The following is a 57,671-nucleotide window of genomic DNA, read 5'->3' on the forward strand; positions in this document are numbered from 1 at the left end:
GGTGGAACCCGGTGAATCCGGGTTCCACCGGCCCGCCGCCGTCGTCGTCCGTAGTCGTCACCCCTGACGATGTGCTCGTCCGTCCCGAACCCCGTCCTGCGGTTGCCGTCCCGGTCCGTCAGGGCGGGAAGGCACAGGCGCACACCCTTCTCGCGCCGACGCCGGGCCTCGGCCCAGCCGCTCTCGCGGACGACGAGTTTCTCGACGGTGTGCGTACTCACGGCGTCTCATCTTCTTTCCGAACCGAATGCCAGTGCTTCCCCGTGTGCGCCCACGGGTGCCCGATGACCGAGGAGCCAAACGGACCTCTCAGGGCAGCGGGGTGCCGCCGGTGGCGTTGAGGATCTCCGCCGTGACGAAACTCGCCTGGTCGGAGGCGAGGAACACGTACGCGGGTGCCATCTCGGCGGGCTGGGCCGGCCTGCCCAGCGGCGCCTGCTTGCCGAACTCCTTCGTGTCCGGGAGCGTCGCCGGGATCAACGGGGTCCACACCGGCCCCGGCGCCACGGCGTTCACCCGGATGCCGTCCGCGGCGACCATCTGCGCCAGCCCTTGGGTGAACGTCACGATCGCGCCCTTGGTCATGGCGTAGTCGAGCAGGTGCGGACTGGGCTTGTACGCCTGCACGGACGTGGTGTTGATGATCGAACCGCCCGCCGGGATGTGCGGCAGGGCCGCCCGGCACAGCCAGAACATGCCGTAGAGGTTCGTCCGGACGACCCGGTCGAACTGCTCCGTGGTGATGGCGCCGATGCCGTCGGGCTGCGCCATCTGGTAGGCGGCGTTGTTGATCAGCACGTCGATCCGGCCGAACTCGGCGACCGCCCGCTCGACCAGAGCGCGGCACTGCTCCTCGTCGCGGACGTCGCAGGCGACGGCGACCGCCTTCCGCCCGGCCTCCTCGACGAGCCGCACGGTCTCCCGGGCGTCCTCGGCCTCCTCCGGCAGATGGGTGAAGAGGACGTCCGCGCCCTCCCGTGCGTACGCCAGAGCCACCGCGCGGCCGATCCCGGAGTCCCCGCCGGTGAGTACCGCCTTGCGGTCCTTGAGCAGCCCGCTGCCCCGGTAGGACTCCTCGCCGTGATCGGGCGGCGGGTCCATCGGGCCCGTCCAGCCGGGATGTTCCTGGTCCTGCTGGGGGAGGTCCGGCCGGGGATGCCGCTCGACCGGGTTCCGCACGTCGTCGTCGTTCATGGGTACGGCCCTTCGTCGGTGTCGGGTGAGCGGAGGGGGCGCCCCCTCCGCACGGCACGTGCCGGGTACCCGCACGGACGTGCCCGACGCCGCGCGGGTCGCCGTCCGTGCCCGTGCCGTACGTGCCCACGCCACAGGCGCCCGCGCCGAACCGGCGTGCAAGTGGTCGGGGCTCCGGGGTGTGGGGAGCCGAGGCGGGGGGACTTGATGGGAAGGCCGGGTTCGACGGCGTTCCCCTGGGGGTCGGCCCGGCCAGGCTTCTCTGGTTCTGACAACGTGCCGGAGGAGCCGTCCCCTCGACTTGTCGGTGCCCGCCGGCCCCGGCCTCACGGGCCTGGGCGCTCCGCCGTCAGAGGCTGCCCTGCTCGCAGACCCGGCGGGCGACCTCACGGAGCTTGATGTTGTGCTCCTGCGAGAAGCGGCGCAGCACGTCGAAGGCCTCCTCCTCGGTGAGGCCGTGGCTGCCCATGAGGATGCCCATGGCCTCGCCGATCACATGGCGGGTGGTGACGGCCTGCTTCAGCTGGGCGTGGGTGCGCGCGCTGGAGAAGGCGACCGCCGCGTGCGAGGCCAGCAGCCAGCCGGCCAACTCACTGGCCTCGGTGAACGCCCCGGGCTCCCGCGAGTAGAGATTCAGCGCGCCGAGGTCCTCGTCCACGGTGAACAGCAGGAAGCCCATCATGCTGCCCACACCCAGCCGGCGGGCCTGTGGGGTGAAGAGGGGCCAGCGCGGCTGCCCGGCGGAGAAATCGGGGATGCGCAGGACCCCCTCACCCTCACGGGCGGCGTCGAAGCACGGCCCCTCGCGCAACCGCTCCTGGAGCCGGTCGCTGTCGACGACCAGCTCGTCCGTGGGAGCGAGCGTCTCCACCGCGGTGCCGTGCAGCACGAGGATGCCGGCCGCGTCACAGCCCTCCACCAGTTCGGTGGCCGAGGCGGTGATCCGCTCCAGGGTGGCGTCGACCGAACGCTGTGCCAGCAGATCGCGCGCCATCGACGCCATCTGCTGTGCGAACCGATCCCAGTCCACACCGTCCTCCGATCACCCCGGCCCGCAGAAGTACTCGTACCCAGCCTCGCACGCGAGCCCCGTGGGAAGGCGACCCGACAGCCGCCTTCCCCGGGCCGGGGCGCGGTACGCCACCGTCGCCGCGCCGGGCGGTCACCGGGTGTCGACGATGCCGCCGGTCACGGCGATGACCTCGCCGACCGTGTAGCTGGAGTCGGCGTCGGAGGCCAGATAGACGTACGTGGGCGCGATCTCCTCCGGCTGGGCCGCCCGGCCCAGGGGCGCCTCGCTCCCGATCTGCGCCAGGCCTTCGGGCGGCATGTGCTGGTCCGCCTCGTTGAGCGGGGTCCAGGTCGGGCCCGGGGCCACCACGTTGGCGCGGACACCGCGCCGGGCCAGGTGCGGGGCGATCGACTTGGTGAGGGTGATCAGCGCGGCCTTGGACGCCGCGTAGTCGATCATCGTCGTGCTGCCCTTGAGCGCTTCCTCGGTGGCGGTGGCGATGACGGCGTCCCCCGGACCGAGATGGGGCAGGGCGGCCATGACCAGGTGGAAGTACGCGTAGATGTTGGTCTTGAACGTCCGGTCGAAGTCGTCGGCCGTCAGCTGCTCCAGTTCGAGCTTGCTGTTGAGGTAGGCGGCGTTGCTCACCAGGACGTTCAGCCCGCCGAGCCGGTCCACGGTCCGCTCCACGGCCTCCCGGCAGAACTCCGGGTCCTTCAGGTCGCCCGGCAGCAACAGGCAGCGCCTGCCCTGCTCCTCCACCTCCTGCCGTACCTGTTCCGCGTCCACGTGCTCGTCCGGCAGATGGACGACGGCCACGTCGGCGCCCTCCCTGGCGTAGAGCAGCGCCACCGCCCGTCCGATGCCGGAATCGCCGCCGGTGATCAGCGCGACCTTGTCCTCCAGCTTTCCGGCGGCGCGGTAACGGTCCGCCCGATAGCGGGGCGCTGTGCGCATGTCCGCCTCCAGGCCGGGCCGTCGCTGTTTGTCCGAGTCGTAGGGCGGGGTGGGTTCGGCGGCGACCTGCGGTGTGGGCTGTTCGTGCTGGGAGGGCAAGGTGTGCCTTTCGCCGGTGCTGTCCACGGGGGCGCCGTGGCCGGCGCCGCGCCGTGCTTGCACGCATCGCGTGCCCACCACGACGCGGACCAAGCCCCGCTTCCCGGCGGGCCGTCGGGGCCCGGCAGCCGGGTCACCCGGCTCGTCCGCCGTGACTTCGCGAGCGGCAGGTGCGGCGCGCCGCCGACGTGGCACTTGGTGGGTATGGAGTGGATGGGCAGGCTGATGAGGGAGGCGCGGCGGCGTGCGGCGGCCGCCGTGCGGACGGTGCGGCTGGCGTGGGCGGGACCGGGCAGGGAACGGGATCTGGTGGCGCAGGCCGGCAAGGCGGCGCTGGCCGCCTGGGTGGCGTGGGCGGTAGCGGGCTGGTGGCTCGCGGCTCCCATGGCGTTCGTGGCGCCCTGGGTTGCCGTCGTGTTGGTGGAGTCGACGGTGTTCCGGTCGCTCGCCCACGGCTTGCAGCAGCTCGGGGCCATCGCGGTCGGCACGGTGGTGGCCACCGGCGTGGCACTGGTGCTGGACCACACGATGGTCACGATGGCCCTGGTGCTGCCGACGGTGCTGTTGCTGGGCCAGTGGCAACGGCTGGGGAGCCAGGGCGTCTACGCGGCCACCGGCGCGCTCTTCGTGCTGACCGGCGGTCAGGTCACCGTCGCCGCGTCGGCCGCCCGCATCGCCGAGGCGGTCTTCGGCGCGGTGGTGGGCGTCGCGGTCAACGCGCTGATCAGGCCCCCGGTGTATCTGCGTGACACCCGCGCCGCGCTGCTCGACGCCGTCCAGGAGGCCGAGGCGATCCTGGACTCGGTGGCGGAGGGACTGGCCACCGGCGAGTGGGAAGGGCAGCAGGCGGGGGAGTGGCACGAGCGCGCACTGCGGTTGGGGCGTCTGGTCGACCAGGCCCGGCAGGCCATCGGGTGGAGCCGGGAGAGCATGCGGGTCAATCCGTGGGGACGCCGCAGGCACGCCGTCGCCCCGCCCGGCAAGGCGTACGCCGACGCGCTGGCCGTGCTCGACCACGTGGCGGTCCACACCTCGGGCGTGACCCGAACGGTGTGGGAGGCCGCCGACGGCGGGGGGAAGGCCGCTCGGCCGGACACGACGATCGCCCGGCCCTACGCGGACTTCCTGCATCGCACCGCCCGCGCCGTCAGCCTCTACGGACGGACCCGATTCGCCCCGGGCGACGACGACGCGGGCGCGGAGGAGCTCCGCGAGGCCGTCGGCGAACTCCACCGCAGCCTCGACGACTTCCGCGTCCGCCTGCCGGGCGCCGTCGCGGACGACCCGGACGCGCTCGTGACGTACGGGACGCTGCTGGCCCAGGCCCACCGTCTGGCCGATCAGCTCGTCCGGCACTGAGGGCCCCGGCGGTCGGGGCAGGGGGGTGTTCTCGGGTTCCGTTGAGCGGCCTCGCGGTCAGCGAGGAGCTGATGATCCAGACGCCGCGCTCCGGCCGGCCCCGCCCTGGGCGTTCCGGCGCTCGACGTCGAAGACCTCCCTCTTCTTCGCGCTGATCCTGCGCAGACAGGGGCGGGTGCGCCGGCTGCGGCGCTACTTGGAGGGCCAGGCCCCCAGGAGTTCGGCCGGAAGTTCCAGGTCGTCCTGGAGTGTGTCTCCCGGGCGCCTTCGGAGCAGCGGGTCGTCTTCCACGCGGACGCCCGGTGCGGAGCTCTCCGCACCGGGCGTCCGGCCCGCGACGCAGGCCCGCAAGGTCTCCAACTCCCCTCGTGCAGCCGGAGCAGCCCCAGCGCCGGGCCAGCGGTTCGGGGGCGATCGGGAGGCAACGGTCCGACCACGCGAAGCCGACCACGCGAAGCCGGTTACTCTCCCGACGGCGCCGTCAGGGTGACCCCCCGGCCGACCGGTGTGCCGAAGTTCGGGGTGCCGTCGGCGTTCCAGGTGAACTTCTGTGCCCTGGGGGACCGGTTCATGTCGCAGCCTCCGGAGGCGGAGTCGTTGGCGTGGTAGATCATCCAGTCCTCGGTCCCGTCGGGCGACCTGAAGAAGCCGTTGTGGCCGGGACCGTAGACGCCGGCTGCGTCGGACCGCTGGAAGACGGGGGTGGGGGACTTGACCCAGGACGAGGCGTTGAGCGGGTCCCCGCCGTTGTGGGTGAGCATGCCGAGCTTGTAGTCGGGTGTGGAGCAGTGGCTGGCCGAGTAGACGATGAACGTCCTGCCGCCCCGTTGCAGGACCTCGGCGCCCTCGTTGACCGCGCCGCCCACCGTCTCCCAGCTGTACGTCGGTGTGGACAGCACCCGGCGGGTGCCGCTCGCGGTCCAGGGGTTCGACAGGGGCCGGATGAACATGGGCTGCGAGCCGTTGTAGTAGGTGCCCAACAGGTAGAGCCTGCCGTCGAGTTGCAGGATGCCGGGGTCCAGTTCCCAGGTGTTGTCCTGGGTCGGGTCGAGCAGGTCGGCCTTGAAGCTGTAGGGACCCATCGGGTCCAGGCCGGCGCTCTCCAGCACGTGGATCCGCTGGGTGCCCAGGTCGAACGGCTCCCGGCCGGCCGTGTAGTAGAAGTACCAGCGCTTGCCGTTCGGTCCGTCGAGCAGATGGAACTCCGGTGCCCACATCGTGCCTGCCCCGTTGGGCCGGGTCAGGTTGAAGATCACCTGTTCCGTCGCCGTGGAGAGCCCCGCCAGCGTGCTCGACCTGCGCATGGTGATCGTCGAGTTCCAGGTCGTGGTGGCGAGGTAGTAGAAGCCGTCGTGGTACGTCAGCCACGGGTCGGGACCGCGCTGGACCAGCGGGTTGGTGAAGGTCTTCGGGGCCGGTCCGCCGCCCGTGAAGCCGGGCAGCCGCCAGACCCTTCCGCTCGCCGTGGCGCACGGCAGTTGGACCAGGACGGTGTTCGAGGCGGAGGAGCCGCCGTTCGGGGTGACGCACTTGCCGGAGCCGACCGAGACCAGGTTGAAGGTCCGGTCGGTGCCGGGGACCGTCACGGGGACGAGCCGCCAGCGCTGGTTGGTGCCGTTGTGGCAGGGCCATTGGATGATCGCCGCGTTGTCCGCCGTGGAGGCGCCGTACACGTCGACGCACTGGCCGGACCCGGTGGTGATCGTGTACGTGTCGCTCGTCCCGTCGACGAGGGTGTAGCCGAAGGACTGGTTCGCGCCCGAGGAGCAGGTGAGGGCGCGCAGTTGCGTGCCGTTCGTCGTCGAGCCGCCGGGCAGGTCGAGGCAGTTGCCGCCGTTCTGGTTCGTCCCCGTCGAGGTGAAGGCGACGGCGGCGGACGCGGGCGGCGCCACGAGGAAGGCGACCGCGAGGGTGAGCAGAGCGAGGAGCGCCGACAGACATCTGGATCGGTTCACGGGCCGTACACCTTTGCTTCGAGGAGGCCGACGGAGTTGGTGCCGTTCCCGGTGAGCACCACCCGGAGCCGGGTGGTGGCGGTGGCGTCGAAGGAGACGGTGTTGTACTGGTTCCTGGCCAGCGGATAGGTTCCGGCGCCCGGCACGTCCACGTACGCGCTGCCGTTCCAGTACTCGAGCTTCCACGAGGCGGGCAGGTCGATGCCCTGGTCGTCGTCGAAGAAGTACACCTCCGCCTTGTTCAGGGTCTTCGCCGACGGCCAGGTCAGCTCGGCCCACTGTCGGCCCGTCTCCGGCCAGGTTCCCCAGCGCGGGTTCACGGTGTCGTTGGACGCGGGCGGGTCGATCCCGTCGTTGACGGCGGTGACGCTCTCCCAGGGTGAGGTGTACGACGCCGACGCCGTGGCCGAGGCCGCCTGGTTGGCCGGTGGCTGGACCCCGCCCCGGTTGAACACCTTGACCTCGGTGAGGCCCGTCTTCGCGCCGGAGGCGTTGGTGGCGAGAACGCGGACGCGCTGGGCGCTGACCGACGGGAACCGCACCCGGTTGTAGTTGGCGCGGGGCGCCGCCGGGCTCTTCGTCTGGTCGGGGACGCCGACCCAGGAACTCCCGTTGTGGTACTGGATCGTGTAAGCGGAGGGCGCCCGGTAGGTGGTGTTCGCCGGGCGGCTGTCCTTGAAGTACAGGCGGACCTCGTCGAGCGTGCGCGGGGTGCCGAAGTTCAGCTCGTACCAGTCCTGGCTGTTGGCCGAGCCGCCCGCACCCCAGAAGGGCTCGTTGGTCGGGAGGCCGTCGACCGCGCCGGCGACATTGCCGCCGGAGCCGGTGTGGGAGGCGGACACGGTGGCGCCGGCGGCGAGGTTGGTGAGATCGGCGGTCAGGTCGACGCCCGCCTTGGCCAGCATGTCGACCATCTGCGGGCTGTCCTGCACGACCTGGTTCGGCGCCTTCAGCCCGGACTTGGCCACGTGGTGGGTGACCGTGCCGCTGGTGGTGACGTCACCCGTGGCCGGGTCCCAGGTCATCGGCGTCAGCGAGCCGACGGTGGCGACCCGGTCGCCGTCGACGTAGATCGAGTAGCCCTCCGGGATGCCCGGGTAGCGCACCACGCCGTCGGCCGGGTCGTCCCAGACCACGGACAGGTCGGCGCCCCGGTAGCGGAGGTTGTTGACGGTGAAGTGGCTCCAGCCGATGTCGATCGGGGACAGCTCCACCTTGGCGTCGCTGCGGGGCCGCAGCCCGGCGACGTCCTCGATGACGGTCCAGTTGCTGCTGCCGAGGATGTTGTGGTGGATCCAGGAGCGGTAGTCGATCGAGCTGCCGTTCCAGTCGGCCCAGAACTCGTTGGCGTCGGGCCACTGGGTGTTGCCGCCGACGTACTGTGCCCAGGTGTTCCAGTAGAGGAGCTTCTTGTAGTCGCTCGCGCTCATCCAGGAGTTGGGGTAGTTGCGCAGCACCGAGGAGTACAGCCGGAACTGCACGGTGGAGTTGATGGTGGAGAAGTTGTTGGAGCCCGGCTCCCCGGCGTCGGCCGCCGCCTTCTTGTCGACCTGGTTGGCCGTGTAGAAGGGGAACACCGGGTACTGGGCGGGGTCGTCGTAGAGCCGCAGCGCCTGCCGGTACGTGGCGGTGTTCGGGACGGCTCCGACGGAGAACGGGTAGTAGTTGTTGATCTCCTTCCAGGGCACCCACTCGTTCGTCGACTTGAGCCGGTGCTCGAACAGTCGCCGGTCGGGGTTCCACAGCACGTTCACGATCGCGTCCTCGATCTGGCCGGCGAGCGTGCGCATCTCCGTGGCCTTGGCCGTGTTGCCGGTGGCCTCGTAGGCCTGGGCGGCGGCGAGGGCCCCGCTGTACTGGTAGGCGGACTCGGCGCGGTCCATGGCGCCGGGCTTCCAGTGGAAGGAGACCGCGTCGGCGTCGTTGCCGGTCAGGGCGCCCCAGTCGTACTCGATGAGCTTGTTGCCGTCACGGTCGTAGTGCGCGAGCTGCCCCTTGACGTCCCCCTCGGCGTAGCGGGCCAGGTTGGCGGCGATGCCCGGCTGTCCGCCGTGGATCTGGTAGCTCTTCCAGGCCGCCTCGGCGATGTACTGGGTGTAGCTGTTGGACCAGTTCTCCGGGTCGCCCGGGTTGTCGAGGAAGCGGCCGCCCTTGGAGGTCTGGCCCACGCTCAGCCAGTCCCCGTAGGCGTAGGCCGGGTTCCGCAGGTACTTGAGGTCGTCGATGTGCATCGGCTGGGTGAGCGCGATGGCGTTGTTGTAGCCGAGGACGCCCTCGGTGGAGGTCGGGAACTGGAAGGTCTGCCCGGGGATGTCGGCGTCGAGGCTGTTGAAGCGCATCAGCCACCAGCGGTAGTAGATGTTCTTCTTGATGGCCGGCTCGGGCACGTCGATGTAGGGCACGTTCCGCGCCCACCACAGGTTGTAGGCCTTGACGTGGGTGGCGAACGCGGTCGCGGGGGAGTGGCCCGCGTAGGCGTGGTACTCGGTCAGCGACTGCGGGATCTCGTCGGTGACGAAGCCCATGACCACCTTGGCCGTCACCGTGGCACCGGCCGCGATCGTCACGGACCGGTCGAGGCCGCCGCCGGAGACGGCGAAGCCGTCGCCGGTGAGGCGGGGGCGGAGGGTCGTGAGGTTGTTGTAGGCGTTGACCTGGCCGGTCAGCTCGCTGCCGCTGCCGGAGGTGGCGTACGGCGACGTCGCACGCAACTGGAGCGTCGTGGACGCGGAACCGTTGTTCCTGATGGACAGGTTGGTCACGGCGACGTTGTTGTCGGTGATGAACTTCGTCTGGTCGACCGTGATCGAGCCGCTGGTGTGGACGCTCTTCCAGTGGCTGGGGGTCTGCCGCCGCTGGGCGACCTGCTCCGTGAAGGTGCCCGGGGTGATCGCCACGGTGTAGGCGTTGTTGTCGCTGATGCTCTCCCAGTAGGCGGACTTGCCGCCGAAACCGAGCTGGGCGGGGTTGTGCTCCTTCATGAAGAGGGCCCGGCCGCGGCTCATCAGCCAGGGCCCGGCCGGGTCGTTGCCGGAGCGGGCGAGCAGGCGGTCCATCCAGAAGTCGGTGCCCGAACTCTCCGCGTCGTAGACGGCCTTCATCATGTCGCCGGAGGTGTGGGCGACCGGCGGTGCCGGGATCGCGGGACCGCCGAAGGTGGGGAACCCGATGGTCTGCGCCGCCGCGGCGGGGGGAACGGCGACGACGGAACATGCGCTGAGGGCCAGGGCGACGAGGAGACACCTCGTGCGCCGGCGTCGTACCAGGAGGACGTGCGGTCTTCTCATCACAGGCTCCCTGTCCCGTTGACGACACGTGCGCGCGAACCGGGGAGTGCGGAAAAACGACCTAAAAGGTTTTCGCAACGTAGGAGCGGGCTGTTGAAGTGTCAAGGGAGGCGGGAGAGAGGCGAGTTCACGCGGTAAGCGGTCCAGGACACGCAGACGTCACCCGCGCACCTGTCCGGCGCCGCGGAAACCCTTTTCGGTCCCGGTTCAGTGCCGTGGGGACCGACGGACCGTCAGGACAGCCACGTCGTCGTGCGAACCGCCGCCGCCCGCGTACGCGCGGGCGTCCTCGTACAGGGCCCGGGGCAGGTCGGTGGGGGAGGTGTCGAGATGCTCGGCGAGGCGTTCGTCGACCGGGTAGAACGTGCCGTCGGCCGCCCGGATCTCGGTGAGGCCGTCGGTGCTCAGCAGCAGCGTCGCGCCCTGCGGGAACGCGAACCAGCTCACGATCGTGGGTTCGAGGGCGAGTTCGGCGAGGCCGAGCGGGACGCCCGAGTCCAGCTCGGCCGTCGTGACCGTGCCCTCGTGCAGGACATGCGGCGGGACGTGTCCGCAGTTGACGGCCTGCACCTCCTCGCCGTGCCCGTCGATGCCGATCACCAGGGCGGTGACGAAGCGCTCGTCGTCACCGGTGTTCTCGGCGTAGGAGTTGTGCCGGACGACCGCCGCGTCCAGCGCGTCGACGAGGGCGGTGAGCGTGGGCTCGCGATGGGCGGCCTCGCGGAAGGTGCCGATGACGGCGAACGCGGCGCCCACGGCGGCCAGTCCCTTGCCCTGGACGTCCCCGATCAGCACCCGCGTCCCCCAGGGCGAGGCGACGACGTCGTAGATGTCCCCGCCGACCAGCCGGTCCTCCTGGAGGGGCTCGTACACGCCGTTGACGAGGACGTCGTCGGTGAGCAGCGGCAGCGGGTGCAGGATGTGCCGCTGCATGGCCGCGGCCGTGGAACGCAGCCGGAACATCTCGTGCTCGCGCCCGATCCGCCGGTGGCAGGCGTACACCGACGCCACGCCCAGAGCGAGGGTGAGCAGCACGAGGAGGAGCCGGTCGAGCCACCGGTCGGCGTCGACGTTGCGCACCACCGCCGTGGTGGTGACGACGAGCGTGGTCCAGGCGGCGACGAACGCCGTCTGCCGGACCGTGCACAGCGCCGACGCCGTGCCCGGCAGGAACACCAGCAGCCCGAGCAGCCACACCTCGGACCCGGACAGCACCCCGAGCGCCTCCACCAGGGCGGTGACCCCCAGCACGCCGAGGATCAGTTCGGCGTTGCGTGGCGGCTCGATGGCCTCGAAGGCCTCGACGGCCTCGACAGGGCTCTTCCGGCGGCTACCGGCCATGCGGACTCCCGGGCAGATCGTGATCTCCCCGTACGTTAAGCCGGGTCCTCCCACGTGCGGGAACCGCCCCGCCGTAGCGGCCGGAGCCGGGGGTCGACGTGGACCTTCGGCCCGGCGCCGGCCCCGGCCGGGCGCTCACCGGCGAGCACCGGTCCGACCGCGTCGAGGGGCACCGTGGCGGCGACGAGCGGACGGGGGTCGATCGTGCCGTTCGCGTAGGCGCGGATGGTGGCGTCGAGTCCGGGGGAGGCGGAGAGGACGCCGACGGCCGTGACGTCCTTGAGGACGAGCGCGCGGGTGTCGATCCGGCTGGGCCCGGCGGCCAGCCCGATGTAGACGACGCGGCCGCCCGGCTCCACCGACTCCAGCGCGCGCTCCGGCAGATGGGCGGCGTTCGTGGCGTCGACGACGGCGTCGAAGGGGAGGTCCGGCAGGGAGTCCTCCGTCCAGGTGCGGTCGAAGCCCAGGCTGCGGGCGAAGGCGAGGGAAGGGGCGTCCCGGCCCATGAGGTGGACCTCCGCACCCGCGGCCCGGAGGAACAGCGCGACCAGCAGCCCGATCGTGCCAGGGCCGAGGACCAGGGCCCGGTCCCCCGGCCGGGCCGCGGCCGCCCGCGCCGCGCGCAGGGCGTTGCCGCCCGGCTCCACCAGCGCGCCGAGCACCGCGTCCACGGAGTCCGGCAGGGCGTGCAACGAGGTGGCCGGTACGGCGAGCCGCTCCGCCAGGGCACCCGCGAGACCCCCGCGTATGCCGACCTCCAGGCGCCGCTCGCAGACGTGCTGGTCGCCCCGGAGGCAGCGGCGGCAGTCGCCGCAGCCCAGCATCGTGTCGCCCATGACACGCCTGCCGACCCAACCCGGGTCGACACCGTCCCCGGCCGCCGACACCCGCCCGGCCCACTCGTGGCCGAGCCGCATCGGATAGGCGGCGTGCCCCTGGTGGAGGTAGGTCATCGTGCCGGAGAAGAACTCCATGTCGGTACCGCACACCCCGACCCGCTCCACGTCGACGACGACTTCCCCGGGCCCGGCGACCGGCGCCGGGAGCTCCTGGACCTCGTACGAGCCGGGGGCGGTGAGGACGAACGCGCGCATCAGGTTCACGGAGTTCTCTCCTGGGTGGTGTCGGACGCCGTGCGGCCGGGGCCGGGCGTGAGCGAGGTCTTCGCCGGGGTGCGGAGCGGGCCTCACCGGTACGGCTCGCCGAGCGGCCCGAGCAGCGCGCGGATCTCGTCGAGCGGGTCGAACGGGGTCGCCAGGGGCGTCCGGTACGCGAGCGCGCTGCCGCTCACGGCACCGGACGGGGCCCGCCACCGGACGGTGCCCGCGGCGAGGTCGGGAACACCGGCGGTGCCAGGCAGTCGAACCCGGCCTCGGTCTCCTGGTCGTCGACGCCGTGGCCCCCGACGCGGGCGGCCGCCGGCTCACGCTGCGGCACGGCCGCCGTGCACGGCGGCCGGGGCGTACGACGGCCCGGGGGAGGGCCGCCGATCCAGGCGTCCCCCTCCGCCGCCGGATCGCCCGACCGCCTGGCGAGCAGCAGCTCTCCGGCAGCGGTGGGGTGGGCGGGGTCGCGTCCGCCGACCGTCGGCGTCAGCCGGAGGGCACCATCGGGCGGGTCGGCCTCGGCCCGGTACACGGCCTCCCGGCAGTCCGGCACCGCGTGGTGAGCGGGCTCGCCGAACCGGTGCGCCGGCGCTTCGAGCACCGGGCGGACGCGGATGTGCTCCGGCCGCGCCTCGTGGTGCGGGCTCCGACCACTGTCCGCGTCGGAGGACGGCTTCGGTGTCGGCGCGAAGGCCATGCGCAGGAACGCGTCACCGAGCGTGGGTCGGTCCTGTGCGTCTTGGTCGGTGTGTGTGGGTCGGTCCTGTGCGTCTTGGTCGGTGTGTGTGGGTCGGTCCCGTGCGTCTTGGTCGGTGTGCGTGGGTCGGTCCCGCGCGTCCTGGCCGGCGCGCCCGGTCCGGCGCAGCGCACCCAGCGTCCGGTGCGCCGTCGGCCCGGGACTGCCGACCACCTCGGTCGGCTCCTCCAGTCCCACCCCGCCGGGACACCTGGCCGGCGCCTTCAGGACCGCCAACACCCGGTCCGCCCCCACGAGTCGGCCGGCCCCGCCACCCGCCGGGGCACCCGCCGCGGGGTCTGCCGCGCTCCGGTGCGCCTGCGTATGCTTCATCGCGTTCCAGACTGTAGACCGCCGTGCCGATGGTCGGAAGGGACTCCGGGTGACGCTCCGCAGCGCGCAGTGGTACGGGGGACAGGACCGCAACGCCTACATCCACCGGGCGTGGATGCGGCGGGGCGTGCCGGACGACGCCTTCACCGGACGGCCGCAGATCGCCATCGCCAACACCGCCTCCGATCTGACGCCCTGCAACGCCCACCTGGACGAGGTCGCGGCCTCGGTGCGCAACGGCGTGTACGAGGCCGGCGGCATCCCGCTGGACCTGCCGGTGGTGTCGCTCGGCGAGACGAACGTACGGCCCACCGCGATGCTCTGGCGGAACATGGCGGCGATGGCCACGGAGGAGATGCTGCGGGCCAACCCCATCGACGGTGTGGTGCTCCTCGGCGGCTGCGACAAGACGATCCCCTCGCTGCTGATGGCCGCCGCCTCGGTGGACCTCCCCGCGGTGGTGGTCCCCGGCGGGCCGATGCTCAACGGCACCTTCCGCGGCGGCCTGCTGGGCTGCGGCACCGGGGTGTGGCAGCTGTCGGAGGAGGTCCGGGCGGGCACGCTCTCCCAGGAGCAGTTCACCCGCTCCGAGTCGGCGATGATCCGCAGCCGGGGGCACTGCAACACGATGGGGACCGCGTCGACGATGGCTCTGGTGGCCGAGGCGCTGGGCACGGTGATCCCCGGCGTGGCGGGCATCCCCGCCGCCGACAGCAGGCTGTTGGAGGCCGCGCACCACACCGGCCGGCTGGCCGTGGACATGGTGGGTGCCGACCGGCGACCGGGCACCTTCCTGACGAAGGCGTCCTTCCACAACGCGATCGTCGCGCTGGCGGCCATCGGCGGTTCGACCAACGCGGTGATCCACCTCCTCGCCGTCGCCGGCCGCCTGGGGGTCGACCTGTCGCTCGACGACTTCGACCGCATCGGCTCCCGGGTGCCGGTCCTCGTGGACCTCCAGCCCGCCGGACGCTTCCTCATGGAGGACCTCCACCGCGCCGGAGGACTGCTCGCCGTCCTGCGCGAGGTCCGCGATCTGCTCGACCCCGACGCGCTCACCGTCACCGGCGAGCCACTGGTCGCCCACCTCGACGACGCCGCCGTCTGGGACACCGAGGTCATCCGCCCGCGTGCCGACCCGCTGGTCGCCGAGGGCGGCATCGCCGTCCTGCGCGGCAACCTCGCCCCCGACGGCGCCCTCGTCAAACCGGCCGCCGCCTCCCCGCGTCTGCTGCGCCACCGGGGGCGGGCCGTCGTCTTCGACTCCGTCGAGGACTTCCACGCCCGGATCGACGACCCGGACCTGGATGTCGACGCCGATTCCGTCCTCGTCCTGCGCGGCTGCGGCCCCAAGGGCTACCCGGGCATGCCCGAGGTCTCCAACATGCCCCTGCCGAGGAAGCTCCTCGAACAGGGCGTCCGTGACATGGTCCGTGTCTGCGACGGCCGGATGAGCGGCACGGCGTACGGCACGGTCGTCCTCCACGTGGCACCGGAGGCCGCGGCCGGCGGCCCCCTCGCCCTCGTCCGGACCGGCGACTTCGTCATCCTCGACGTGGCGGCCCGCCGTATCGACGTCGACGTGTCCGCCGACGAACTCGCGCGGCGGGAGCCGGACCGGGCCACGGTCGCCGGCTTCGCCACCCCCAGGCGCGGCTGGGAACGCCTCTACGTCGACCACGTCCTCCAGGCCGACACGGGCGCCGACCTCGACTTCCTCCTCGGCTCCAGCGGTTCCGAGGTGAGCCGCGAGTCGCACTGACGCCGACTCCGGCCGGCCGCCCCGGCGCAGGACCCGCGACGGGCGTCACGCACGCCGGCTGACCACGGACGGCGTACGCGACCCGTTCCCGCGCCCCCACGACGCGTCCGTTCCCGCGCCCCCACGACGCGTCGAGGCCAAGGCCCCGGGTGCGCCGTGCGCGGCCGCGTGGCGCGCAGGCTCGGGGAAACGCTGGGATGCTGAACGAGGAGCGCTGCCCGAGTTCCGACGACCGGTGGTGGTGAAAGCCATGGTGAGGTCCGGGGAGAGAGGTTCGGGGTCGGCCGTCCCCTGTGCCGATCCCCAGGGCGACCCGTTCCTGCCCACCCGGCTCGCCGTACCGGCCCGGCCCGTCACGTTCCTGCGGCGCGAACGTCTGGTCGACCACCTCGACCAGGCCCTGAGGACGCCGCTGACCGTGGTCAACGGGGCGGCCGGCGCCGGCAAGACCCTGCTGGTCGCCGACTGGGCGGCCCGGCGGGACCGCCCGGTCGCCTGGCTCACCACCGAGGCCGGCGACCAGGGCCCCGGCATGTTCTGGGCCTACCTCCTCCAGGCACTGCGCGCCGCCGGTGTGCCCCTGCCGTCCGGCATCGGCTGTCCGGCCGACGCCGGCCGCGTGGACCGCACCCTGCTGACCCGGCTCGCCACCGAACTGGGCGCCCTGGACCCACCCGTGATCGTGGTGCTCGACGAGTACGACCGGGTGACCGACCCGGAGATCGCGGACCAACTGGAGTTCGTCCTGCACCACGCCGCCTCCGGTGTCCGCCTGATCCTCGTCACCCGCACCGAACCGCTGCTGCCGCTGCACCGCCACCGCACCACCGGCGACATCACGGAGATCAGGAACGCGGAACTGGCCTTCACACCCGAGGAGGCGGCCGTCCTGCTGGACCTGCACGGCCTGCGGCTCCCGGTGCCCGTCGCGGAGGCGCTCGTGGAGCGCACCCGGGGGTGGGCGGCAGGTCTGCGGTTGTGCGCGCTGGCCGCGCGGGAGAGCCCGGACCCGGAGGCGTACCTGAAACAGTTCGAGGCGGACCGCACGGCGGTCGCCGACTTCCTGCTCGCGGAGGTCCTCGAACGACAGACCCCCGAGACCCAGGACCTCCTCCTGCGGGTCAGCGTCCTGGAGCGGTTCCGCCCCGAGCTGGCCGACGCGCTCACCGAACGCGCCGACGCCGAGGGCATCCTGGCCGGGCTGCACCGGGGCAACGCCTTCGTCGAGGACCTCGGGCACGCCTGGTACCGCCTGCACCCCCTCTTCGGGGAGATCCTCCGCGCCCATCTGCGGATGCGCTGCCCCGGCCTGGAACCCGTGCTCCACCGGCGGGCCGCACAGTGGCTGCGCCGCTCGGGAATGCTCGCGGAGGCGCTCGGCCACGGCGCCGCCGCGGGCGACTGGGAGTTCACCGCCGGCGCCCTCGTCGACGACCTCGCCATCGGCCAGCTCTTCACCGGCCTGCGCTCCGACGACCTCACCGACCTGTTCTCCCGCATGGACCCCGAAGCCACGAGCCCCGCGACGGACCTCGTACGGGCGGCCCGTGAGCTCTCCCGGTGCGAGCTCGACCGGGGCCTGACCCATCTGCGGCACGCGGAGCGGAGCCTCGCGGGGGAGGAGGACCGGGCGCGGGCCCAGGACGAACCGGGCCCGGCGGCGGCCCGGCTGAGCTGCCTGCTGCTGGAGGCGCTGGCGGCCCGGCTGACCGGCTCACCGGGCAGGGCGGAACAGGCCGCCGGAACCGCCGAGCGGCTGCGCGAACAGGTCCCCGCCCACCTCTTGGACAGGCATCCCGAACTCACCGCCCTGCTCCTCGCCCATGTGGGCTCCACCCGGCTGTGGGCCGGGCACCTGGAGGAGGCGCGTGCCGCCCTGTCGCTGGTCGCCGAGGGCTCCGACGGCGTGTCGACCGCGCTTCCCCGCGAGGACTCCCTCGGCCGACTGGCCCTCATCGACTATCTGAACGGCTGGCTCGGCAGGGCGGAACGCAAGGCCATGGCGGCGCTCACCGTCTCCGAGCGGTACAGCCTGCCGCAGCCGTCGGGTTTCGGCGTCGCACGGCTGGTCCTCGCGGCCGTGGCCGTCGACCGGGGCGAACTGCGGCTGGCCCGCGCCCATCTCGACGCGGCGGCTGCCGCCCCGCCCGCGATGCGGGACCCGGTGACCGAGGCGGGCCGCTCCCTCGCCACCGCCCGTCTGCTGCTGGCCCGCGGCGACACCCGGGCCGCCCTGGCGGCGGCCGAACCGGCCGTGGCCGCCGACGTCGCCTCGCCCTGGGCGGAGGGGCACACGGCCCTGGTCGCCTCCGCCGCCCACCTGTCCCGGGGCCGGCCCGAGGCCGCCGCCGAACTGCTGCACGCCGTGCCCGGCCACCAGCCCGTGTGCGCGGTGGGCGAGGCACGTGCCCGTCTGGCCGCGGGCACGCCCCTCGCGGCGATCGAGCTGCTGGACGGGCTGCACCCCGAGAGCCCCACCGGCCCCGCGGTGACCGTACGGGCCCTGCTGGTCCGTGCCGAGGCCGCACACGCGATGGGCGACCAGGCCGCCGTGCGCAGGCTTCTCGCCCAGGCGCTCCACGAGGCCCGGCGCGAGCGGCTGCGCCGGCCGTTCGCCGAGGCCGGCGGATGGCTCCGGCCCGTGCTCGGCACCGCCCCGCTGCGGGGCCTCGCGGCCGGCTGGCTCACCTCCGACCCCGCCGGGCCGCCGTCACACACCGGGCCGCCCCGGCCCGAGGAGCGGCCACCGGTGGTGGAGGAGTTGAGCGGGCGCGAACGCGACGTGCTGCGGCGTCTGGACCGGATGATGTCCACCGAGGAGATCGCCGCCGACCTGTGCGTGTCGGTCAACACCGTCAAGACCCACCTCAAGAGCGTCTTCCGCAAGCTCGCGGTCAACCGCCGCAACGACGCCGTACGCCGCGCCCGCGAGCTGCGTCTGCTGTGACTGACGCCTCTGGAGTCAGCCGCTCGTGGCAGCGAGGTTCCTGGCGGTGCCACGGACGGTCGGGTGGCGGTACAGCTCGCGCAGCCGCAGCGACGGCAGGCCGTGCGCACGCAGGGCCGCGCCGATGCGGACGGCGAACAGGGAGTTGCCGCCCAGTTCGAAGAAGTCGTCGTCCAGGCCGACGGGCCTGCCGAGGACCTCGCTCCAGATCTCCCGCAGCCGGCCGGTGAGGTCGTCGTCCGCGACGGGCCCGGTGTCCCGCGCGGGCGGGACGGCGGCCACGGGCGCGGGGAGCCGAGTCGTGTCGAGCTTTCCGTTGGCCGTCAGCGGCAGCGCGTCCAGCGCGGTGACCGTGGCGGGCAGCATGTGGTCGGGCAGGACGCCCGCCGCCCGCTCGCGGACCGTGGACGGGCTGCCGCCGTCGAGGACCACATAGGCGTCGATCCGGGCGGTGGCGGCGTCGGCCGGGTCGTCCCGACGCACCACCACGGCCGCGGTCCGCACATCCGGGTCCTCCAGCAGCACCGAGCGGATCTCGTCGAGTTCGATCCGGAAACCGCGGATCTTGACCTGGCTGTCGATCCGCCCCAGGTGTTCGAGCCGCCCGTCCGGGCGCAGACGGCCCAGGTCCCCGCTGCGGTACATGGTCCCGCCGGTGCGGGGGTCCGCCACGAAGCGCCGGGCGGTCAGTTCCTCCTGGCCCAGATAGCCGAGCGCGACCCCGGCGCCGCCGACGCAGATCTCACCGGCCACCCCCGGTGGGAGCAACCGTCCCGCGGCGTCGGTGACGTACAGGTGCCAACCGGGCAGCGCGCGTCCCACGGATCGGGTGCCGGCGAGGGCCAGCCGCCGGGTGAGCGTCTGCTGGGTGACATGGACCGTCGTCTCGGTGATGCCGAACATGTTCACCATCCGGCAGACCGACTCGGGGTGCCGGTCGAACCAGGGCAGCAGCATGCGCGCGTCGAGCGGTTCACCGCCGAACACCACCAGCCGGACCCCGACCCGCGTGTGGTCCACGTCCAGCAACTGGGCGAACGCCGACGGGGTCTGGCTCAGCACGGTCACCCGCTCGGACACCAGCAGGTCGCGGAAGCTGTCGGGTTCCCGGGAGACGAAGTACGGCACCACGACCAGCCTGCCCCCGGTCAGCAGGCAGCCCCAGATCTCCCACACGGAGAAGTCGAAAGCGCTGGAGTGGAACCAGGTCCACACGTCGTCGGACCCGAACCCGTACTCGTCGCGGGTCGCGTCGATCAGGGCGAGCACGTTCCGGTGCGGCACCTCGACGCCCTTGGGGCGGCCGGTGGAACCGGAGGTGTAGATGACATAGGCGGCGGCGTCGGGAGCGACGGCGGGCAGGGGGGTAGCGGCGGGCAGGGCGGTGGCGGCCCCGGGCTCGGCCGCGGCGACGCACAGTTCGTCCGGTGTCACGGCCGCACAGCCCGGTACGTCCGGGAACTCGGGCAGACGGCTGATCACCACGCCCAGGCCCGCGTCGCGCGCGGTGTGGGCGATGCGGTCCGCCGGATAGGCGGGGTCGACGGGCACATAGGCCGCGCCCGCCTTCAGCACGGCGAGCTCGGCGACCACGAGTTCGGCGGTGCGTTCGAGACACACGCCCACCCGGTCCCCGGATCCGACGCCGTGGGCGCGCAGGCCGTGGGCCAGGAGGGCGGACCGTTCGTCGAGTTCGCGATAGGTCAGTTCGGCGCCGACGTCGGTCACCGCGACGCGGTCGGGCGTCGCCTCCGCGATCCGCGCGAACGCCTCGGGCACGCCCACCGGGGTGGTGACCAGCGGGTGGGGCGGGCGGCCGAGCGCCGCGACACGGTCGCGCTCGGCGTCGTCCAGCAGGTCGACGTCGCCGACCGCGGTCCCCGGCGCGACCAGGAGACGCTGGTGCACGCGTACGAGGTGCCGGGTGAACTGCGTGGCGATCTCCGTGGAGACATGCGTGGCGAGATGGTCGCAGCGGAGTCGCCAGCCGTCGGCGTCCCTGAAGACCGACAGGGTGAGCGGGAACGGCGGTGCCAGACAGGGCACGTACGCGCCGGGCACCTCCGCCTCGTCGAAGAGCAGGCCCACGAGCGCGGGCCCGTCCGCGGGGGACGGCTTCGACTCCCCGAGCGTGGCGGCGTTCTCGACGGTGAAGGAGCCGTGGTCCGTACCGATGACGGGCGTGCTCTCGGGGTCGTAGCGCCGCAGGGTGACGGCGAGCGCGGCAAGCCAGCTCGCCTCGTCGCCCCCGTCGCCGAGGGCGAAGTGGTGCGGGGTGGCTGGGCCGTCGTCCGCCAGTCCCCAGGCGGGTGCGGGTGCGGGTGCGGGTGCGGTCGTGGGAGCGGGCGTGGTCGTGTCCGTGGGTGAGGGCGTGTCCGTGGGTGACGGGGACGCGGCGCGGTCGGTTCGCGGTGCGGACAGGTCACCGGTGGTCAGCCGTCCCAGGGCCGTACGGTCCCATGGGTCGCGGGGGGCCACGACGACCAGATCGCAGGGGCCGTCGGTGTAGCGCAGCAGGACCCTGCGCGGTGCGTCGGCCGGGCGGGCGAGTTCGGCGTGCCGGAGGCGCTCGGCGAGCGGATCGGCCGCCGGCACGGGCACGTCCTCGATCCACACCCCCGGAAGTGCCGCGAGGTCGGGGGAGCGGTCCGAGCGGACGCGCACCGCGTGGCAGCGGGCCGCGGAGTGGGGGGAGCCTGACACGGGGGGTACTCCTTGTCGTTCGGGGAGGGCGGACGGTGTGCGCGGGCTCAGCGGGCGCTGAATCCGCCGTCCACGGTCAGGACCGAGCCGGTGATCTGCCGGGACTCGTCCGAGGCGAGGAAGAGCACCGCCGACGCGACGTCCTCGGGCTCGATCAGCGCGTTCATCGGCTGTGCCTCGACGAAGGTCTTCTCGTGCTCTTCCACCGGCACGGCGAGGGCCCTGGCGATCTCGCCGAGCATGCGGCCCTCGGCCCGCGCGTCGTCGCGCACCGATCCCGGGCAGACCGCGTTCACCCGCACCTTCGACGGCGCGTAGTCGAGCGCGGCGGCCTTGGTGAGCCCGACGACGGCGTGCTTGGCGGCGACGTATCCGGCGAAGTGCCGGTAGCCGACGAGCCCGGCCGTGGAGGCGACGTTGACGATGCTGCCGGCCCGCCGGGCGCTCATCGCCTTGCCGACCTCGCGGATCACCCGCCAGGCTCCGGAGAGGTCCACGTCGATCATCAGGGACCATTCCTCCTCGCCGATCTCGTGCACCGGCTTGCCCGAGGGCGCCGCGATGCCCGCGTTGTTCACGACGACGTCGATCCGCCCGAACCGGTCCTCGGCCCGGGTCACCGCCTCCCGTACGGCGCGCAGGTCACGGATGTCGGCCACGGTGGGGAGGACGGCGGCGCCCGCTTCCCGGCACAGCGCGGCGGTGTGCTCCAACTGCCCCGGCGTGCCCAGGGGGTACGGCACACCGGGCAGGTCGGCGCAGAGGTCCAGCAGGGTGAGGTCGGCGCCCTCGGCGGCACAGGCGAGGGCGGTCGCCCTGCCGAGTCCGCGGGCGGCGCCGGTGACGAGGACGGACTTGCCGTGCAGACGCATCGGTAACTCCTTGGGGAATCAGGCTCGTTGGGGGAGAGGCCAGGGCCGTGCTACAGCACCGTCGAGACGATCAGCCGGACCAGCGCGGGGGCGGCGTCGGTGAGGTACATGTGGCCTCCGGGGACCTCGACGTGCTCGAAGTCGCGGCCGGCCACCTTGCTCCAGGACTCGGCGTCGTCGTAGCCGACCAGGTCGTCGTCCTCGCCCCGGACGACCGTGAGGGGAGCCTGCAGCGGAAGGTCGGTGGAGGGCGTGTAGTTCTCGTGCATCTCGACGTCCGCGCGCAGTGCGGGCAGGATCATCTCGCGCATCTCCGGGTCGTCCAGCGCCGGGTGGTGGTAGCCGGCGAAGTCGCCGACACGGGCGAGGAACTCCTCGTCGGACAGGCCGGTGGCCCGACGCTCGCGCCCCCGGGCCGGTTCCGGCGACCCACTGACGAAGACATGGAGCAGCTCGACACCCGGCTCGTCGATCAGCCGGTGGGCGAGTTCGAAGGCGAGCACGGCACCGAGGCTGTGCCCGAAGACGGCGACGCGATGCCCACCGCCGTCGCCGAGTCCATCCCTCAGCTGGGCCAGGAGCCCGTCGACGGCCCGGTGCGCGTCCCGGTACGGCTCCTCGTCGATCAGCCGCTCACGGCCGGGCAGTTGCAGGGGGACGATCTCCAGAGCGTCCCCGGCGAGGGCTTTCCAGGGCCGGTAGAACGAGGCGCCCGCCCCGGCGTACGGCAGGCAGATCAGCTTGGTCGTGTCAGGCGTGGTCATGGGTCCGGGTCTCTCCTCGGGAGTCCTGTGCGTCCTGCGTGTCTTGTGCGTCCTGCGGGTGGTGCGCGGGGTGCGGGCCTTGTGTGCGGGGGCCGTCGAGGGCTGGGGCGGCCGTGAACAGGCCGGTGCTCTCCGCCGCCTCGACGGCGACGCGCAGCGCGTCGGCGGCGCGGTCCGGTCCCGGCAGTCCCGGGCCCACCGGCATCAGGTTGAGCGTGGTGGCACCGGCCTCGGCGAACGCCGTCATCCGCTCGGCGATGCGCTCCCGGGGGCCGAGCAGCGAGGTGGCGTCGAGGAATTCGAGCGGTACGGCGGCCATGGCGCCGGGGTAGTCGCCGGCCAGGAACCTCTCCTGTACGGCACGGGCCCGGTCCCCGAAGCCCATGCGTTCGGCCAGCTGGGTGTAGTGGTTGTCCTCCCGTCCGCCCATGCCGCCGAGGTACAGCGCGGCGTACCCCCGTACGCGGCGGGCGCAGGTCCGCCAGTCGGGGCCGGTCACCAGGGGGATCCCGGGGGCGATGTCGAACCCGTCGAGGGTGCGCCCCGACGTCGCGAGGCCGGCCTTCAGCGGGCGCAGCTGCTGGGCGGCGTGGTCGGGGGAGAAGAACACCGGGAGCCAGCCGTCGGCGATCTCCCCGGTCAGTTCCAGGTTCTTGGGGCCCAGGGCGGCGAGGTAGACCGGTATCCGCTCGCGCGGCGGCCGGATGGTCAGGGCGAGCGCCTTGCCGGGGCCGTCCGGCAGCGGCAGCCTGAAGTGGCGGCCTTCATGAGCGAGGGGTTCTCGGCGCAGTGCCCGGCGCACGAGGCCGACGTATTCACGGGTACGTCCCAGCGGCGAGGCGAACCTGACGCCGTGCCAGCCCTCCGAGACCTGCGGGCCGGACACACCGAGCCCCAGCCTGAGCCGTCCGCCGGAGAGGGTGTCGAGGGTGGCGGCGGTCATCGCCGTCATCGCGGGCGAGCGGGCGGGTATCTGCAGGACCGCGCTGCCGATGTCGATGCGCGAGGTGCGGGCGGCGATCCAGGACATGACGGTGACGGCGTCGGAGCCGTAGGCCTCCGAGACCCACACCGCGCTGTAGCCGAGGTCCTCGGCCAGGGAGGCGAGGGAGAGGTTGGAGGCGTCGTTGAGGCCGACCCAGTAGCCGAGATTGAGGCCGAGGCGCAGGGCGGGGACGGGCATGGGGGACTCCTGTGGGGCGTACGGGCCGCGCGGTCGGGATCGGGCGGGGTCGCGGTCGCGGTCGGGGCGTGGTCACCGGTCTCGGGCGCGGTCAGCGACTCGTGCGGGTGCGGTGACGCCAGGTCGACAGGGCGACGAAGAGGGCGATGAGCAGCACCGAGCAGCCCGCGGTGTAGAGCTCGGGGTGCTGGGCGGGCCAGTCGTGCCGGACGTGGAAGCCCGGTGGGGGAGTGTTGCCGAACAGGCGGCGCAGGGCGTTCGCGAGCGAGGTGATCGGGTTCCAGGCGGCCACGGTGGACAGCGGTCCCGGCAGGGTCGATCCGGAGACGAACCCGGAGGAGATGAACGTCGCCGGAAACAGCCAGATCAGCCCGAGGCTGCCGGCCACCTGGGCGTTCGGTGCGACGAGCGCGACGAACACGCCGACCCACGACATCGCGAAGGAGAACAGCAGCACCAGCAGGACCCCGGCGGCGACCTCGACGGGCCCGGTGTGCGCGCGCCAGCCCATCAGCAGGCCGCAGGTGGTGGTGACGGCGACGCTCGCCAGGCAGGTGGTGAGGTCGGAGGTGGTCCGGCCCAGCAGCAGGGCCACCCGGGAGATCGGCAGGGCACGGAAGCGGTCGACCATCCCCTGCTCCAGGTCCCTGGAGAGTCCGACGGTGGTGAAGGTGGTGGTGAAGGCCACCGTCTGGGCGATCAGACCGCCCATCATGTAGGAGCGGTACGCCGGGCCGCCGAGGCTGTTGCCGAAGACGTAGCCGATGAGCAGGGCGTACACGACCGGTTCGACGAGGCAGGAGATGAGCAGCCCCGGGGTGCGCCGCAGGTGCAACAGGTTGCGCAGGGCGAGGTCGGTGCTCTCCGCGGCGGCGCGGAGCACGGGGATCCGGCGGGAGCCGGTCGGGCCGAGGGCGGTGCCGGGGGCGACCGGGCCCGGGGCGCGGTCGGTCCGGTGCGGGGGCATGGCGGTGTGCGGCACGCGGGCCGGGGCGTTCATCAGGCGGCCTTCCGTCGGGCGTGGCCGGTCAGCCCGAGGAACACGTCGTCGAGGGTGCAGCGGCTGAGGCCGATCTCCAGCACCTCGACGTCCTCGCTCTCCAGCGCGGCGAGGGCCCGGCCGAGTGCGGCCCGGCCGTCGCCGGCGGAGGCCTCCACCCGCCGGGCACGGCGATCCACCGTCGGGGTCGCGCCGGTCGCCCGGGCGGCGGCGCGGGCGGCGGCGTCGAGCTGGTGGTCCTCGGCGACGCACACGACGAGCCGGTTGCCGGCGGTTGCCTTCAGTTCGTCGCTGGTGCCCTCGGCGACCACCCGGCCCCGGTCGATCACGGTGATGCGGTCCGCGAGCCGGTCCGCCTCCTCCAGGTACTGGGTCGTCAGCAGGATGGTGGTGCCGCCGGCCACGAGTTCCCCGACCGCCTCCCAGGTGTCCAGCCTGCTCTCCGGGTCGAGGCCGGTGGTGGGCTCGTCCAGGACGACCAGGGGCGGGGAGCCGACGAGGGCGGCGGCGAGATCGAGGCGTCGGCGCGTTCCGCCGGAGTAGGTGCCGGCCGGGCGGCCCGCCACGGCGGTGAGCCGGAAGCGGGACAACAGATCGTCGGCGAGGCGGCGGGCCGTACGGCGACCCGCACCGCGCAGTTTCGCGAGGAGATACAGATTCTCGAATCCGGTCAACAGCCCGTCGACCGTCGAATACTGGCCGGCCATGCCGATACTGAAGCGCACTTTCTCCGGGTGCTCGCAAACATCCCAGCCATTGACGACAACCCGTCCGGAATCGGGGCTGAGGAGTGTCGTGAGAATTTTGACCAATGTGGTCTTACCGGCTCCGTTGGGTCCCAGAAGGCCCCTCACCTCGCCGCTTCTCACCTCCAGTTCGACACCTCGTAACGCATGATTCGCCCGGTATTTCTTGTGGAGGGCGTCGACGAGGACGGCCGACGCGGTTGACGTATGCACGGAACGTTTCTACGCCTGCGTCCGGGTTCGGTCGATCATGGAGGAGTCAAGGTTTCTTGCCGATTCGATGGCCTTGCTTTAGGGCTGCTTGAACTTTTCGGGGCATGTTCGAGAACCAAGATCACGTACGGTTCCTGTCGTGCGAGAATTACTCACGATGCTGAGGGAGCGGGCGGCGCGCGATCCGCAGCAGCCTGCCGTGACATTGGTTTCCGACTTCACCGACATCAACAGAACGGTGCGCAATCGCGCGGAACTCGATCTGCATTCCCGGCGCACTGCCTCCTGGCTCCGGGAAAGATTCTCCCCAGGAGATCGGGCACTTCTCCTCTACTCTCCGGGCATCGAGTTCACCACCGCCTTCTCCGCCTGTGTGTACGCCGGAGTCGTCGCCGTGCCGGCCCCGCTGCCGGGCCGCTACCGGCATGAACGCCGTCGGCTCGCCGCCATCGCCCGGGACGCGGGCGTGCGCGTCGTCCTCACACAGAGCGGCGATCTGCCGGACGTCGAGAAGTGGGTGGCCGAGGAGGGCATCGTCGGCGCCGTCTGCCACGCCACCGACACCGGCGAAGGCGACCCGGACGCCTGGACCGCCCCCGACGTCTCCCCGGACACCCTGGCCCTGCTGCAGTACACCTCCGGATCGACCGGCGACCCCAAGGGGGTCATGGTCACCCACGGGAACCTGGTCGCCAACGTCGAGCGGATGGTGGACACCTTCGGCAACGACAGCGGCACCACGTACGGCGGCTGGATCCCCCTCTACCACGACATGGGCCTCATCGGTCTGATGCTGCCCGGCCTCCTGAGCGGCAGCGGCTACGTGCAGATGGACCCCATGTCCTTCCTGCGCCGGCCGTACCACTGGCTGCGGATGCTGGACGCCTGCGACGTGGGATTCACCGCCGCGCCCGACTTCGGCTACGAGCTGTGCGTCCGCCGCGTCACCGACGAGCAGCTCGCCACGCTCGACCTCTCCCGGGTCAAACTCGCCGACGGCTCGGAACCGGTCCGCGCCGACGTCGTCGCCGCCTTCACCGCACGGTTCGCCGCCGCCGGCCTGCGACCCGACGCGCTCATCCCCGTCTACGGCCTGGCCGAGGCGACGCTGCTGGCGTCCGGTACCGCGGGACGGCCACCGCTGCGGACCACGGTCGACGCGGCGGCACTGGAGAACCAGGTGCTCAGGCCGGCCACCGGCACGGAACCGTCCCGCGTGCTCGTCGGCTGCGGGGCGCCGACCGGGTCCGACGTGCTGATCGTCGACCCCGGAACCGGCCGGGCCCTGCCGGACGGCCGCGTCGGCGAGATCTGGCTCAGCGGCCCCTGCGTCACCGCGGGCTACTGGGAGAACGAGCACGTCACCGAGGCCACGTTCCGGGCACGCACCGACGACGGACGCGGACCCTTCCTGCGCACCGGCGACCTCGGAGCCCTGCGCGACGACGACCTCTACATCACCGGCCGCGGCAAGGACGTCCTGGTCCTGCACGGACGCAATCTGCACCCCTCCGACATCGAGTACGAACTCCGCTCCCAGCACGAGGAGTTGGAGGGCCTGCACGGCGCCGTCTTCATGGTCGGCGACGGCGACGGCGCCGATGTCGCCCCCGCGGTCGTCGCCGTCCACGAGATCCGCGCCCACTGGGGGGCGGAGCGACTCGGGCAGATCGCCGTCGGCATGAAGCAGACCGTGGCCCGGGAGTTCGGCGTCCCCGTCGCGGCGGTCGCCCTGGTCCGGCCGGGCGGCGTCCGGCGCACCACGAGCGGCAAGGTGCAGCGCGCGGCGATGCGCGCCCTCTACCTCGCCGGGGACCTGGACACCCTTCACCTCGGCGAGGACCCGCTGCTCACCGCGGCCCTGGCCGAACACCGGCGGGTGAGCGGGCGATGACCACCACAGCCGACCTGGAGTCCCTGCTCACCGCCCACGAGGACGACGTCTTCTCGCCCGAGACGCTCGCCGGGCTCGACGAGCGGGAGGAGTTCCCCGACGGGGCCGTCCGCGTCCTCGACGACGCCGGGCTGCCCGCCCACTACGTGCTGTCCGAGGGCGGCGACCTCGGCGAGACGGTACGGCTGCTGCGCGCGGTCGCCCGCCGCGACCTGACCGTCGCCATCGCCCACGGCAAGACGTTCCTCGGTGCGGCGCCGGTGTGGGTGGCCGGCACCCCGGAGCAGGCCGCGCGGCTCGCCGACCGCGTCCGCGCCGGCGAACCGGTCTGCTGGGGCCTGACCGAACGCGGCCACGGCGCCGACCTGCTCGCAAGCGACCTCAGGGCGACGAAGGACGAGATCGGGGGCGCGGAGGGTGGCGCCGGGGCCGTGACCGGTGGGCCTGGTGTCGATGGTGCCGGTGGTGCCGCCTCGGCCGGTGGTGTCGGGGCGGGTGTCGGCGGCGTCGAGTCCGTGACCGAGGACGTCGGGGCCGGTGTCGGTGGCGCCGGGACCACAGCCCAGGCCGCCGGGGCCGGTATCGCCCGGGCCGGTGCCGCCGGAGCCGATGTACCCGGGGCCGGTGCGGGCCGGGCCGCAGCCGGTGGCCTCGGCGGCTGGCGGCTCACCGGTGAGAAGTGGCTGATCAACAACGCCACCCGCGCCGGCCTCGCCTGCGTCCTCGCCCGCACGGATCCGGCGGGCGGCGCGCGCGGCTTCAGCCTCTTCCTGGTGGACAGGCGACAACTGCCCGAGGGGACCTGGCGGAACCTGCCGAAGGTCCGTACGCACGGCATCCGCGGCGCGGACATCAGCGGCTTCACCCTGAACGGCGCCCCCGTCCCCGCCGACGCGGTCGTCGGAGAGGAGGGTGACGGGATCCCCGTGGTCCTCAAGACGCTCCAGCTCACCCGCATCGCCTGCACCGCGCTCTCCCTCGGCGCCGCCGACCACGCCCTGCGTCTGGCCCGGGACTTCGCGGCCGACCGCGAACTGTACGGCCGCCGACTCGCCGACGTCCCCCACGTACGCCGCATCCTCGGCCGGGCGGCAGCCGCCACGCTGACCGCCGAGGCGGTGAGCCTGCTCTCCGCCCGCTCCGCGCACACCCTGCCCGGGGAACTCAGCGCGGTCTCCGCGATCGCCAAGGCGTACGTACCGACGCTCACCCAGGAGACCCTCGGCTCGCTCGGTGAACTGCTGGGCGTACGCGGCTTCCTCACCTCACCGCCGGGCGGCGGCTTCGCCAAACTGGAGCGCGACCACCGCATCTGCGCCGTCTTCGACGGCAGTACGGCCGTCAACCGCGCGGCCCTGCTTCACCAGATGCCGCGCCTGGCCCGCCAGTTGAGCCGCCGCAGGCCCGACGGCGAAGGCCTGCGCTGCGCCGCCGACCTCACCGCACCCCTGCCCCCGTTCGACCCGGCCCGGCTGAGCCTGCTGTCCGTGACGGGATGCAGCGCCGTGCAGGCCCTGCCCGACCTCACGGCCCGCGCACGGACGCGGACGACACCGCGGACCGGCCCGCTCCTGGACCGGCTGCTGGTCGAACTGGCCCGCCTGGAAGCGGAGTCGGCGGACTTCGTACCGGTGGCGGGCGGACTCCCCGCCACGGCGTTCCGCCTCGCCGAGGCGTACGAACGCGCCTACGCCGCGGCGGCCTGCCTGCTGCTGTGGCTGGAGAACCCCCCCTTGCGCACAGGACGGCTCGGCGGGAACGACCTGTGGCTGCGGGCCTGCCTGACCACCCTGCTCGCGGAGGACGGCGGCGACGTCCTCGACGCCCTCGCCGAGGTCGTCCTGACCGGCCCCGCAGCGGAGTTCACCCTGTCGGGAGGTGCCGCATGACCACCGCCACGGGCCTCGCGCCCAAGCGCGCCGACGAACTGGAGCACCTGCTCGGCAGTCTCGCCGACCCCGCCAACCCCACCGGTGCCGACGCCATCCTCGCCGCCGACGAACGCGCCGAGACGCTCACCGCCGGGGAGTCGCTGCTGCACTCCTACGGACTGAACGCCGAGTTCGTCCCACCCGAGCTGGGGGGCCGGCTGGAGCGGGCCGACCACCTGACCGAGGTCATGCGCACGCTCTACCGCCGCGACCCCGCGCTCGGTCTCGGCTACGGCGCCAGCTCGCTCATCGCCGGCGTCACCCTGTGGACCGCCGGGGACGCACAGCAACGCGAGTACGCCGCCCGGCTGCTCCTCGACGGCCGACGCGTCGCCATCGCCTTCCACGAACTGGCGCACGGCAACGACATGGCCGGTACGGAGTTCACCGCGACCACCGAGGCCGACGGCTCGCTCCGGCTGAGCGGCCGCAAGGAGGTCGTCACCAACATCCGGCGCGCCGACGCCATGGTCGTGCTCGCCCGCACCGACGCCCGGCCCGGTCCACGCAGCCACTCCCTGGTCCTCGTGGACCGGGCGGGCGCCGACCCGGCACGCCTGACCGACCTGCCGCGCTTCACCACCGTGGGCATGCGAGGGGTCCAGCTCGGCGGCCTGGGCTTCGACGAACTGCCCGTGCCCTCCTCGGCGGTCCTCGGCCCGGTCGGCTCCGGCCTCGAAACCGCGCTGAAGGCCCTGCAGATCACCCGTACGGTGCTGCCCTCGATGGCCACCGGCATCCTCGACACCGGGCTGCGCATCGCCGTGGACCACCTGACGGGGCGCCGGCTGTACGGCGGTGCCGCGACCGACCTCCCGTACGTCCGCTCGGAGCTGGCCGGCGTCTTCGCCGACCTGCTGCGCGCCGAGGCCCTCGGCGCGGTCGGCGCCCGTGCCCTGCACCTGGTGCCCGGTGCGGCGAGCGTGTACTCCTCGGCGGTCAAGTTCGAGGTGTCCCGGCTGCTCCTCGGGGCCATGGACCGGCTCGCGGAACTCCTCGGCGCCCACTTCTACCTGCGCGAGGGGCCGACCGCGCTGTTCCAGAAGCTGCTGCGCGACCTCGCCCCCGTCGGTTTCGGGCACATCGCGCGCGCCGCCTGCCAGATGAGCCTCATGCCCCAGCTCCCGCTGCTGGCCCGCCGCACCTGGGCCCGCCCCGGCACCGGGGCACCCGGCGAGCTGTTCGCGCTCGCGGAGGCGCTGCCGCCCCTGCGCCACGACCGGTTGACCCTGCACGCCGGGGGCCGCGACCCCCTGGTGGGGTCCCTGCGGACCCTCGCCGACACGTCCTGGTCGGCCGAGGACGCGGACCTGCGTACGGCCGTCGTCGACGACCACACCGACCTGGCGGAACTGGCCGCCGTGTGCGGGGGGTTGTCACCGGTGGAGCTCGGCGTCGACGCCCGCCCCGAGCACTACGACCTCGTCACCCGGTACGTGCGCCTGCTGTCCCGGACCGTCTGCGTCCAGGTCTGGCGGCACGCCCCTCCGGGCGACTTCCTGGCCGACCCCGCCTGGCTGCGCGCGGCCCTGCACCGGTCGGCCCCCGGCCCGTACGGACCCGGCCCCCTGCCCGCCCCGGTGGAGGGCGCGCTCTTCGCCGAGCTCCTGGACCGCCGGGACACCGGCCGCTCCTTCGGCCTGACGGGCAGACCACTCGTCGTCTGACGACCGCCGGCCGGCCTCGAACCCGAGCCCGACCGAAGGCCGTACGCCGCCGGAGGCCGCACCTGCCGAAGGCCACGCCTGCCGGAGGCCGCGCTCACCGAGGGCCGTACGCCGGCCACCGCCCGTGAGGGGCGGCATCGCGCCGCCACCGCCACGGGGTCCGTCGCCGCCCCGGCTGCCCGCCGCCGTGCGCCCGCGCCCTCGTTCCCTCCTCACCCACCCGCTCAGAAAGAGACCCCCTCATGACCGCTGGCAACCGAGACGTGCACACCTGGCTGACCGCGCGTGTGGCCACCTATCTGCGCCGATCGCCGGAGGACATCGACACGTCCGTACCGCTGGCCGACTACGGCCTGGACTCCCTCACGGCGCTGGCCGTCACCGCCGACATCGAGGACGAGTTCGAGGTCACCGTCGACGACGCGCTGACCTGGGACCACCCCACGGTCGACGCGCTGAGCGCGGCGCTGTCCGAGCTGGTGGGCGGGCAGCCGGCAGCGGCGGCGGGCACGAGCGAGAAGCAGGCCCGACGATGAACTCTGCCCTGCCCCTGACGGCGGCCCAGCACGGGGTGTGGGTCGCCCAGCGGCTCGCACCCGACAGCCCCCTGTACACCTGCGGCATCTACTACGACGTCCCCGGGCCGGTGGACCGCGCCCTGCTGGCCCGTGCCGTGCGGCGGACCGTGGCCGAGACCGAGGCGCTGCGCGTCCGCTTCCACGAGGACGCGGAGACGGTCCACCAGAGCGTCGACCCGTCCATCGAGGGGGAGTTGGATTACCTCGACCTCGGCGGCGCCGACGATCCGGCCGCCGCCGCCCGCGCCTGGACCGACGCCGATCTGGCCAGGCCCGTGCCGGTCACCGGCGACCGGCTCTTCCGGCACACCCTGCTGCGGCTCGGACCCGACCGGTACTGGCTGCACTTCCGCTACCACCACATCCTCCTCGACGGCTACGGACAGGTCCTGCACTGCCGTCGCCTGCTGGAGGTCTACACGGCGCTGGCGGCGGGCGAACAGCCGCCCCCGAGCGGATTTGGCACCCTGCGCGAGGTTCTGGACGAGGAGCACGCCTATCTCGGCTCCGCCCGCCGGGAGCGCGACGGCGCCTACTGGCAACGGGAGTTCGCCGACCTGCCGGACTCCACCGAACTCGGCTCCGCGGTCACCGCCCCCGGCCCCGCCTCCGCGGCGACCGTCCCCGCACTCGCCTCCGGCGCCTCCGGTGCCACCGGACTCGCGCCCAGCCTCCCCTCCGCGACCGGCCGTCTGCCCGAGGCCACCGCCGCGCGGATGCGCGGACTCGCGGGGTCCCGCTGGTCCCTGCCGGTGATCGCCGCCATGGTCGCCCACACCCACCGCGTCACCGGGGCCCACGACGTGGTCGTCCGCGTGTTCATGGCCGCCCGCCTCAGCCAGCGGGCCCTGGCCACGCCCACCATGCTCGTCAACGACGTCCCGCTGCGGATCCCCGTCGACGGCTCCACCACCTTCACCGAACTCCTGCACCGCGTCACCGCCCGCCTCGCCGAGGCCACCCGCCACCAGCGCTACCCGCACGACGAACTGCGCCGCGCCCTCGCCGCCACAGCCCACCCGGGCACCCTGAGCGGCCCGTCGGTCAACGTCCTCTCCTTCGCCTCCGCCCGCCTGCCCTTCGGCCCCGCCCTGGCGACGGCACACCAGCTCGCCTCCGGCCCGGTGCGCGACCTCGCCCTGCACGCGTTCGGCGATCCCGAGGCCGGCGACGGCATCGAGCTGACCGTCAACGCCCACCCCGGGCGCTTCACCCCCGGGACGGCCGCCGCCCACCGCGACCGCTACACCCGCCTCCTCACCGCCGCCACCGACCGCCCCGACCTGCCCGTCGGCGCCCTCGACCTGCTCGACGACGCGGAGCGGGAGCGCTTCCACGCCCGCAACGCCACCGGCCGCGCCACGGACCCGCGCTCACTGGTGGAGCTCTTCGAGGCCCAGGACCCGGCCGCCGAGGCCGTCGCCTTCGAGGGCGAGCGGCTGACGTACGGCGAACTCAACACCCGTGTGAACCGCCTCGCGCACGCCCTGCGCGGCAAGGGCGTGGGACCGGAGTCGCGGGTCGCGGTGCGGCTGCCGCGCTCGCTCGACCTGATCGTCGCGCTGTGGGCGGTGCTGAAGACCGGCGCCGCGTACGTACCCGTCGACACCGGCTACCCGGCCGACCGGATCGCGTACCTCATCGCCGACTCCCGCCCCGCGCTCGTGCTCGACGAGGACACCGTGCGCTCCCTCGGCGAGGGCGAGAGCGACACGAACCCCGGCGTCGTCCCGCGGGGGGACCACGCGGCGTACGTCATCCACACCTCGGGGACCACCGGCCGTCCCAAGGGCACCGTCGTCACCCACGCCGGCATCGCCAACATGCTCGCCTGGATGCAGGACGAGTACCGGCTCACCCCGGCGGACCGGGTCGTGCACAAGACGCCCGTCGGGTTCGACGTGTCGGTGTGGGAGGTGTTCTGGACCCTCACCCGGGGCGCGACCCTCGTCGTCGCCCGCCCCGACGGCCACCGCGACCCGGTCTACCTGGCCCGGCTGGTCCGCGACGAGCGCGTCACCGTCATCCATTTCGTCCCGGCCATGCTCGGCCCCTTCCTCGACGAGTACGACGAGAACGAGGCAGGGCCGCCCCCCTCGCTGCGCATGGTCAGCTGCGGCGGCGAGGCGCTGCCCGACGGGCTCGCCGACCGCTTCCACCGCGAGTGCGGCGCCCAGCTGCACAACTCCTACGGCCCCACCGAGTTCTCGGTGACCGCGACCTCCCACGCCTGCCGGCCCGGCGAGCCCGTCACCATCGGCACCCCCACCCACAACTCGCGTGCCTACGTGCTCGATCCGGCCCTGCGGCCGGTGCCGGACGGCGTCACGGGCGAGCTCTACCTCGCGGGCGTCCAGCTCGCGCGCGGCTATCTCGACCGTCCCGGCGCCACCGCCGAGCGGTTCGTCGCCGACCCCCACGGCCCGGACGCCGGCAGCCGCATGTACCGCACCGGCGACCTGGTGCGCCGCCGCGCCGACGGCTCCCTGGAGTTCGTCGGACGCTCCGACGACCAGGTCAAGATCAACGGACAGCGGGTCGAACCCGCCGAGGTCGAGGCCGTCCTGGCGTCGGTGCCCGGCGTGGCACAGGCGGTGGTCCTCGTCCACGACTCCGACGCGGGCGCCCGGCAGCTCGTCGGCTACGTCACCGGCGCCCCGCGGACCGACCCCCGGGCCCATCTCGCGCGGCGGCTGCCCGCCCACATGGTGCCGGTGAGCGTGTTCGTGCTGCCCACGATCCCGGTGACACCCCACGGCAAGATCGACCGCCGCGCCCTGCCCGCCCCGGCCCGGCCGGTGAGCGGTCGGGCCCCCGCGACCGCCACCGAGCGCACCCTGCACACGATCGCCGCCGCTCTTCTCCACCGCCCCGAACTGGGCGTCGACGACGACCTGTTCGCCCTCGGCGCGGACAGCATCCACGCCATCCAGCTCGTCGGCCGCGCCCGCCGCCAGGGCCTGCGCCTCACACCGCAGGACGTGTTCGACCACCCGACCGTCGCCGGGCTCGCCACCGCCGCCGGGGCGGCACCGACGACGACCACGGCACCGACGGCCCCTTCGACCCTGCCGGCCGAGGACGACCCGGTCGGCGAACTCCCCGAGACCCCGATGGCCCGCCGCCTCGCCGAACGCGGCGGCTCCACGGCCGGCTTCGCCCAGTCCCTCCTGTTGGCCGCCGACCCGGGACTGTCGTACGACCGGCTGACCGCCGCCCTGCAGCAGGTGCTCGACCGTCATGACGCCCTGCGCATGCGCGGAAGGCACATCCGGCCCGTGGGCGCCGTACGGGCCGAGGACTGCCTGAGCCGGGCCCGCGACGAGGACGTGGCCGGGCAGAAGGAGACCGCGCGGCGCGCGCTGTCGCCGGACGACGGGGTGATGGTCCGGGCGGTGTGGTTCGCCTCCGGCCGACTGCTGCTCGTCCTGCACCACCTGGTCGTCGACGGCGTGTCCTGGCGCATCCTGCTGGCCGACCTCGCCGAGGCGCTCAAGGGTGCCGAGCTGTCCCCGCCCGGCACCTCGTTGCGCCGCTGGGCCGGACACCTCGACGCACCCGTCGACGAAGTCCCGCTGTGGACCGACCTGTTGTCCACCCCGGAGCCCGTGCTCGGCACCCGCCCCCTCGACCCCGCCCGGGACGTCCACGGCACCGCCCGCTCGGTCACCGTCACCGTCCCGGCCGAACTCACCGCCACCCTGCTGGGCATCCTGCCCGCCGCCTACCGGGCCACCCCGGACGACATCCTGCTCGCCGCGCTCTCGGCGGCCGTGCAGCGCCACCGCGGCGAGGGCCCGGTCCTGGTCGACCTGGAGGGCCACGGCCGCGACCACCTCCCGGACGGGATGGACCTGTCCGGCACCGTCGGCTGGTTCACCCGCGTCCACCCCGTCCGCCTGGGCCCCGGCACCGCGACGGACGCCCAGCTGATCAAGCGCACCAAGGAGGAACTGCGCGCGATCCCGCACGGCGGCCGCGGCCACGACGCGCTGCGCGACCGGCTCACCGGACTGCCGACGCCGCAGATCTCCTTCAACTACCTGGGCCGCCTGGACGCACAGGACCTCGGCGGCTGGCGTCTCGCCGACGGCGAGGCGGCCGTGGAGCTGCTGGCGGACGACGACCTCGCGCTCACCCACGCCCTCCAGATCGACGCCCACGTCCGCGACGGCGAGCTGACCGCCGAGTGGACCTACCCCTCGGGCGTCCTCACCGAGACCGACGTACGCGCCCTCGCCGACGCGTGGACGAGGGCCCTGGCCGAACTCGCCCCGCACACACGAGGCGGACTGACCGTCTCCGACGTGCCCCTCGTCCGGATCACCCAGGAGGAACTGGACAGGTTCCGCGGCGCCACGGACGTCCTGCCCCTCTCCCCGCTCCAGGAGGGCCTGCTCTTCCTCGCCCTGTACGAGCCCGACGACCCCTACGTCGGCCAGCTCGTCCTGGAGACCGACGCCGCCTTCGACCCCGAGCGGATGCGGGCCGCCGCCACCACCCTGCTGCACCGTCACCCCAATCTGCGGTCCGCCTTCCGCAGCCGCTCGACGGGCGCCCCCGTGCAGGTCGTCCCCGCCGAGGTCAAGGTCCCCTGGGAGGAGCGCGACGAGGACGACCTGGAGACCTTCCTCGCCCGTGACCGCGCCCGCGGCTTCAGCGTCGTCCGGCCGCCCCTGCTGCGGTTCACCGCACTCGGCGACCGCCGTCTGGTCCTGACCCACCACCACCTGCTGCTGGACGGCTGGTCCCTGCCCCTGCTCGTCCGCGAACTGTTCACCCTGTACGGCGGCACCGAACTGCCTCCGCCCGCCCCGTACCGGGACCACCTGGCCTGGCTCGACCGGCAGGACCGCGAGGCCTCCGCCGAGGTGTGGCGGGAGCGGCTCGCCGGTCTGACGGCACCCACCCTGCTCGCCCGTGCCGAGCGCACCCCCGACGGACACGACGTCCACGACCTGGTCCTGCCCGAGGAGCTCACCGACGCCCTGACGTCGACGGCCCGGGCACACCGGCTCACCCTCAACACCGTCGTGCAGGGCCTGTGGGCGCTGCTGCTGAGCGCCTTCACCGGCCGTGACGACGTGGTCTTCGGCGCGACCGTCTCCGGACGCCCGCCCGAGCTGCCCGGCGCGGAGTCGATGCTCGGGCTGTTCGTCAACACCCTGCCGGTCCGGGTGCGGATCGACCGGGACGAGACGCTCGCCGCGCTGCTGGCCCGGCTCCAGCGCGAACAGCGGTCCCTCCACGCCCACCAGCACGTCTCGCTGGCGGACTTGACCCGCGCCGCCGGCTTCGACGCGCTGTTCGACACCGTCGTCGCCTTCGAGAACTACCCGATGGACGACGGCATCGAGGCCGGCGGACTGCGCCTGGCCCACGCCGATCTCGTCGAACGCACCCACTACCCGGTCACGCTCTCCGTGTTCCCCGGCGACCGGCTCCGGCTGCGGTTCTCCCACCTCGCCGGTGCGTTCGACACCAGGGCCGTCACCCGCCTCGCCGACCTCCTGGCCGGCCTGCTCGGCGGCGCGGCGGCAGAACTCGACCGTCCGGCGGCGGAGTTGATCGAGGCGAGCGAGGACGACCGGCTGCTCGTCATGGGCACCGCCCACGCGGAGACCGGCCCCGCCCCCGTGGCCCCGGCCGGCGGCGGCGACCCCCGCACGCCCGAGGAGGAGTCACTGTGCGCCATCGTCGCCGAGGTCCTCGGCGTCGAACGGGTCGGCGTCGACGACGAGTTCTTCGCGCTCGGCGGCACCTCGATCCTGATGATCCGGCTGGTCCACCGCGTCCGCGACGAGTTCGGCGTCGACCTGTCGCTGCGCGACCTGTTCGCCGCCCCCACCGTCGCCGGTGTCGCCGACCGGCTGACCCGGCTGGCCCCACAGGCCAAACGCATCACCGCCGAGGAACGGCCCGGCCGCATCCCGCTGTCCTTCGCCCAGGAACGCATGTGGTTCCTGCAACGCCTCCAGGGCGCCTCCGGCACGTACAACATCCCCCTGGCGATCCGGCTGACCGGCGCCCTCGACACCGACGCCCTCGGCGGAGCGCTGGCCGACCTCGTCGCCCGCCACGAGGCGCTGCGCACGGTCTACCCGGAGGACGCCGACGGCCCCCACCAGGTCGTCCTGCCGCCCGAGACGCGCTACACCACGGAGTTCGTCCGGGACACCGATCCCGACCTCGCCGCCGACGCCGGCCGCCCCTTCGACCTGACGCGCGACGTGCCCCTGCGGACGACGCTGTACGAGACCGGACCCGACACCCATGTCCTGCTGCTGGTCGTGCACCACATCGCGGCGGACGGCGCCTCGCTGCGCCCGATCGCCGAGGACATCACCACCGCCTACCGCGCCCGGACCGGCGCCACGGCACCCGGTCTCCCCGAACTGACCGTCCAGTACCCGGACTTCGCGATCTGGCAGCGCGAGACGCTCGCCGCGGACCTGCCCCGCCAGATCGAGTACTGGAAGCAGCACCTGGACGGGCTGCCGCCCGAGGTCACCTTCCCCGGCGACCGGCCGCGCCCGGCGGTGGCCACCCACCGCGGGGACCACGTCGAGTTCACCGTCGCCCCGGAGCTGTACCGGCGGATGCTGGAGCTGGCCGGCCGCACCCGCACGACCCCGTTCATGGTCCTCCAGGCGGCCGTGTCGCTGCTGCTGACCCGGCTCGGCGCGGGCGAGGACATCCCGCTCGGCGGTGTGATCGCCGACCGGCCCGACTCGGTCCTCGACGACGTGGTGGGCGTCTTCATCAACACCCTCGTCTACCGCATGGACACCTCGGGCGACCCCAGCTTCGAGGAGCTGCTGGTCCGCGTCCGCGAGACGGGTCTGGCCGCCTACGCCCACCAGGGCGTCCCCTTCGAACGGCTGGTGGAGGAGCTGAACCCGGAGCGCTCCCGCTCCCGGCACGCCTTCTTCCAGGTGATGCTCGCCTGGCTGGACCTCACCGAGGCCCGCTTCGACCTGCCCGGCGTCACCGCCGACCCCGGCCCGGTCACCAGCGGCACCGCCAAGTTCGACGTGCACTTCGACTGCCACGTCCACGAGGACGGCGGGCTGCTGTGCCGTCTGGAGTACGCCACCGACCTGTACGACCGCCGTACCGCCGAGAGCTTCGCGACCCGGTTCGTGCGCGTCCTGGAGTGCGTCACCGCCGACCCCGGCCGACGGCTCCGGGAGGTGGACGTCCTCGGCACCGAGGACCGCGCCCTGGTGCTGAACGGCTGGAACGACACCACCGTCCGCTTCGACGGCGAGGCCTCGGCGGTCGAACTGCTCCAGGCCCAGGCGCTCCGGAACCCGGACGCCGAGGCGATCCGCTTCGAGGGCGAGAGCGTCACGTACGGCGAGTTCGACGCCCGGGTGAACCGGCTCGCCCACGCCCTGCGCGAGCGGGGCGTCGGACCCGAGTCACGGGTCGCCGTGATGCTGCCGCGCTCGGTCGACCTGATCGTGGCCCTGTGGGCGGTGCTCAAGGCGGGCGCCGCGTACGTGCCGATCGACACCGGCTACCCGGCCGACCGGATCGCGTACATCCTCGCCGACTCCGGGGCCCGGCTGCTGATCTCCGACCGGGACGCGGACGGCTTCGAGCGGATCGCACCCGACGTCGAGGGACCCGACGAGAACCCGGGCGTGACGGCACGGGGAGACAACGCGGCGTACGTCATCTACACCTCGGGCTCCACCGGCCGCCCCAAGGGCACGGTCAACACGTACGCGGGCATGGCGAACCGGCTGTGGTGGATGCAGCGCGACCACCGGCTCACCCCGGGCGAGCGGGTGCTGCAGTCCACCCCGGTCAGCTTCGACGTGTCCGTGTGGGAGGTCTTCTGGACCCTCATGTACGGCGGCACCCTCGTCGTGGCCCGGCCCGACGGCCACCGCGACCCGCTCTACCTGGAGCGGCTGACGCGCGAGGAGTCCGTCGCGGTCGTGCACCTCAGCGCGTCCATGCTCGGCGCCTATCTGGCCGAGACCCGGCTGCCCGACTCCGTCCGCCTGGTCGTCTCCGGCGACGAGGCCCTGCCCGCCGAACTGGTCCGCCGCTTCCACGAGGACGGGGCGGCCGAGGACGCCGTGCTCCTCAACGCCTACGGTCCGACCGAGGCCGCCGTCGACGTCACCGCCTGGGCCGCGCCGGCGGACACCCGGACCGTGCTGATCGGCGGTCCCGTCGCCAACACCCGCGCCTACGTCCTCGACGCGACGCTGGCACCGGTCGCCCCCGGCGCGCCCGGCGAACTGTACGTGGAGGGCGTCCAACTGGCCCGCGGCTATCTCGACCGGCCCGCCCTGACCGCCGAGCGGTTCGTGGCGAGCCCGTACGGGCCGCCCGGGGCGCGCATGTACCGCACGGGAGACGTGGCACGCTGGACGGCGGACGGCGAACTGGAGTACCTCGGGCGCGCCGACAACCAGGTCAAACTGCGCGGGTTCCGCGTCGAACTCGGCGAGATCGAGGACGCCATGGCCGACCACCCGGCCGTCGCCCGGGCGGCCGCGGCCGTGCACGGGCAGTGGCTCGTCGGGTACGTGGTCCCCGCCGCCCCTGCCCCTGCCTCGGCCCCCGCTCCCGTCGACGTCGACGACCTGCGCGACCGGCTCGCCGCCCGACTGCCCGAGTACATGGTCCCGGCCCAGATCGTCACCCTGGACACGCTGCCGCTCACCCCGAACGGCAAGCTCGACCGCTCGGCCCTGCCGGTCCCCGACCTCGCCCGCACGACCGGCCGCGGCCCGCGCACCCCGCAGGAGGAGATCCTGTGCGGCCTGTTCGCCGAGGTCCTCCGCGTTCCCGAGGTCTCGATCGACGACGACTTCTTCGCGCTCGGCGGGCACTCCCTGCTGGTGACCCGGCTGGCGAGCCGCATCCGCGCCGCCCTCGACACCGACCTCGAACTGTCGGTGCTGTTCGAGGCCACGACCGTGGCGAGGCTCGCGGCCCGGCTGGACCCCGGCGGCCCGCGCCGCTCCGCGATCGCACCTCGGCCGCGCGAGGGACGGCTGCCGCTGTCGTACGCGCAGGAACGACTGTGGTTCCTGCACCGCTTCGAGGGCCCGTCCCCGACGTACAACCTGCCCGTCGCGCTGCGGCTGAGCGGTGCCCTCGACGTGACCGCGCTCACCGCGGCCCTGGACGACCTGGCGGGGCGGCACGAGAGCCTGCGCACGGTCTTCGCCGAGGACGGGCACGGCCCCCACCAGGTGGTCCTGCCCTCCGTGCCGCCGCTGACCGTCGTCCGCACCGACGAGGACGCGCTGGGTGAGCGGCTCGCCGAAGCCGTCCGCACACCGTTCGACCTCACCGCCCGACCGCCGCTCCGCGCCACCCTGTTCGACCTCGGCGACGACGAGCACGTGCTGCTCCTCGTCCTGCACCACATCGCCGGCGACGGCGCCTCGATGGCGCCGCTGGCCCGCGACCTCACCACCGCGTACGCGGCCCGGAGCCGGGGCGAGGCACCCGCATGGGCCCGACTGCCGCTCCAGTACGCCGACTTCGCGGTGTGGCAGCGACAGTCGCTGGGGGCGGCCGACGACCCCGACAGCCTCCTCTCCCACCAGCTCGACCACTGGCGGACGACGCTCGCCGGGCTGCCCGAGCAACTGGAACTGCCCTTCGACCGGCCCCGGCCCGCCGTCCCCACCCACCGCGGCGACACGGTGCCCTTCGCGGTCGAGCCCGCCGTCCACGAGGCCCTGGTCCGGCTCGCCCGCGCGCACCACACGACCGTCTTCATGGTCGTGCACGCCGCCCTGGCCACCCTGCTGCACCGGCTCGGCGCGGGGGAGGACATCGTGATCGGCTCGCCGGTCGCGGGCCGCACCGACGACGCCCTGACGCCCCTGATCGGTTACTTCGCCAACAACCTCGTCCTGCGCACCGACCTGACCGGCGCCCCCGACTTCACCGAGGTGCTGCGCCGGGTACGGGCCGCCGACCTGGCCGCCTACGCCCACCAGGACGTGCCGTTCGAACGGGTCGTGGAAGCCCTCAACCCGGCCCGCTCCACCGCCCGGCACCCGCTGTTCCAGACCGGCCTGAACTTCAGCGACGCCGACCAGCAGACCGCCCTCGACCTCGCCGTCGACCTGCCCGGCCTGACGGCACGCGTGCGGCCGGTCGCGTCACCCACCGCCAAGTTCGACCTGTCGTTCTTCCTCGTCGAGCGGCCCGAGGGCGGGGTGGACGGCCTCCTGGAGTTCGCCACCGACCTGTTCGACCGCGACTCGGCCGCCCGTATCGCCGAGCGGTTCACCCGACTGCTCACCGCCGTCACCGCCGAACCCCACCGCCCGGTGCGGGAGTTCGACCTCGTGGGCGCCGACGAGCGCCGACTGCTGCTCACCGAGTGGAACAGCACCGCCCACGAGGTGCCGACGCGGACCCTGACGGACCTGATCGAGGCCCAGGTGACCCGCACACCCCACGCGCCGGCCGTCGTGTTCGGCACCACCGAGCTGACGTACGCCGAACTCGACGCCCGTGCGGGCCGGTTGGCACGACACCTGCTCGACCTGGGAGCCGGGCCGGAACGCCATGTCGCCGTGCTGATGCCGGTCTCCGAGGACGTCCCCGTGACCCTGCTGGCCGTCTGGAAGACCGGCGCCGGATATCTGCCGCTGGACCCCGCCCACCCGGACGACCGCCTCGCCTTCATGCTGGGGGACATCGCACCGGTCGCCGTGGTCACCACGGCCGAACTCGCCGAGCGGGTCGCCTCGTTGACGACCGCGGCCGTCGTACCGACGGACGACCCGGAGATCCGGCGACGCCCCTGCGGCCCCCTCACCGGCGTGATCCGCCGACCCGACCACACCGCCTTCGTCATCTTCACCTCGGGCTCCACCGGGCGGCCCAAGTCGGTCGTCGTCGAACAGCGCTCCCTGGTCGCCTACCTGGCCTGGGCCACCCACGAGTACGAGAGCCTGCGCCGCCGCGTCCTGGTGCACTCGCCGGTCTCCTTCGACCTCACCGCGACCGGCATGTTCGGCCCGCTGATCTGCGGCGGCACCGTGGAACTGGTCCGCTGGACCGCGAGCGGCCCCGACCCGGACGGCCAGGTCACCCGGCCCGACTTCGTCAAGGCCACCCCCACCCATCTGCATCTGCTGAGCGCGGTCCCCGAGGAGTACTCCCCGAGCGGACAACTCGTCCTCGGCGGCGAGTCCCTCCTCGGCGACGTCCTGGACGCCTGGCGCTCCCGGCACCCCGGCGTGACCGTCCTCAACGAGTACGGCCCGACCGAGACCACCGTCGGCTGCAGCCTGTTCCGCATCGAACCCGGCGACCCCGTGCCCCCCGGCGTCGTCACCATCGGCACGCCCGCCTGGAACACCCGCATGTACGTGCTGGACGCGCTCCTGCGCCCTGCACCCGTCGGCACCGCCGGCGAACTGTACGTCGCGGGCGACCTCGTCACCCGCGGCTACCACGGCCGCCCCGGCCTGACCGCCGGACGCTTCGTCGCCGACCCCTTCGGCCCGCCCGGAACCCGGATGTACCGCACCGGCGACCTGGCCCGGTGGACCGCGGCAGGGCGGCTGGAGTTCGTCGGCCGCGTCGACGAGCAGGTGAAGATCCGGGGCTTCCGCATCGAACTCGGCGAGGTGGAGGCCGTCCTCACCGCCCAGCCGGGCATCGACGCCGCCGCCGTGGTCGTCCGCGAGGACACCCCCGGCGACAAGCGTCTCGTCGCCTACGTCGTGCCGCGCGACGGACACCCGGCGGACCCGGCCGCCCTGCGCGCCGCGGCGGCCGGCGCCCTGCCCGACTACATGGTCCCCTCCGCCTTCGTCCCCCTGGCCACGCTGCCGCTCACCGCCAACGGCAAGATCGCCCGCAAGGCGCTGCCCGCGCCGGACCACACCGCCGAGAGCACGGGCAGCACACCCGCCGAAGGCCCGCAACGACAGGTGGCGGACCTCTTCGCCGCCGTCCTCGGCGTGCCCGACGTCGGCGCCGACGACGACTTCTTCCGCCTCGGCGGCCACTCCCTGCTCGTCGCCCGCCTGGTCAACCGGATCCGCGCCGACCTCGGAGCGGAGCTGTCCATCAGGGAGGTCTTCGAGCACCCGACCGTCGCCGGACTCGCGGACCTGCTGTCGGACCGGCCGACGCGGACCTCCCGGCCCCCGCTGGTCCGCCGCGAACGGCCCGAAAGGGTGCCCCTGTCGGCGGCGCAGCGACGGATGTGGTTCCTCGACCGGCTCGACGGTCCCACGGCGACGTACACCATCCCCGTCGTCCTGCGGATGACGGGCACCCTCGACCGGGACGCCCTGCGGGACGCCTTCGGCGACCTGGTCCGACGGCACGACGTACTGCGCACGGTGATCGCCGACGGACCGGACGGTCCGCACCAGATCGTCGTCGACACCGAACCGAGTTTCGAGGTCCGGTCGCACGCCGCGGCCGACTTCGCCGCGGGGCTGGCGGAGGCCGCCCGGACGCCGTTCTCCCTCGACCACCAACTGCCCGTCCGCGCCGTGCTGTTCACCGACGGGGAACGCGAGCACGCCCTGCTGCTGCTCCTGCACCACATCGCGGGCGACGGCGCCTCCATGCGGCCCCTCGCCGAGGACCTCTCCACGGCCTACGCCGCCCACCTCGCCGGCCACGCCCCCGACTGGTCCCCGCTGCCCCTCCAGTACGCCGACTACGCCCTGTGGGAGCGCGAACTGCCCGCGGACCGCGTCGAGTTCTGGACGCGGGCGCTGGCCGGCGTGCCCGACCAGATCGACCTGCCGACCGACCGGCCCCGGCCCGCCGTCGCCTCCCAGCGCGGTGGCACCGTGCCCTTCACCGTGCCGGCCGCACTGCGCGGCCGGGTCGACGCGCTCGGCCGTGACCGGGGCGCCAGCGCCTTCATGGTGCTGCACGCCACGCTCGTCACCCTGCTGACCCGGCTCGGCGCCGGTGAGGACATCGTCGTCGGCACTCCCGTGGAGGGCCGTCCGGACACCGCGCTGGAAGGCCTCGTCGGGCTCTTCGCCAACACCCTGGTCCTGCGCGCCGACACCTCCGGCGACCCCACGTTCGAGGAGCTGCTGGACCGGGTGCGCGCGGCGGACGTGGCGGCGTACGACCACACCGACGTGCCGTTCGAGCGACTGGTCGAGGTCCTCAACCCGGCGCGCTCCCGCTCCCGGCACCCCCTGTTCCAGGTCATGCTGACGGTCAACCAGGAGGCCGTCGCCCCCACCCTCCCCGGCCTCGCCGTGACCCTCGGGGACGTGCCCGGCGACCGCGCCAAGTTCGACCTGTCGCTGACGTTCGTCGAGACCCGCGAGGGCGGCTGGTCCGGATCGGTCGAGTACGCCTCGGACCTGTTCGACCGGCCCACGGCCGAGAGCGTCGCCGCCCGCTATCTGCGCCTGCTCCAGGAGGTGACCGCCGACCCGGCACGGACCCTGCACACACTGCCCCTGCTCACCCCGGCCGAACGCGAGGACACGCTCGTCCGGCGCAACGACACCGCCCGCCCGCTGCCCGAGACGTCGCTGCCGGAGATGTTCGAGGCGCAGGTGGCACGCACCCCGCACGCGGTGGCCGTCGTCGCGGACTGCACGGCGCTGACGTACGAGGAGCTGAACCGTCGCGCGAACCGGCTCGCCCGGCACCTGATCACGCTCGGGGCCGGACCGGAGAGCGTCGTCGCCGTCGTGCTGCCGCGCCGCCCCGAGGTGGTCGTCGCCCTGCTCGCGATCCTGAAGACCGGGGCGGCCTATCTGCCGGTCGACCCGGCCAACCCGCGGGCACGGATCGACGCGCTGGTCGCCGACGCGGCGGCGCGGATCGTGCTCGACGAGGAGACCTTCCCGGCCGGCCTGGACCATCTCCCCGACAGCGACCCGGGCCTGCCCGTCCACCCCCACCAGGCCGCCTACCTGATCCACACCTCCGGATCGACCGGCCGCCCCAAGGGAGTCGTCGTCGCACACGGATCGCTCGCCGCCTATCTGAGCGAGGCGGTGGCGATGTACCCGGCCGCGGCCGGCGAGTCCCTGGTCCACACCTCCCTCGCCTTCGACATGCCGGTGACCACGCTGTTCGCTCCGCTGATCACCGGCGGCCGGGTGCGGTTCGCGGACCTGGACCACGCCACCGGGACCCCCGACCTGCTCAAGGTCACCCCGAGCCATCTGCGGCTGCTGGAGTCCCTGCCCGACCGCGTCAGCGACGCGCGCAACCTGGTCATCGGCGGCGAGGCCCTCGACGGCACCGCCCTGCGGGCGTGGCGCGCGAGGCACCCCGAGACCGTGGTGGTCAACGAGTACGGCCCCACGGAGGCGACCGTCGGCTGCGTGGTCCACCGCCTCGAACCCGACGACGACCTCGGCACGGGACCGGTGCCCATCGGCCGCCCCATCGCCAACGCGCGCGTGTACGTCCTCGACGACCACCTCCAGCCCGTCGCCGACGGGGTGTGGGGCGAGCTGTACCTCGCCGGCGCCGGACTCGCCCGCGGCTACGCCGGACGGCCCGGCCAGAGCGCCGAACGCTTCGTCGCCGACCCGTACGGTCCGCCCGGCACCCGGATGTACCGGGTGGGCGACCGGGCCCGCTGGAACCGTGCCGGTGTCCTGGAGTACGCCGGCCGCGTCGACGACCAGGTCAAGATCCGGGGGTACCGGATCGAACCCGGCGAGATCGAGGCCGCCCTGACCGCGCTCGACGGAGTCGCGCGAGCCGCCGTGATCGCCCGCGAGGACCGCCCTGGCGACCAGCGCCTGGTGGCGTACGTCGTCGCCGAAAAACCGTCGGTGGTCGACGAGTTGCAGGACCGGCTCGCCACCGTCCTCCCCGCCCACCTCGTACCGTCCGCGTTCGTCGGGGTGGACGCGCTTCCGCTGAACGCCAACGGCAAGCTCGACCGCAGGGCACTGCCCGCCCCACCGGACACCGCCGCCGGTACCGGCCGGGCGCCGCGGACCGAACGGGAGACCCTCCTGTGCGGGCTGTTCGCCGAGGCGCTGGGGGTGCCCGAGGTCTCCGCCGACGACGACTTCTTCGCACTGGGCGGTCACTCCCTGCTCGCCACCCGGCTGGCGGGCCGGATCGGTGAGGCTCTGGAGATCCGCTTCAGCCTGTCGGCACTTCTCGAAGCACCCACCCCGGCGGGACTGGCCCGCCACCTCGCGGAGGGCGGACCGCACGCCGCGTCGTGGGTGCCGGACTCGGAGGCCGAGCTGAGTCCCGCCCTGCGCTTCACCTCCGCCGCAACCCCCGCCGGCCCGCCCGACGCGCCGCATGCCCGTCCGGACGCCGCCGGACCTCAAGAGATTCTGCTGACCGGGGCCACGGGGTTCGTCGGAGCCTTCCTCCTGGCGGAGCTGCTGCAGCGGACTTCGGCGCGCGTGCACTGCCTCGTCCGTGCGCGGACCGACGCCGAGGCCGGCGAGCGGCTGACCGGGGCCCTGCGGCGCTACGGCATCGACCTCGGGCCCGCGCCGGACGAAGCGCGGCTGCATGTCGTCCGGGGCGACCTGGCGGCAGGGGACCTCGGCCTCGACCCCTCGGACTGGGCGGGGCTGCGCGAGCGGGTCGACACGATCGTGCACAGCGGCGCGCACGTCCATCACCTCTCGCCGTACGACCGGCTGAAGCCGGCCAACGTGGAGGGCACCCGAACCCTGTTGCGCCTGGCCGCCGAAGGCAGGCACAAGGCCTTCCACCACCTCTCCACCCTCGGCGTGTTCGGGCTCGGCCAGAACTCCCGGCTGGTCAGGGAGGATTCACCGATCGACGGTGAGAAGCACCCGTTCGGGAACGGCTACGCGGCGAGCAAATGGGTCGCGGACCGGCTGGTGGAACGTGCCTTCGAGCGGGGGGCCGCCGGCGGCATCCACCGGCTCGGCCGCATCTGGGCCCACACCGCCACCGGTGCCGTCAGTGCGGACGACATGTTCTCCCGACTGCTCACCAGTTGCGCGGCGCTCGGCTGCTATCCGACCGGACCGGATCTTGAGGAAGCGCTGCTCCCCGTCGACGTCCTGGCCCGCGCCGTCGTGGGGCTGATGCTGACGGGGACCGGAACCGCCCGTGTGCACCACCTCCACCACCCGCGCACGGTCGGAGCCGGTGTCTTCATGAGCGGGTACGACCGGACGCGCGGGACGGTCTCCGAAGCGGTCCCGCTCACCGAGTGGCTGGACCGTCTGCGGCGCGCGAGCGAACAGGGACAGGACCTGCCGATCCTGCCCTACCAGGCGTATCTCGAGGAGCACGCGAGGAGGGCGCCGGACCCCCGGCAGCCGAACCTGCGGTTCGAGAACGACAGGACGCTGCGGCGACTGCGGGACCTGGCGGTCGCGGTCCCGGACATCGACGAGGCCGCGATCTCCCGCTACTGGGACTTCGTCGAACGCTGACGCGAGCGACCTGATGACCCGCCACCCCGGTCGGACCACCGGCCGGAACCGTGGCCCCACTCCCCACACCCGGGAGGCGAAGTGCCTCCCGGCTCCCGAAAGGAACACCGACCCGTCATGACGAACCCCTTCGAGAACCCCGACGGCACCTACCTGGTCCTGGTCAACGACGAGGGCCAGCACTCGCTGTGGCCCGACTTCACCGCCGTGCCCGCCGGCTGGACCTCCGCCTTCGGCCCGGAGAGCCGCACCGCCTGCCTGGAGTACGTCGAACGCGAGTGGACCGACCTGCGCCCCAAGAGCCTCGTCCGGGCCATGGGCGCGTGACACGGACGCAGCGGACGAAAGGGAACACGCACGTGAGCAGCGTCGACGTGACGCAGGCACCGTACGCCCCGGCGAGCGCCGACGGCACGGTGCGGTACGACGCCCGCACCCTGGCCCGGCTCGGCCATGTGGCGGCGGAACTGCTGGACCAGGCGGGCGACCGGGTCGACGATCCGGCATGGGTGGCTCTCGCCCGGCACGCCTGGGAGGACGTCCCCGCCGACATACGGCGCACCGTGAGGGAGTTCCGCAGGGATTCGGGCCCCGACGGCGCCCTCGTCCTGAGGAGGCTTCCCATCGGTGCCGCGCGCCTGCCGCTGACCCCGATGGTGAAGGGCTCGGTCCAGCACGTTCCGTCCCTGCCCGCCGCGACCCTGCTGCTGTTCGCGGCCGGGCTCGGCGACCCGGCCGCGTTCGCGGCGGAGAAGTCCGGCGCCCTCGTCCAGGACGTCGTGCCGGTGCCCGGCCAGGAGACGGTCCAGGGCAACGTCGGCTCGGTCGAGCTCACCTTCCACACCGAGAACGCCTTCCACCCCCACCGCCCCGACTACGTCATGCTGCTGTGCCTGCGCCCCGACCACGAGGGCACGGCCGAACTGCGCACCAGCTGCGCCCGACGCGTCCTGCCGCTGCTGACCCCCGGCACCCGGGAGGCGCTCGGCAGGCCCGAGTACGTCACCGAGGCGCCGCCGTCCTTCGGACCGGCCGGCGAGGGCACCGCGCACGCCGTGCTCACCGGCGATCCGGACGACCCCGACTGGTGCTTCGACGAGGCGGCCACCAAGGCGCTGACCCCCGGGGGCCGGGCCGCCCTCGCCGAACTCGCCGAGGTGGCGCACCGCACGTACACCGGGGTGCTGCTGCGCCCCGGCGACCTCGCCGTCGTCGACAACCGGATCACCCTGCACGGCCGTTCGGCGTTCACCCCGCGCTACGACGGCCACGACCGCTGGCTCCAGCGGACCTTCGCCTTCAGCGACCTGCGCCGCTCCCGCGACCACCGTCCCGGTGACGGAACCGTGCTGGTCAAGTGACCCGCCGAGCGACATCGGACCGCAACGCGTCACGAGAACCGTCGACATGAAAGGTACGTGCTGACATGACCGAGACCGACCGGACACCCTTCGCGGTGTTCGAACGTCACGAGTCGAACGTACGCAGCTACTGCCGCGACTTCCCGGTGGTCTTCGAACGAGCCGCCGGACACCATCTGTGGGACACCTCCGGACGCCGCTACGTCGACCTGCTGTGCGGGGCCGGCGCGCTCAACTACGGCCACAACCCGCCCCGGATCGTCGAGCGGGTGGCGGCCTACCTCACGGCCGGCGGCCCGGTGCAGTCGCTGGACCTGCACACCACCGCCAAGGCCGACTTCCTGGAGCGCTTCACCGGCCTGGTCCTCCAGCCGCGCGGCCTCGGCGACCACGTCGTCCAGTTCCCCGGACCGGCCGGAACGCTCGCCGTCGAGGCCGCGCTGAAGCTGGCCCGCAAGGTCACCGGGCGCACCGAGGTGATCGCCTTCACCGGCGGCTTCCACGGCACGTCCCTGGGCGCCCTCGCCGCCACGACCTCCCCGCTGCTGCGCGGCGCGGCGGGCGTACCGCTGACCGACGTCACGATCCTCCCGTACGGCGACGCGGCCGAGCCCGATCCGTTCGCAGCCCTGGAACACGCCCTCGGTCCGGACGCGGCGACGCCCCCGCCCGCCGCGGTCCTGCTGGAGACGGTCCAGGGCGAGGGCGGACTGCACACCGCGCCCCGCGCGTGGCTGGCCCGGATTCGTGAACTCGCCGACGCCACCGGCACGTTGGTCATCGTGGACGACATCCAGGCGGGCTGCGGACGCACCGGTACCTTCTTCAGCTTCGAGGACGCCCCCGAACTCCGTCCCGACCTGGTCTGCCTGTCGAAGTCCCTCAGCGGAATGGGGCTGCCGATGGCGGCGCTGTTGATCCGGCGCGAGATCGATCGCTGGGCCCCCGGCGAGCACAACGGTACGTTCCGTGGCCACAACCTCGCCTTCGTGGCGGGCTCCGCGGCACTGGACCACTGGACCGACCCGCACTTCACCGACCACGCCGCCGAACTGGCCGCCGCGATCCGCACCAGCCTCGCGAGCATCGTCGACGCCCTCCCGGTGGGTGCCGTCGAAGTCGTCGGGAAGGGAGCGATGAGCGGACTGAGATTCCCCGCCCCCGGGACGGCCGACCGGATACGGGGGGCGTTGTTCCGCGCGGGCGTCGTCGCCGAGACCTCGGGGTCGGGGCACGTGCTGAAGCTCCTGCCGCCCCTGACGATCTCCCTCACCGAGTGGAAGGACGTGGCGGACACCGTGGGCGAGACGGTCCAGGTACTCGCTACGACGTAGTCGCCCGGTCGTCGTGACAGCCGCGCCGCAGGCCGACCGCCGCCACCGTCCCGACGACGGTGGCGGCGACTGCGCGGGACGCGGCCGCGACCGCTACCAGGCGAAGGCCTCCGGAGACGGTCCCGGTCCGGGGAAGATCTCGTCCAGACCGGCCAGCAGCTCCTCGCTCAGCTCCAATTCGACGGCGCGCAGGGCGGATTCGAGCTGCTCCGCCGTGCGCGGGCCGACGATCGGACCGGTCACACCGGGACGGGTGAGCAGCCAGGCCAGGGCGGCCTCACCGGGCTCCACGCCGTGCTTGTCGAGCAGGTCCTCGTAGGCCTGGATCTTCGCGTGCACCTCAGGGCCGGACATGGCGCCCGCCGCTCGCCCTTCGCTGCGCCGACCGCCCTCGACCTCCTTCTTCAGCACTCCGCCGAGCGCACCGCCGTGCAGCGGCGACCACGGGATGATGCCGAGGCCGTACTCCCGCGCGGCCGGGATGACCTCCATCTCGGCGCGGCGCTCGTAGAGGTTGTAGAGGCACTGCTCGCTGACGAGGCCGATGGTGCCGCCCCGGCGGGCGGCGGTCTCGTTGGCCTGGGCGATCTTGTACCCGGGGAAGTTGGAGGACCCGGCGTAGAGGATCTTGCCCTGCTGGACCAGCACGTCGACGGCCTGCCAGATCTCCTCGAACGGGGTGTCCCGGTCGATGTGGTGGAACTGGTAGAGGTCGATGTGGTCGGTCCGCAGCCGCTTGAGCGACGCGTCCACGGCGCGCCGTATGTTCAACGCCGACAGCTTCTCGTGGTTGGGCCACGCCGTGCCGTCCGCGCCCATGTTGCCGTACACCTTGGTCGCGAGGACGACCTTGTCGCGGCGGTCGCCGCCCTTGGCGAACCAGGTGCCGATGATCTCCTCGGTACGGCCCTTGTTCTCGCCCCAGCCGTAGACGTTCGCCGTGTCGACGAAGTTGATGCCCGCGTCCAGCGCCGCGTCCATGATCGCGTGGCTGTCGGCCTCGTCGGTGTGGGGACCGAAGTTCATGGTGCCGAGGACGAGCCGGCTGACCTTGAGGCCGGTGCGTCCGAGCTGCGTGTATTTCATGAACCGCACGCTAGTCGCGTGGAGTGCGCTCTAGGCAAGCCGCAACTCGCGTTCCACACCGCAGTGACACAACCCCTGCGAACAGCCAGCCACTGACACCGGTCTCCGGCTAGTCGACTGCTATCTTCATAGTCAACGACGCACCTAGGTGCATCGTTGACTATGACTCTGTGCGTCGGCCGCGCCCTGCGCCGACCGCGTCGACGAGAGGTGGTCGGCCCGTGCCGAGCGGTGCGTACCTGCGCTATGTCGCCCTGGGCGACAGTCACACCGAGGGGCTCGGGGACGGTGACGACGACCGCGGTCTGCGGGGCTGGGCGGACCGGCTCGCCGAGCGGCTCGACCGGCACCGCCCCGGCCTGCGCTACGCCAACCTCGCGGTGCGCGGCCGCAAGGTTGCGGAGGTGCGCGCCGAGCAACTCGCCCTGGCGCTCGCGATGCGGCCCGACCTCGCCACCGTCGTCGCCGGGGTCAACGACGTGCTGCGCCCCCGCGTCGACCTCGACGAGGTGGCCGGGCATCTGGAGGCGATGTTCGCCGCCCTCACCGCCCAGGGCGCCACGGTCGCGACCCTCACCGTCCCCGACGTGGGGCGCATCACCCCGCTGGCGCGCCCGATCGGCAGCCGGGTGCGCGCCCTCAACGACCGCGTCCGGGAGGCCGCCGACCGCCACGGCGTGGTGGTCGCGGAGACGGCCGCCCACCCCGTCGTGACCGATCCGCGGCTGTGGAGCGCCGACCGGCTGCACGCGGGCCCGCTGGGACACGCGCGCATCGCGGCCGCCGTGGCCGAGGCGCTCCACCTGCCGGGCAGCGACGACACCTGGACCCTTCCGCTGCCTGCCGAGGGGACGGACGCCGCCGCCTGGCGGGCCGTGGGTGCCGAGGTGCGCTGGGCCGGGGCGTTCCTCGGCCCCTGGATCGCCCGCCGCCTGCGCGGCCGCTCCTCCGGCGACGGCCGTCAGGCCAAGAGACCCGCCCTCCTGCCGGTGACCGCGCCCGCCCGCTAGGGCGAGTGCGGCGCGGCCGCGCGCTGGTCGAGTCTGCGCAGGGCCATGTCCCCCCACTGCAGGTTCTCCCGCTCCAGGGACATCCCGCGCAGCAGTGTGAGGTACGGGCCGACGCGTTCGGCCTCGGCGAAGAAGGCTTCCTCGGAGCGCCCGTCGAGGAGGCGTCGGCGCAGCTTCTCGTAGTGGGCGAGCTTGGTGGTGGCCCACTCCATGCGCTGGGTGATGGCGACCCGAACCGCCTCGCTGTCGCCGACGTCCACGCACTGCACCTTGACCATCAGCTCGTCCCGGATCACCGCCGGCTTCCCGGGCGGCTCGGAGGTGTAGGCGCGCACCGCCTCGCGCCCGGTCGGGGTCAGCGAGAACAGCCGCTTGTTGGGGCGGCGTTCCTGTTCGACGACGCGGGCCGTGACCAGCCCTTCGGCCTCCATGCGCTCCAGCTCCCGGTAGAGCTGCTGGGGAGTCGACATCCAGAAGTTGGCGACCGTCGCGTCGAACGCCTTCGCGAGGTCGTACCCGGACGCCTCGCCCCCCAACAGCGCGGCCATCACCGCGTTCCGCAGAGCCATGAGCACACGCTAACAGTGCTGTGACTAATCAACGAAGTGACTGTCACCGTCTCTTCACCTGTGGACAGGGCCTGTCGGTCCCTCTAGTCTCCTCCTCACTTACTCAATTCCTTGTATATGACTTCGATGAGAGGTGGGTTCATGCACGCCTTCCGTGAGGCTGTGGAGAGCGGGGACATGGAGGCCGTCGCCGCCCTGCTGGCCGACGACGTCGTCTTCACCAGCCCGGTCGTGTTCAAGCCGTACTCGGGCAAGGCGATCACCGCCGCGATCCTGCGCGGTGTGGCCCGGGTCTTCGAGGACTTCACGTACGTCCGCGAGATCGCCAACCCCGACGGGCGCGACCACGCCCTCGTGTTCACCACGACCGTCGCCGGCAAGCGGCTCCAGGGCTGCGACTTCCTGCACTTCGACGAGGACGGGAAGATCGACGAGTTCACGGTGATGGTCCGTCCGCTCTCCGCCGCCCAGGCCCTGTCCGAGGCGATGGGCGCCCAGTTCGAGCGGATCGCCCGGGAGGCGGCCGAGGGTGTCAGTGCTCGTTCGTAGGATCTCGGCATGTCCGATGCCTTCACGGTCCTGTGGACCCATGACACGTGCCGTGCCCTGCGCGCGGCGGGACGCGAGGGCGAGCGCCCGCCCGTCACGTTCAGCGGTGTCCATTCCTCGCTCCCCGCCTGGTCGGGCGCCCGCCCCGACGACGCGGTGTACGCGCTGCACGTGAACCGGGGCGACGTGCTGCTGGTGAGCCGGATGCGCGTGGTCGACAGGGAGCGGCGCGACTGCTGCGGCACCACCCCGGCGACATGGCGGGACCCGGGGTTCCCCGGACACCACGACTGGGCGGCGCTCGGCGCGGGCGGCTGCGGTGCCGAGGCCGTACACGTGGACGCCACCCCCGTGCGCTTCGACCTGCCGGTACCCGGCGACCTCCTCGGACGGCTGACCTGGCGCAACCGCCGAGGACAGACCCGGGGCCTGAAGTACGTGGTGGACGGACGCCTGCAGCGAGCGGTCAGCCTCCAGGGGTTCTACCGCCTCACGCCCGAGTCGGCGGACGACCTCGCGGAGGTTCTCGGCAGCGCCGCCCTCTGACCCGTTCCGAGGGTCAGCCCGCCGTCGGGCCCTCGGGAACCTCCGCTCGCGTGAAGCCGCTGCTCCGCTCCACCTTCGCCACATGCAGGGTGTAGCTCCGGTACCACTCGGCTCGGCCACGCTTCTGCGCCGCGCGGTGTTCGAGGTCGGTACGCCATCGCGTCAGCGCGTCGGCGTCACGGAAGTAACTGACCGTGATGCCCAGCCCGCCGGGCGTCTGCGCATGGTCCATCCCCAGGTAGCCGGGGATGTCCTTCACCAGGTCCTCCATGCGCGCGTTCGTCTCGGCGTAGCCGTCCTGATCCTGGGTGCGCACCGTGGTGAACACAGCCACGTAGTAAGGGGGTTCATGGGCCTCGACGGGTGCGACGGCCGCTTCCGAGTGGTCGCTCATGGCTCCACCGTACGGGCCGGGGCGCGCTCGGTGGCGGGCGGCGGTTCCGCGGTGCGCGGGGCCAGGGCGGCAGACACGCGCTTGATCGTCCGGGCCTTGCCGGTGCGCCCGTCAACGGATTTTCAGCCCGGCGCCGGGCGTCGGGCTCCTGCGCGATCGTCCGGTGTCACATGGCTCCGGCTCCCCAGACGCCCCCGGGGACGCTCGTGCTCCGTGGGTCCGTCCGGGCCGCCTCCCTGGCCACCTGGACGGTGCGGAAGCCTCTGCGGTAGGCCGAGGGCGAGGTGTGCATGATCTTGGTGAAGTGGTGGCGGTAGGTCACCGGTGACTCGAAGCCGACGGCGGCCGAGACCTCCTCCACGGAGGCCTGTGAGGTCTCCAGCAGCGGCAGGCTCGCCCGGACCCGCTGCGAGATCAGCCAGCGGATCGGTGAGACGCCCTGGCTCCGCGCGAAGTGACGCAGATAGCTGCGCTCGGACATCCGTGCCTCGCGGGCCAGCGTGCCCACCGTGATCGGCCCGCCCAGGTTCTTCATCGCCCAGGCCATGCTCCGCGAGAGCCCGTCGTCCTCGGGCGGCGCCGCCACCGACGCCTCGATGTACTGCGCCTGGTCCCCGTCCCGGTGCGGCTGGATCACCAGGCGGCGGGCCACCGCGTTGGCCAGCTCCGTCCCGAAGTCCTTGCGCACCAGATGCAGGAACAGATCCAGGCTGGCGGCGCTGCCCGCGCCGGTCAGGACGTCGCCTTCGTCCACGTACAGCGGATTCGGATCCACCTCCACCCGCGGATGGCGGGTGCGCAGCAGCCCCGCCCACCGCCAGTGCGTGGTGGCGCGCCGCCCGTCGAGCAGTCCGGCCGCCGCCAGCTTGTAGGCGCCCGTGCACGTGGAGACGATGCGCGCGCCGGCCCGGTGTGCCGCGCGCAGTTCCGCCACGAGCGCGTCGGAGGGCGGCACGTCCAGATCGGCGCTGCTGGGCACGATGACCGTGTGGGCGGTGCGCAGCTGCCGCAGTCCGTACCGCGTGGTCAGCACGGCCCCTCCCGCCAGGGGCACGGAGGAGGGCTGCTCCGCGCAGAGCCGCAGCTCGTAGCGACCGGAGATCAGGTCGCTCAGGTACGGGCCGAAGACGGCCGTGGCCATGCCGACCTCGAAGGCCGAGGTCTCGTCCGTCACCAGTACGGCGACCCGGTAGGGCGGGTTCTCCCGCCGCTCTCTCATCCGCTCTGCCATCTGTCGCTCCTCCCGCGGAGTACCTGACGGAGCCCCTGGCGGAATCTTAGCGAAGAGTGTCATTGCCGCCACTGGTACTGGTCGGGTGCCCACGGAATCCTGGGTGATGTCAGCGCGACACAGACGCGACGCAGAGAGGTGGAGACGGAATGTACGCACTGGGTATCGCCTTCAAGCGCTTCTTCCGCGACGTGTTCTACGGCGTCGACACGGCCCATGCGATCCGGCACGGGCTGCGGCCGGCGCCCCCGCCCGCGCACTGGAACGACTGACCGCCGGCCGGGGCGCCGAGGTCACTCCCGGCCGGGCGCGAGCGTGTTGCCGATGGACGCGAGCACGACCGCCACGATCCCGGCGATCTGCCAGGCGGAGACGGACTGGCCGAGGATCAGCAGCCCGAGCAGCGCGGCGACGGCGGGCTCCAGGCTCATCAGGATCGAGAAGCCCTGCGCCGGCATACGGCGCAGGGCGTCGTTCTGCAGCGAGTAGGACACGACCTCGCACAGCAGGGCGACGCCGAGACATCCCAGCAGCACCCACGGGTCGAGCAGCCGGGTGCCGGAGGTGGCCAGGGCCACCGGAAGCGTCAGGAGAGCGGCCCACGCGGTCGCCACCGTCAGCCAGCGCCCGTCGTCGGTCCGGCGGCCCAGGGCCGAGGAGACGAGGATGTAGCCGCCCCAGGTCACCGCCGCCCCGGCGGCCAGCAGCACTCCGGCGGCACTCACCGGACCCGTCGTGTCGGCGAGCGCGGTGAGACAGACCCCGACGGCGGCCAGCCCCGCCCACAGCAGACCGCGTGCGCGCAACGTGGAGAACAGGGCGATGGCCAGGGGGCCGGTGAACTCGATGGTGACGGCGACCCCCAACGGCAGCCGGTCCACGGCCGCGTAGAACGCCAGATGGTGCAGGGCCAGCAGCGTCCCGATGAGCAGGACGAGCCCGAGCGTCGCCCGGTCGCGCACCGTACGCGGCGACGCCCTCATGACGACCGCCAGCACGACGGCCGCGAACAGGAGCCGCAGCGCCACCACGCCCGCCACACCGGCGAGGGGGAACAGCAGCTTGGCGAGGGCGGCGCCCAACTCCAGGGCGACGATGCCGCCCAGCACCATCAGGGTGGGTGGCATCCCCCGCCCCGGCCCCCGCCCCGGGGGCGCGTCCGGCACCCCGGCGGCCCGCCTCTCCCGTTGTCCTCCCCTCATGCGGAGGACCGCGCCGGCAGGTTTCGCAGCCGTGCCCTCAGCGCGAGCATGCGCGCACACCTCTCCCGTAGGTCCGTGACGGGGAAGGGGCTCAGGACGTCCGGCAGTTCCTTGTCGGTCTCCGGGTCGCCCTCCGCCGTGAAACGGACGCCACCGTCCGGCCGGACCTGGACACCGTCGAGTACGGCCCATCGCTGGTTGAGCGCCACGGCGTGCTCCCGGGACACCCCCCGGGGCAGGTCGAGGCGGATCCGGCCCGAGGAGATCCGCACGGGGTAGCCGCCGGGCAGACCCGAGGGCCCCGGGAGGTTCGCGAGCGTGTCGCGCCGGTCGACGAGGTTCCCCAGGAGGAGTGCCGT

36 protein-coding genes (1 of these 36 running past the window's edge) are annotated in these 57,671 nt (G+C 73.1%); 15 read left to right on the top strand and 21 right to left on the bottom strand.

Annotation, left to right across the window (positions count from 1 at the left end):
* The 4 genes from RM704_RS34805 to RM704_RS34820 form a co-directional block, all read right to left on the bottom strand.
* The coding region (locus RM704_RS34805) for a hypothetical protein (protein WP_311591954.1) at nucleotides 1-221 on the bottom strand (221 nt) is incomplete at its 3' end.
* 88 nt (nucleotides 222-309) lie between these two features.
* Nucleotides 310-1,194 carry an SDR family oxidoreductase gene (locus RM704_RS34810; RefSeq protein WP_033527865.1) on the bottom strand — a complete coding sequence of 295 codons (885 nt, stop codon included), beginning with the start codon at nucleotides 1,192-1,194 and terminating at the stop codon, nucleotides 310-312.
* Nucleotides 1,195-1,543: 349 nt separating this feature from the next.
* The gene (locus RM704_RS34815; protein ID WP_107072308.1) at nucleotides 1,544-2,224 is read right to left on the bottom strand and encodes a GAF and ANTAR domain-containing protein; all 681 of its coding nucleotides are present in this window, start codon (nucleotides 2,222-2,224) and stop codon (nucleotides 1,544-1,546) included.
* A 132-nt stretch (nucleotides 2,225-2,356) separates the two neighbouring features.
* Complete coding sequence (locus tag RM704_RS34820) at nucleotides 2,357-3,289, bottom strand: SDR family oxidoreductase (RefSeq protein ID WP_311591960.1); 933 nt, start codon at nucleotides 3,287-3,289, stop codon at nucleotides 2,357-2,359.
* A gap of 177 nt (nucleotides 3,290-3,466) precedes the next feature.
* Here RM704_RS34820 and RM704_RS34825 point away from each other — a divergent pair, with 177 nt between their 5' ends.
* Nucleotides 3,467-4,621: an aromatic acid exporter family protein gene (locus RM704_RS34825; protein ID WP_192829675.1), complete on the top strand. Its 1,155-nt coding sequence runs from the start codon at nucleotides 3,467-3,469 to the stop codon at nucleotides 4,619-4,621.
* Between the two features lie 461 nt (nucleotides 4,622-5,082).
* Here RM704_RS34825 and RM704_RS34830 read toward each other — a convergent pair whose 3' ends face one another.
* From RM704_RS34830 to RM704_RS34850, 5 genes are all read right to left on the bottom strand, one after another.
* Nucleotides 5,083-6,576: a family 43 glycosylhydrolase gene (locus RM704_RS34830; protein ID WP_033527864.1), complete on the bottom strand. Its 1,494-nt coding sequence runs from the start codon at nucleotides 6,574-6,576 to the stop codon at nucleotides 5,083-5,085.
* Nucleotides 6,573-9,863, bottom strand: a complete 3,291-nt coding sequence (locus tag RM704_RS34835) for a discoidin domain-containing protein (protein ID WP_033527863.1) — start codon at nucleotides 9,861-9,863, stop codon at nucleotides 6,573-6,575. Before RM704_RS34835 ends, RM704_RS34830 begins: the two co-directional genes overlap by 4 nt.
* Nucleotides 9,864-10,070: 207 nt before the next feature.
* Nucleotides 10,071-11,204, bottom strand: coding sequence for a PP2C family protein-serine/threonine phosphatase (locus RM704_RS34840; protein ID WP_033527862.1), 1,134 nt, complete (start codon nucleotides 11,202-11,204; stop codon nucleotides 10,071-10,073).
* A 35-nt stretch (nucleotides 11,205-11,239) separates the two neighbouring features.
* On the bottom strand, nucleotides 11,240-12,298 hold the full coding sequence (locus RM704_RS34845) for a zinc-dependent alcohol dehydrogenase (RefSeq protein WP_192829681.1): 1,059 nt from the start codon (nucleotides 12,296-12,298) through the stop codon (nucleotides 11,240-11,242).
* Nucleotides 12,299-12,491: 193 nt separating this feature from the next.
* Nucleotides 12,492-13,379: an IclR family transcriptional regulator domain-containing protein gene (locus RM704_RS34850; protein WP_311591963.1), complete on the bottom strand. Its 888-nt coding sequence runs from the start codon at nucleotides 13,377-13,379 to the stop codon at nucleotides 12,492-12,494.
* A gap of 49 nt (nucleotides 13,380-13,428) precedes the next feature.
* Here RM704_RS34850 and RM704_RS34855 point away from each other — a divergent pair, with 49 nt between their 5' ends.
* Entirely contained in the window at nucleotides 13,429-15,141 is a 1,713-nt protein-coding gene (locus RM704_RS34855; RefSeq protein WP_033527861.1) for an IlvD/Edd family dehydratase, read from the top strand.
* A gap of 250 nt (nucleotides 15,142-15,391) precedes the next feature.
* Nucleotides 15,392-18,088, top strand: a complete 2,697-nt coding sequence (locus tag RM704_RS34860; RefSeq protein ID WP_033527961.1) for a winged helix-turn-helix domain-containing protein — start codon at nucleotides 15,392-15,394, stop codon at nucleotides 18,086-18,088.
* A 15-nt stretch (nucleotides 18,089-18,103) separates the two neighbouring features.
* Here the strand turns inward: RM704_RS34860 and RM704_RS34865 are convergent, their stop codons facing one another.
* The 6 genes from RM704_RS34865 to RM704_RS34890 form a co-directional block, all read right to left on the bottom strand.
* Nucleotides 18,104-20,791: a non-ribosomal peptide synthetase gene (locus RM704_RS34865; RefSeq protein ID WP_033527860.1), complete on the bottom strand. Its 2,688-nt coding sequence runs from the start codon at nucleotides 20,789-20,791 to the stop codon at nucleotides 18,104-18,106.
* A gap of 47 nt (nucleotides 20,792-20,838) precedes the next feature.
* Nucleotides 20,839-21,663, bottom strand: coding sequence for an SDR family oxidoreductase (locus tag RM704_RS34870; RefSeq protein ID WP_033527859.1), 825 nt, complete (start codon nucleotides 21,661-21,663; stop codon nucleotides 20,839-20,841).
* 50 nt (nucleotides 21,664-21,713) lie between these two features.
* Nucleotides 21,714-22,427 (bottom strand): thioesterase II family protein, encoded by a 714-nt coding sequence (locus RM704_RS34875; protein WP_033527858.1) that lies wholly within the window; start codon nucleotides 22,425-22,427, stop codon nucleotides 21,714-21,716.
* Nucleotides 22,414-23,610 carry an LLM class F420-dependent oxidoreductase gene (locus RM704_RS34880; RefSeq protein WP_052146093.1) on the bottom strand — a complete coding sequence of 399 codons (1,197 nt, stop codon included), beginning with the start codon at nucleotides 23,608-23,610 and terminating at the stop codon, nucleotides 22,414-22,416. Before RM704_RS34880 ends, RM704_RS34875 begins: the two co-directional genes overlap by 14 nt.
* Before the next feature lie 91 nt (nucleotides 23,611-23,701).
* The gene (locus RM704_RS34885; RefSeq protein ID WP_192829674.1) at nucleotides 23,702-24,610 is read right to left on the bottom strand and encodes an ABC transporter permease; all 909 of its coding nucleotides are present in this window, start codon (nucleotides 24,608-24,610) and stop codon (nucleotides 23,702-23,704) included.
* Entirely contained in the window at nucleotides 24,610-25,569 is a 960-nt protein-coding gene (locus tag RM704_RS34890; protein ID WP_033527857.1) for an ABC transporter ATP-binding protein, read from the bottom strand. Before RM704_RS34890 ends, RM704_RS34885 begins: the two co-directional genes overlap by 1 nt.
* A 139-nt stretch (nucleotides 25,570-25,708) precedes the next feature.
* Here RM704_RS34890 and RM704_RS34895 point away from each other — a divergent pair, with 139 nt between their 5' ends.
* The 8 genes from RM704_RS34895 (at nucleotide 25,709) to RM704_RS34930 (ending at nucleotide 50,725) form a co-directional block, all read left to right on the top strand.
* Nucleotides 25,709-27,463, top strand: a complete 1,755-nt coding sequence (locus RM704_RS34895; RefSeq protein WP_311591970.1) for a fatty acyl-AMP ligase — start codon at nucleotides 25,709-25,711, stop codon at nucleotides 27,461-27,463.
* On the top strand, nucleotides 27,460-29,352 hold the full coding sequence (locus RM704_RS34900; protein WP_033527856.1) for an acyl-CoA dehydrogenase family protein: 1,893 nt from the start codon (nucleotides 27,460-27,462) through the stop codon (nucleotides 29,350-29,352). The genes RM704_RS34895 and RM704_RS34900 overlap by 4 nt, the downstream gene beginning before the upstream one ends.
* On the top strand, nucleotides 29,349-31,061 hold the full coding sequence (locus tag RM704_RS34905) for an acyl-CoA dehydrogenase family protein (RefSeq protein ID WP_033527855.1): 1,713 nt from the start codon (nucleotides 29,349-29,351) through the stop codon (nucleotides 31,059-31,061). The genes RM704_RS34900 and RM704_RS34905 overlap by 4 nt, the downstream gene beginning before the upstream one ends.
* A gap of 242 nt (nucleotides 31,062-31,303) precedes the next feature.
* Nucleotides 31,304-31,597, top strand: coding sequence for an acyl carrier protein (locus RM704_RS34910; protein WP_033527854.1), 294 nt, complete (start codon nucleotides 31,304-31,306; stop codon nucleotides 31,595-31,597).
* Complete coding sequence (locus tag RM704_RS34915) at nucleotides 31,594-48,030, top strand: non-ribosomal peptide synthetase (protein ID WP_052146091.1); 16,437 nt, start codon at nucleotides 31,594-31,596, stop codon at nucleotides 48,028-48,030. Before RM704_RS34910 ends, RM704_RS34915 begins: the two co-directional genes overlap by 4 nt.
* Before the next feature lie 117 nt (nucleotides 48,031-48,147).
* Nucleotides 48,148-48,357, top strand: a complete 210-nt coding sequence (locus RM704_RS34920; protein WP_033527853.1) for an MbtH family protein — start codon at nucleotides 48,148-48,150, stop codon at nucleotides 48,355-48,357.
* A gap of 32 nt (nucleotides 48,358-48,389) precedes the next feature.
* Complete coding sequence (locus tag RM704_RS34925) at nucleotides 48,390-49,391, top strand: TauD/TfdA family dioxygenase (protein WP_033527852.1); 1,002 nt, start codon at nucleotides 48,390-48,392, stop codon at nucleotides 49,389-49,391.
* 65 nt (nucleotides 49,392-49,456) lie between these two features.
* Entirely contained in the window at nucleotides 49,457-50,725 is a 1,269-nt protein-coding gene (locus RM704_RS34930) for a diaminobutyrate--2-oxoglutarate transaminase (protein ID WP_052146090.1), read from the top strand.
* Between the two features lie 93 nt (nucleotides 50,726-50,818).
* On the opposite strand, the gene RM704_RS34935 is transcribed toward RM704_RS34930, so the two are convergent.
* A complete protein-coding gene (locus RM704_RS34935) occupies nucleotides 50,819-51,811 on the bottom strand; it encodes an aldo/keto reductase (protein WP_033527851.1) in 993 nt (330 codons plus the stop codon).
* A 221-nt stretch (nucleotides 51,812-52,032) separates the two neighbouring features.
* Between RM704_RS34935 and RM704_RS34940 the strand changes: the two genes are divergently transcribed.
* Nucleotides 52,033-52,821 (top strand): SGNH/GDSL hydrolase family protein, encoded by a 789-nt coding sequence (locus RM704_RS34940; RefSeq protein WP_033527850.1) that lies wholly within the window; start codon nucleotides 52,033-52,035, stop codon nucleotides 52,819-52,821.
* Here the strand turns inward: RM704_RS34940 and RM704_RS34945 are convergent.
* Nucleotides 52,818-53,390 carry a PadR family transcriptional regulator gene (locus tag RM704_RS34945; RefSeq protein ID WP_033527849.1) on the bottom strand — a complete coding sequence of 191 codons (573 nt, stop codon included), beginning with the start codon at nucleotides 53,388-53,390 and terminating at the stop codon, nucleotides 52,818-52,820. The genes RM704_RS34940 and RM704_RS34945 overlap by 4 nt on opposite strands.
* Nucleotides 53,391-53,531: 141 nt before the next feature.
* On the opposite strand from RM704_RS34945, the gene RM704_RS34950 reads away from it, so the two are divergent.
* On the top strand, nucleotides 53,532-53,939 hold the full coding sequence (locus tag RM704_RS34950; protein ID WP_033527848.1) for a nuclear transport factor 2 family protein: 408 nt from the start codon (nucleotides 53,532-53,534) through the stop codon (nucleotides 53,937-53,939).
* Nucleotides 53,940-53,948: 9 nt separating this feature from the next.
* The gene (locus tag RM704_RS34955) at nucleotides 53,949-54,485 is read left to right on the top strand and encodes a hypothetical protein (protein ID WP_033527847.1); all 537 of its coding nucleotides are present in this window, start codon (nucleotides 53,949-53,951) and stop codon (nucleotides 54,483-54,485) included.
* Between the two features lie 13 nt (nucleotides 54,486-54,498).
* On the opposite strand, the gene RM704_RS34960 is transcribed toward RM704_RS34955, so the two are convergent.
* Both RM704_RS34960 and RM704_RS34965 read right to left on the bottom strand, forming a co-directional pair.
* A complete protein-coding gene (locus RM704_RS34960; RefSeq protein WP_033527846.1) occupies nucleotides 54,499-54,879 on the bottom strand; it encodes an antibiotic biosynthesis monooxygenase family protein in 381 nt (126 codons plus the stop codon).
* 166 nt (nucleotides 54,880-55,045) lie between these two features.
* A complete protein-coding gene (locus RM704_RS34965) occupies nucleotides 55,046-56,110 on the bottom strand; it encodes a GlxA family transcriptional regulator (protein ID WP_311591982.1) in 1,065 nt (354 codons plus the stop codon).
* Nucleotides 56,111-56,259: 149 nt separating this feature from the next.
* Between RM704_RS34965 and RM704_RS34970 the strand changes: the two genes are divergently transcribed.
* Nucleotides 56,260-56,382 (top strand): hypothetical protein, encoded by a 123-nt coding sequence (locus RM704_RS34970; protein WP_311591984.1) that lies wholly within the window; start codon nucleotides 56,260-56,262, stop codon nucleotides 56,380-56,382.
* A gap of 21 nt (nucleotides 56,383-56,403) precedes the next feature.
* On the opposite strand, the gene RM704_RS34975 is transcribed toward RM704_RS34970, so the two are convergent.
* Nucleotides 56,404-57,237 (bottom strand): EamA family transporter, encoded by an 834-nt coding sequence (locus tag RM704_RS34975; RefSeq protein WP_107072307.1) that lies wholly within the window; start codon nucleotides 57,235-57,237, stop codon nucleotides 56,404-56,406.
* Between the two features lie 71 nt (nucleotides 57,238-57,308).
* Nucleotides 57,309-57,671, bottom strand: the final stretch of a protein-coding gene (locus tag RM704_RS34980; protein WP_052146089.1) for a hypothetical protein. The gene runs 726 nt beyond the window's last position; only the last 363 of its 1,089 coding nucleotides appear in the window; its start codon lies beyond the right edge, outside the window; it ends in the stop codon at nucleotides 57,309-57,311.

The organism is Streptomyces gottesmaniae (assembly GCF_031845845.1).
Classification (GTDB): domain Bacteria; phylum Actinomycetota; class Actinomycetes; order Streptomycetales; family Streptomycetaceae; genus Streptomyces; species Streptomyces akebiae.

Bases quoted from the DNA above. Each gene is read 5' to 3' on its own strand.
- RM704_RS34860 (WP_033527961.1), top strand. From the start codon at position 15,392: ATGGTGAGGTCCGGGGAGAGAGGTTCGGGGTCGGCCGTCCCCTGTGCC.
- RM704_RS34915 (WP_052146091.1), top strand. From the start codon at position 31,594: ATGAACTCTGCCCTGCCCCTGACGGCGGCCCAGCACGGGGTGTGGGTC.
- RM704_RS34870 (WP_033527859.1), bottom strand. From the start codon at position 21,663: ATGCGTCTGCACGGCAAGTCCGTCCTCGTCACCGGCGCCGCCCGCGGA.
- RM704_RS34840 (WP_033527862.1), bottom strand. From the start codon at position 11,204: ATGGCCGGTAGCCGCCGGAAGAGCCCTGTCGAGGCCGTCGAGGCCTTC.
- RM704_RS34880 (WP_052146093.1), bottom strand. From the start codon at position 23,610: ATGCCCGTCCCCGCCCTGCGCCTCGGCCTCAATCTCGGCTACTGGGTC.
- RM704_RS34965 (WP_311591982.1), bottom strand. From the start codon at position 56,110: ATGGCAGAGCGGATGAGAGAGCGGCGGGAGAACCCGCCCTACCGGGTC.
- RM704_RS34960 (WP_033527846.1), bottom strand. From the start codon at position 54,879: ATGAGCGACCACTCGGAAGCGGCCGTCGCACCCGTCGAGGCCCATGAA.
- RM704_RS34825 (WP_192829675.1), top strand. From the start codon at position 3,467: ATGGAGTGGATGGGCAGGCTGATGAGGGAGGCGCGGCGGCGTGCGGCG.
- RM704_RS34970 (WP_311591984.1), top strand. From the start codon at position 56,260: ATGTACGCACTGGGTATCGCCTTCAAGCGCTTCTTCCGCGACGTGTTC.
- RM704_RS34910 (WP_033527854.1), top strand. From the start codon at position 31,304: ATGACCGCTGGCAACCGAGACGTGCACACCTGGCTGACCGCGCGTGTG.
- RM704_RS34920 (WP_033527853.1), top strand. From the start codon at position 48,148: ATGACGAACCCCTTCGAGAACCCCGACGGCACCTACCTGGTCCTGGTC.
- RM704_RS34875 (WP_033527858.1), bottom strand. From the start codon at position 22,427: ATGACCACGCCTGACACGACCAAGCTGATCTGCCTGCCGTACGCCGGG.
- RM704_RS34905 (WP_033527855.1), top strand. From the start codon at position 29,349: ATGACCACCGCCACGGGCCTCGCGCCCAAGCGCGCCGACGAACTGGAG.
- RM704_RS34850 (WP_311591963.1), bottom strand. From the start codon at position 13,379: ATGAAGCATACGCAGGCGCACCGGAGCGCGGCAGACCCCGCGGCGGGT.
- RM704_RS34955 (WP_033527847.1), top strand. From the start codon at position 53,949: ATGTCCGATGCCTTCACGGTCCTGTGGACCCATGACACGTGCCGTGCC.
- RM704_RS34900 (WP_033527856.1), top strand. From the start codon at position 27,460: ATGACCACCACAGCCGACCTGGAGTCCCTGCTCACCGCCCACGAGGAC.
- RM704_RS34950 (WP_033527848.1), top strand. From the start codon at position 53,532: ATGCACGCCTTCCGTGAGGCTGTGGAGAGCGGGGACATGGAGGCCGTC.
- RM704_RS34810 (WP_033527865.1), bottom strand. From the start codon at position 1,194: ATGAACGACGACGACGTGCGGAACCCGGTCGAGCGGCATCCCCGGCCG.
- RM704_RS34930 (WP_052146090.1), top strand. From the start codon at position 49,457: ATGACCGAGACCGACCGGACACCCTTCGCGGTGTTCGAACGTCACGAG.
- RM704_RS34835 (WP_033527863.1), bottom strand. From the start codon at position 9,863: ATGAGAAGACCGCACGTCCTCCTGGTACGACGCCGGCGCACGAGGTGT.
- RM704_RS34935 (WP_033527851.1), bottom strand. From the start codon at position 51,811: ATGAAATACACGCAGCTCGGACGCACCGGCCTCAAGGTCAGCCGGCTC.
- RM704_RS34845 (WP_192829681.1), bottom strand. From the start codon at position 12,298: ATGCGCGCGTTCGTCCTCACCGCCCCCGGCTCGTACGAGGTCCAGGAG.
- RM704_RS34885 (WP_192829674.1), bottom strand. From the start codon at position 24,610: ATGAACGCCCCGGCCCGCGTGCCGCACACCGCCATGCCCCCGCACCGG.
- RM704_RS34945 (WP_033527849.1), bottom strand. From the start codon at position 53,390: ATGGCTCTGCGGAACGCGGTGATGGCCGCGCTGTTGGGGGGCGAGGCG.
- RM704_RS34975 (WP_107072307.1), bottom strand. From the start codon at position 57,237: ATGCCACCCACCCTGATGGTGCTGGGCGGCATCGTCGCCCTGGAGTTG.